The organism is Chitinophaga terrae (ex Kim and Jung 2007), from assembly GCF_900107795.1.
In the GTDB taxonomy this organism is placed as follows: domain Bacteria; phylum Bacteroidota; class Bacteroidia; order Chitinophagales; family Chitinophagaceae; genus Chitinophaga; species Chitinophaga terrae.
Map to the genome: position 1 here is coordinate 1 of NZ_FNRL01000015.1, position 57,671 is coordinate 57,671.

The window sequence follows — 57,671 nt, forward strand, 5'->3', positions numbered from 1 at the left end:
GACTCCCTGTAAAAAAAAAACAGGGCCTCCCAGGGTAAGTGTTATCGCTTTCCATCCATGTAGCCGCTGCATTTACGTTGTTACAATCTGTGTAGTATCGGGTTTTTGTTTCTTATGCAACATCACCCTTGTAACCCCGCCTTGTATACAGTTTCTGTTCGTCGGCCCGGATGTTTGCCGCCAGCTTCCTTCAGATTCCACTTTACAGTGGACACCCTTGCTATTGGCTAATGCTTCCTACTACAAAGCGCATTCGGGACTTGCACCCTAGAGATATAACACATGCCTGGCACACATAAAAAAAGAGCGAAGGTGAAACCTCCGCTCTTACCGATTAAATATCTACAGTGAAAAAACTTTATACCTGTTCAGGCTTCATCTGGGGGAAGAACAGCACATCCTGGATGGATGGCTGGTTCGTCATCAGCATGGTCAGCCTGTCGATACCGATACCGATACCGGAGGTAGGAGGCATGCCGTATTCCAATGCCCGGAGGAAGTCGTAGTCAATATACATCGCTTCATCATCGCCTCTTTCCATGAGCTTCACCTGTTCTTCAAAACGTTCGCGCTGATCGAGCGGGTCGTTTAGCTCGCTATAGGCGTTGGCGATTTCTTTACCATTGACAATCAGCTCAAAACGCTCTACCAATCCTTCTTTGCTACGATGCTTTTTCGTGAGCGGGCTCATTTCCACAGGGTAGTCGATAATGAAAGTGGGTTGTACGTAGTGTGCTTCACATTTTTCTCCAAATATCTCGTCTATCAGTTTGGATTTACCATATTTAGCGTCAACATGGATACCTAATTGTTTGCATACCTCTCTCAACTGCGCTTCGTCCATACCGGTGATATCGAAACCTGTATGTTCTTTGATAGCATCGTACATTGTTACTCTGCGGAACGGCGCTTTGAAATCGATCACTTTTTCGCCAACCGGAACTTCAGTAGTGCCGTGGAGAGCTATTGCTACTTTTTCCAGCAGGGTTTCAGTGGTTTTCATCATCCACTCATAATCCTTGTACGCAGCGTACATTTCCATTACTGTGAACTCAGGATTGTGAGTGCGGTCCATTCCCTCGTTGCGGAAATCTTTGGCAAACTCGTACACGCCTTCGAAACCGCCTACTATCAGGCGTTTGAGATATAATTCGTTGGCGATACGCAGGTATAACGGAATATCGAGCGCGTTATGATGCGTAATGAACGGACGGGCAGTTGCACCGCCTGGAATTGCCTGCAGGATCGGCGTTTCTACTTCCAGGTAACCCAGGTTGTTATAGAAATCGCGGATAGTTTGCATGATCTTCGTGCGTTTGATGAAAACATCTTTCACACCCGGGTTAATAACCAGGTCGGCATACCGCTGGCGGTATTTGAATTCAGGGTCTGTTACTTCATCAAATACTTCTCCTTCCCTTGCTTTAACAACAGGCAACGGACGTAATGATTTGGATAACAGGGTGATTTCCCTGGCGTGGATTGAGGTAGCACCGGTTTTTGTGATAAATGCATATCCTTTTACGCCAATGATATCGCCATGATCCAACAGCTTTTTGAAAACTACATCATACAATGATTTATCTTCACCTGGGCAGATCTCATCTCTTTTAATATAGATCTGGATACGGCCTACACTGTCCTGGAGTACGGCAAAGGCAGCCTTACCCATATCACGAACGCTCATGATACGGCCTGCCAGGCAAACTTCCTGGAACTTGTCTTTGTTTTCTTCCGTATAATTCTCCAGAATATTAACGGTGGTATCGTTAACCGGATACTCGGCTGCAGGATAAGGATCTATACCCAGTTTATGCAGCTCCTGCAATTTTTCCCGGCGGATAATCTCTTGCTCAGATAATTGTGTCATGTTATATATTTCCCTAAATGGAGTGCAAAAATAATAAAAAGGGCTGTAAGACTACAGCCCTCTTATTTTTTGACCATATCCTATGAAAACCGGGTTAAAGGTAAACGCCCCCACTGCTATTTATAACACTTTCTTACTATCTGATCATTAAAGGCGCATAAGTGGAAGAAAATGACCGATGGTTGGCGATTTGCACCGTATTTATGTAATTTATTGGGTTATTATAGAGTTATGCCTATTTTCGGGCCCGCCGACATTAACAGCAAAACAGACCTCTGACACATTACATTATTATGAGAAGCGAACAATGGTTTAAACCAGCCACTATCAACACGGTAGCCTTAATGCTGCTATTTGCGCCAGGATTGAAGGCCCAGCAAAAAAAGGATTTTAGTTATGAAGAAGCCTTTAAGGGGAAGCCTACCAATGTAACCAGGCCCTTGCCAATTATAGCGGAATGGACAGATGGGGAACATTACATCGAGATCCGCTCTGAAGGCGGGAAAAACCAGGCTTACCAGGTAGATGCCAGAACAGGAGCCGCTACCATCTACACAGCGCCGGTAGGAGGCCCTACTGTTGCCGTTCAGGACAATGATATCGTATATAAAGGGGCCGATGGTGCAAGCATCCGCCTCACCAATGACGCCGCAGAGGAAAAAAATCCAACTCTTTCTCCCGATGGCAAATACGTAGCCTATACGAAAAATAATGACCTGTATAGCGTAGAAATAGCTACAAAGAAAGAAACCAGGTATACGACAGATGGTTCAGACGTAATATATAATGGCTGGGCGTCGTGGGTCTATTATGAAGAAATTTTAGGCCGCCCTACCAAATACCGTGCGTTCTGGTGGAGTCCTGACAGCCGCAAAATTGCTTACATGCACTTCAACGATAGTAAAGTGCCTGTATTCCCTATTTACAGCGAAAAAGGCCAGCATGGCTACCTGGAAAACACACGGTATCCCAAAGCCGGCGACCCTAACCCTGCTGTAAAGCTGGGTGTGGTTCCTGTAACCGGCGGACCGACCACCTGGGCCGATTTCAACGAAAATGACGATCAGTACTTTGGAATGCCTTTCTGGACAGATGACAGCCAGCAACTGCGTATCCAGTGGATGAACAGGGGGCAGGATAACCTGAAGATCTACAGCATAAATCCCGAAACCGGCGGGAAAAGGGAGATCTACGATGAAAAGCAGAAAACCTGGATCGACTGGTTCGACGCCATTCCTTACCTGAAAAACAAAAAAGGGTTCCTCCTGCTCAGCGATAAAAGCGGATGGGCGCATATATACTGGCATAATGAAGATGGAAGCCTGAAAAAACAGCTTACCTCCGGCAACTGGACGGTTAAAGAGATCCTGGAAGTGGACGAGAAAAATGAGGTAGTGTATTTTACCGCCCGCAAAGAAGCTTCCACCCGTTTCGACCTATATAAAGTAAGCATGAAATCGGGCGCAATTACCCGCCTGACTCCGGGCGCCTATAATAATATTATCAAGCTGGCGCCGGGAGGTAAATACTTTATTACCACTTATTCCAACCTGCAAACGCCCTCTAAAATGGCGTTGATGGATAACAACGGGAAAGTGATCAGGGAGCTGGGAGACAGCAAAGGGGAGAACTTTAATAATTACAACCTGGCAGCTACTACCTTAAAAACCTATAAGACACGCGACGGACTGGTGCTTCCTTTGACCATCACCATGCCTGTGCATATGGAAGAAGGCAAGAAGTACCCGGTACTGATCAGCATTTACGGAGGCCCTAATTCAGGAACCGTTTATGATACATGGAAGTTTTCGGGCGTTCAGCAGTGGTGGGCCCAGGAAGGAGTGATACAGGTAGCTATCGATAACCGCAGCAGCGGCCAGCTGGGCAAGATGGGAATGAACTATATACACCGCAGGCTGGGTATACATGAAATTGAGGATTATATGGATGCCGCCACCTGGTTGCGCAGCCAGCCCTGGGTGGATACAGCCAGGGTATGTATTACCGGCGGAAGCTTTGGCGGTTATATGACCTGTATGGCCTTAACTTACGGGGCAGATGTATTTAATTATGGAATGGCAAATTTTGCCGTTACCGACTGGCAGTTATATGACAGCCACTATACCGAAAGGTACATGGATACGCCGGCAGAGAACCCTGAAGGGTATAAAGAAACTGCGGTAATGACCTATGCCGATAAGTATAAAGGACTTATGCGCATTACGCATGGAACCATGGACGATAATGTGCATATGCAAAACGTTATCCAGCTGGTCGACAAACTGGAAAACCTGAACAAGCATTTCGAGTTCATGCTTTATCCTGGCGAACGTCATGGTTGGGGACCGCCTAAAAACATTCATTCAAATAGCGAAAGCTACCGTTTCATTTATAATAACCTGTTAAACAAACCTTTTCCGGCTAGTTTCACAAAATAAACAAAGATTAATTGGCAGAATTGGATCTGTGGATTGGGTAAAACCTGATCTGCGGGTCCAATTTTCTTTTTGCGAGAAGGAAAGGGGAGGAAATCGAGTTTCTTTTTTATAATGTAAGAAAACCTCAAAAGTGGGAGGTCCTAAAAAAGAAACAGGGCTGCAAGACTACAGCCCCGAAAAATTTTAACCATATCTTTATTGAAAAACCTGAGTCAAAGTTGCTCCATTTTTATGAATATAGCTGCCTCATTCTAGTGAATGATATAAATTATCCTGTGAACGTATGAAAAAGGTAGGTGAACGTATATGGCTAAAAAACGCTTCATGATAACTTAATATATAACGCAAATGCGCTAAGGGGTTGATTTTTAAGCCAATAAGTGTTTAAACATCTACTAAGCCCCGCTCAGGGGGTAAAAGAGGAAAAGGGAATAAAAAAAGGGTGGTAAGAATACCGCCCTTGTAATAATTTTAACCATATCCTATGAAAAACCTAGAACAAAGATATATCGCCGATTTCTGTCTTGCCTTTCCATTTCCGTGAACGATGTATTATTGTTCGTAAACAGAGGATAATGGATAATATGCTGTCATATTAATTTATTAATAATATTATTAAATATTAGAATTAAAAAAAGTACCAATTTATAATTAACTATTTTTAAAACAAATCAAGCAATTCGTTCTCCGTTCATCACTTTTTTATTCGGTTGAAGGAGCGTTACGACCTTTCCTGTACCTACTGCACCCAGCACCAGGCACTCCGACATAAAGTTGGCGATCTGTTTAGGAGGGAAGTTAACAACGGCTACTATTTGCTGCCCTACGAGCTCTTCTTTTTGGTATAGAGCAGTGATCTGGGCGGAGGATTTACGGATCCCGATCTCGGGTCCGAAATCTATCAGCAGTTGATAGGAGGGATTACGGGCTTTGGGAAAATCATTGACTTCCAGAATTGTTCCTACGCGCATTTCGACCTTTTCAAAGTCGGACCAGCTTATTGTTTCCATTTTAAATACTGTTTTAACGAATATAATAAACGTCAATGATTTAAGCAGTATGGGAATTATCGTATATACATTACAGATAGTTCAAATGTTATGAACGGTCTAAATAACTACCCCACAGCTCGTAAACTGGCATAATTATTGAAAAATTGTAAGCAAATTTTAGGTTAAAAAATAGGTTAAAGCGAAAGAACCCCACCTGCAATAGGTGGGGTTCTTTCGTTTATATAAGTACGTTATAGGATCATTGTAAGGATGCACTGTCTTCAACGGTAATAGGGCCGCTCACTTTCAGGATCTTTTTCACGCTGAAATCTTCGTTCGCCTCCAATCCCCAGCCATGTAATGAGTCGGTAGGCGTTTTAATAAATACTTCCTCACGGGAATAGAAGATCTTCCGTTTAGGATCATAATTCAGTTCTTTGGTGTCCAGGCGTTCGCCTTTCTTGTTAATAACCACCACGCTATCCGACAGGAAAACATCTCCTTCATCTTCCATGTATTTGCCTTTTTTGGCTGAAAGGGTGCTCTCAAGTCCCAGCGTGTCGTTGTACATAAACACTTTTAACCCGTTGTTAAACAACACATAGGGCGGTCGTTCCAGGCTTCTTTCCATGGTGGGGGCCAGTAGTTTTGCTGTAACCTTGCCACCCTGGCTGAAAATTGTGACAATATCCTCGCCATTTTCCACAGCCGCTTTCTTGGCATCCAGCTCCATTACTGCCTGGATATCATTTTCGCAACTGCTGGCCGCGAGGGCTACTATAAAGAATAAGATTATTTTCCGGATCATCTGATGTATAATGGGCAAAGGTACAAAAAGGGCGGTTATAAGCCTGCCGGGCTGTTTCCCTAAACTTACAAAGCAGCAAAGAGATAAGCTATTTCCTCCTTGCTGCTTTGTAAATATTATGATAAAATTAACCTGTTAATCGTATTTACGCTTGATAAACCACCTGTCGCTCAACGTGAAGCCGAGGCTTATACGGTAGACATTCTCTTTCAGGATGGTTTCATTGTTTCCGCGGTGCATTACTTCCAATCCTACGTTGAGCATACTGTACTGGTTAGAGTACATCATGCGCCTGATCGGTAACCCTGCGCCAATAGTGAAGCCCATTACCGGCATGTCTTTACCGTTAAAGCGGAAGTAATCCATTCCATAATATCCGCCAAGGCGGTAAGCTACCCTGTTCCAATAACCGGATAAGGCATTGATATTAGGAGTGAAGGAACCACCTACTGACAATTTCCAGGAGTTTTGTACAGAATCTGTTTGGCCGAAGCTCCTGAACTGATCCCATTGGCTGGTAGTAAAGTCGGCGCCCACCATCCATTTATCGTATTTGCGCAGCATGAAACCTCCGCCGAATTCGCCCGGGTATACAACCGTTCCTTTAGCGCCTTTCTGGTATCTTACTGTATCCTGGGTAACGAAGTTATCTGAAGAAGCATCGTATTGCAAGGTTTCATTCAGTACTTCCTGGCGGGCGGTCATATTCTGTTTCATATTACCGGTAGCGCCAAATGTAAGGTCCATTTCTTTGTTCAGCTTGGCCCTGTATTGCAGCCCCAGCTTGTAAAAGAAGCTGCTGTAAGTGGTACGCAGCATCTGGTGGGAGGCATAAGTATCGCCCGTCGGGAACACCAGCCTGGTATGCGCTTCCACGCTTCCGAACAGGTAACCGATGTTGGCGCCTATACTAAAGTTGCCTACCCGAACACCTGTACCTACAAACAACTGGTAAGTACCGCCGCTACCTTCATACCTGTTGGATAAGGGCAGTTTGGTAGTATCGAAGAAATTTCCTGTAGAACCTTGCTGGATATTGTAAGAAACGCGGGTAACCGGTCTTAATCCAAAGTTCAGTCCCCACCTGTTACGCGCTAACGGAACCCCTAATTGCAAATAAGAGAGGGTACCAAAGCCTGAAGTGAATTTTGCTCCACCTTCATTTATTGATCTTGCGCCACCTTCTACACCAATGTCTAAAGTGGTAAGCGCTATGTTGTAATAACTTGCCGGGTTGACGAAGTTGATCGCCTGAGGATCAGTAAATCCTTGAGACACACCACCCATACCGCGGTTTACTGCATTCTGGTTGTTGCTGAGATCCCCTAACCCATAGCGGGAATATGGTGAATTTTCTTGCGCCTTTGCCGATTTTGCCAGCAGGAAAACGCTCCCGAACAAGCAAAGAATACTGACTTTTGTCCAATGCATTGAGTATCAGAATTGAGTTTAAGCCCTATTCCATTTAAAATATGGGTCTGCAAATATCTACTTTTTAAAGCGGGAAGCAAAAAAAACCAAAAAACAGCCTGTTAAATACACGTTAAAGTTGAGCTAAAATTGTCTTAAAACCCTTAACAGTACTACACTTCGCCGGTTCCGAGGTCGCCGGCCGAAAGATTCTTGAAATGCCCATTTAGCCGTACCCGCTCCTTTAACCGCTCCATCTCTGCCATCATAGGTATCACCTTATGCAAATGGCGTTTCAGGTATTCAAGTCGCTGGGCCTCATACAGTAACTGCAGCAACTCGTACTCTTCATCCAGGGATAGCCCTGCATGATGGGCAAGATCGTACGACAACAGGAGGTTATCGTCTTTTTTGAAGGATTTATGGATCTGAAGAATGGTATGTAATTCACGTATCCCCTGGAGCACCTCCCGCTGCAACCGTGCATGCACATTTCCTTCATTTTCAGGGTAGTTAACTATTGCGCCTCCGTAAAGCTTGCCAGGAACCTGCTTCACATGCTCCAGGATCCTGAAAACTTTTTCTCCTTCTGTCACTATATCCATCTCTCCATTCCTGTATAACTTCTCTACTTTCTTTATCTGCACAGTTGTGCCGTATTCCATTATTTTATTATTTATAACAGTAGGAATACCAAATGGCTTATTTTCTGCTAAACAGGAAGTAACTAATTGCTTGTATCGAGGTTCAAAAATATGCAAGTTCAATTGCTCTCCCGGGTACACCACAATGCCCAACGGAAATATGGAAATAAAGTTCGTCATTGACATAATATTACGCAATTACGCTGACAACCAAAACGTAGTCCGCGCAGTTTTATATATCTTTCTTCTATACAAAGCAATATTTTTGCCTTTCACTTTCAGCATATTCAACGATGTATCAGGAACTTTTAACCGGTTTATTGAATGGAGATATCAGGTCGCTGGCCCGCTGCATTTCGCTGGTCGAAAATGAAGCCGCCGGTTACGAATCCATACTGGAGCAACTTCCTGGCAACAACCATACAAAGGTAGTAGGCGTTACCGGCCCTCCCGGCGCCGGTAAAAGCACCCTGGTCAATGCCCTGATCACCTCCCTGCTGGAAGCGGACAAAAGTGTAGCCATTATTGCCGTAGACCCTTCCTCCCCCTTTAACTTCGGCGCCTTATTAGGCGACCGGATCAGGATGGGACAGCATTTCAACCACCCGAAAGTATTTATCAGGTCTATGGCCAGCCGGGGCGCCCTGGGAGGTCTCAGCCCAAAGATCATTGAAGTAAGCGACCTGGTTAAGGCCGCCGGGTTCGATTATCTCTTCATCGAAACAGTAGGAGTAGGACAAAGCGAAGTAGAAGTGGCCGGCGTGGCCGACACTACAGTGGTTGTGGTAGTTCCTGAAGCCGGTGATGAGATACAGACCATGAAAGCGGGCCTGATGGAAATCGCAGACATCTTCGTTGTAAATAAAGCCGACAGGGAACAGGCAGATATTTTTGCCAAGAACCTTCGCCTGCTGGCACATACCAAACATCAACCGGGCGGCTGGGAAATTCCTGTGATCAAATCTGTAGCCATCCAAAATACAGGCATTACAGATATTATCCATGCTGTTGATGCCCATCATAAAGCAGTTACCGGTCAGCATCAACGCCAGCTTATCCTGCTGGCCGACCGCGCCTACCAGCTTATCCAGCACAAAAGAATGAAAGACATCAATAAGCAACTGTTAATGTCAGAGATCCAACAACTGCTTGAGCAAAATTCGTTTAACCTTTACCGTTACATAAATGAAAGTAGTTGTTTCACGCAGAGGGGCAAAGAGGGCAAAGAGGCATAAGGATTCATACCCTGCTTCTTTGCTTTCTTATTTCCCTTATTTTCCTTAAAAAAATCCTTATGCCTCTTTGCCTTCTTTACCCCTCTGCGTGAAAATTAATTTGTAAAAAAGCATTACCTTCGCGGCATGCGTTTCACTTCATTTGGCATATCAATTATTTACGCAGTTTTCAACTACGGTCTCTGATCTTCCAGAGAGCGCCATTTCACGCATATCTCCAACTGATTCAATTTATTTTTTCACTTATAAATCTGGTATTATGCCTTGGTTATTCCTTGTCATTGGTGGATTGTTCGAGATCGGTTTTACGATTTCACTAAAGTATTCTGAGAACTTTACAAAGTTATGGCCGTCACTGAGCTTCATTGTTTGTATCTCCCTGAGCTTTTTCTTCCTGAATAAAGCTATTAACGGAGGTTTACCTATAGGTACTTCATATGCAGTATGGACAGGCATCGGAGCAGCCGGCACTGCAATTGCAGGCATGCTTTTCTTTAAAGAACCTGTTATGATCTGGCGGATATTTTTCCTTGTATTACTGATAGGATCGATCGTTGGATTGAAGTTCGTATCAGGTCACGAATAGCTTGTTACAGCGCAGGAGCATTCAGGCTGCTGCGCTGTTTCCCTGCTAAAAGATAAGAAAGGCTGTATGCTGTTATACACGTAATTGCACCCGGCAGAATAAATTCGAAACTCCGGCTAAGTTCCAGGCCCAATACCAACGCAGTGACCAAGGCCCTGGAGCCGGCGGCAAACATAGCTGTCATCCCCAGCAGCACCATAAACACCGCGTCTAATTTCAGCGACGGAACACTCAGCTGTATCAGCAAGCCCGCAAATAACGCCCACGCGCCTCCGTTCAATAACAATGGCAATATACCTGCGCCCGTTCCGAAACCTGCATTGTATAAGCACCAGGTTAACCAATTGAGTATGCCCAGCGCAAACAAAAGGAACAATGTTACCCTTGCCTGCAAAAGGTCGCCCATATAGCCGTTCAGGTTAGTAATATGATTAGGGGAATAAAAGCAGATAAGAGATGCGATAACAGCCGGGATCAATAACCACCAATGACTTTTGTTTGCAAGCGCCCCAATCCACTTTTTAAATACTTTTGTCAAACTTATTGTTGCGGCTGACCAAAGCCCGATTAACAACCCGATTGCAAGCCCCACACTCCAGGTCACCGGTTCCTTAACCGTTATGGTGAACAAAGGAATGCCACTCTGAAATAGCCAGGTACAAAGCGTGCCAATGGCAGCTGCCAGCAATACGGGAATTACAGTTCTTATCGTCCATTCGCTGAGCAGGAGCTCCAATGCCAGGCATATAGCGACCAGAGGAGTTCCGAAGCAGGCTGCAATAGCAGCAACTGTTCCGCAGTGGTACAACAGAACGTTTGAACCGAACAACGGGTTAATAGCCTTATTGAACCCAAAAACAGCCGACTCAAATCCTAAAGGTATGCCCGCGCTCACGCCAACGGATATACCAAAAAACCGGAACAGGGCAGGAGCAAACCTGGAGATCAGTATCCAGGCAATGGTTGCCGGAAGAGGGGCGTAAAACGGCAATTCCGTTGCGTCGCTGATCCAACGGAGCAGGAACAGGAAGCCCTGGGAAAACAATGATACCGCTATACCTGTTATCACAACATGAAGAAGCAACCGGGCAAAACCCTGCTCGGCAGGGGAGGGAGAAGACTGGTGTTCCGGCGTCAGGGAAAGACCTGTCTGATTAAAGTTGTAAAGAAAATTGCGCATGTGGTCTGAAATCTACCGGGCATTCAAAACTATATTGTTAAAACGATAATCGCAAATCATATTTGTATAATATAACCAAATAATAACGTATAACCATTATATTCATTTTATAATTTTTTGTTAGGAAGCCTTATGATATATTTGTATTATTAACCCTGTTTGGGTAACCTAAACCATAACTATAACGCAGCTATGGAACGCGAAAAGAATCAACCCTCCTCGTCACCAGATATTCAGACCCTGGTCCGTCTTAAAAGGATGTTGTTATATACCCAGGAAGATGAACATTATTTGACCATGGCAGGCGCCATCCTGCAGCCTCATTCTTCCTCTATCTTAAACAGTTGGTACGGGTATCTGTCGGCCAACCATTACCTTTCGCTTTATTTGCGTGATAATATTGAAGAGAAAAGCGGGTACCTGGAAACACTCCGGCCGCAGTTTAACCAATGGATGAATGCTGTATGCCAGGGAAGGGAAGGCAATAGCTGGAGATGGCTGGAAGATAAGATCGGCAAGCAACTGGAGCAGGATACCACAACGGAAAAGGGGTCGTTACCGTTAGTATACCTCCGCTATTTAAGCACTTTTGTTTATCCTATCGTTACTTATTCTCACCCCTACCTGGCCGGTTCCGGAAAAAACGAAGAGGAAACTGCCCGTATGCAGCAGGCTTGGTTTAAAGCAGTCAGCTTTAGCGTATTGTTCTGGATCTACCCATAGCAGCAGATAAGCGTTTACCTAAAATGATCGGTCATGGAAGTAGCAGTATTTGATACCTATTTTAAAAAGAAAGATGGAAGATACCTGCATTTTAATATCATTGTACATAAGGATACAGCATTTGAAGAAGTGTTGAAGTATGGAAACAGTTACCTGGAAACAAAGGGTTTCAGCAGTCCTGTCATCTTGCATAAAGATTGCCGATTTTGCCATATTACACCCCTGATTCCACTATGGGAAGCCCAAATCAGTTCAAAAGGGTATTTTATACATGAACTGGAAGGTTGCAGATCTTAGTTTGTAATTCCACTAATATGCTATTTTACACCATACATTAATATTGTACCTTGCCCCATTAACTATTAAGGACAGCAAGAAAATATGGGGAAAGTTTCAACATTCAACCCCGCACAGCAGGCAGAAAACACCTCTAGCAAGGTAGTGGCCTCCCTGGAGCGATTATCGGAAGCCTTCCGCGTACTATTATGGCAGGAAGCTACACAGTATGGATTAAGTCCAATACAGATTCAGGTGCTTACATTTTTACTTCATTATCCTGAAGAAAAACGCACGGTTACAACTTTGGCGAACTATTTCAACATGACCAAAGCAACCATCAGTGATGCAGTGAAATCTTTAGAGCAGAAAAATTACCTGATCCGTAAGCCTAGTCCAACCGACACCAGGAGCCATACTTTACACCTTGTAAAAGAAGGTCGTGCTATTGCCAGGAAAGTAGAGCGGTTTGCAGATCCATTACAGGAAACGGTTGAACAATTATCATCCAAAGAACAGGTTGGATTATTAGAGCAATTAATGCAACTGATTCACCGATTGAATCAGAAAGAAGTTATTTCCACGCAACCAATGTGTCTTAATTGCGAGCATTACACGCTAAAGCGCGGGCATTACTGCAATGTGTTAAAAAGCTCTTTAAAGGGCGGATTGCTGATCGACTGCCATGCGTTTGAGCTGAAGGAAGACTAAAGAAATTATTGTATCCTGGGCAATTGACAGGTCATTTCGTTATCGCCGGCGATAAAACCGAATTGCTCGTATAACAACCTGCCCTGTTCACTGGTATGAAGACTTACTTTACCGGTGTTGCGGTCTTTTGCTTCCTGCATAATTTTTTGCAGCAACGTTTTTGCGATGCCTTGCCTGCGGTATTCAGGCAACGTATAGACGTTGAGGATATAGGCAACTTTTCCTTCCAGGTTGTGGTAAAGTGGCGGTTGGTTATAGAAAACTATACCGGCGCTTGCCACAGCCTTGCCATTATATTCGGCAAACCAGTTTACGAAATTATCTTTTGCGATGTGTTCTTTCAGGTAAACAGAAAGATGATCAGCCAATTTCTGATCATGCGTCGTATTGGCGTTAGGGTAAATTTCTTTGAGAAACCGGAGGCGTAAATCTATTAGTTGGGGGATGTCTGTCACATCCGCCTTTCTGAAGGTTATCATAGTTTAAATTTGGGTTACACCCAGGGGCCATCAGGCTTCCTTATTACTTTTCCACCACCTGAACGCAAGGAAACCAATTATAACCAGCGGGGTTAGCGCTAACATTAAAATACCGTTGTTCAGGCCCTTTGCAGGACCTTCTCCCAATTGCTGGGCAGTTTTAGTACATAAGGAACACTGGGCCATTACAGCTACGTTCATCAACAAAAAAGCACCGGTCAATAAAAAAGCACCTATCCTTTTCATACAAAACTATTTTACTACAAAATTAGCAGTTCTGCTGCAATTAAATTGCGTATTTCCATCAATGGTAATATGGAGAGATCATTATATACACAATCACACCGGTAACAGCCACATAAAACCAGATCGGCCAGGTGATACGGGCAATTTTACGGTGACGTGGAATATCGTTCTGAAAACCACGGAGTGTAGTGAATAATACCAGCGGCACAATCACGCCAGCCAATACTATATGAGTAAGCAATAAGAAATAATAGATATAACGGATGCTGCCTAACGCTGCCTTTTCTGCTGCATCCAGTACACCGTTATGGTCGATATCCCCATACCGGGTTTCAGGCGCCAGCGCATGGTAGGTAACATAAGAAAGCAGGAAAACAACAGATAATCCTATAGCTATCAGGTTGGTGTTCCTGTGAGCTTTTACCAGGCCATTCTTGATAAAATAAAGGCTTGCCAGCAACAATACCGCCGTAGCTGTATTCAGGATCGCGTGAAATAATGGAAGGATCTTCACATCAAAGCCCGGGTGAAAATCAGGCTTTGGTAACACAAAAAGTAAAGCCACCAGCACAGGAATCACAATCGAAACGATGGTTATCGGCGTATTGAGATTTTTATTCTTCAACTCCATTATAGTGATATTTTTATTTATGAATTACGGATTTGCGAACAAGATACATAAGGTATCTTCCCACAAATCCGTAATACTTATTGCGATCTATAAAAATCAGTTCTCCCCTGCGAACAGTTTCTTGAGGAAAGCCATGAAACCAGGGCGATGCCTGTCTTTTGCCAGGTGCAGCGTAGCGATATCGCCGGCTACTTTCTTTATCGCGTTGGAATCGAGGCCGTTGTAATATCCCCTGATATTCCTGTTCTTGTCGATCAATACCAGCTTCTCAGTATGAATGAAATCATCTGGTCCGCCATCTCCTTCTGTTACAGAAACAAAAAACTGGTTCCTGGCGAGATCGTAGATCTCTTTTTTGCTGCCTGTAAGCAACCACCAGTTATCTGGATTGATCTGGTGCTGGTAAGCGTATTGACGAAGTTTATCGACTGTATCTCTTTCCGGATCTACTGAAAATGAGAGGATCTGCAGTAATGTGTCATTTTTCACATATGCGTCCTGGATCAGTTTCAGGTTTTTTGTCAGTGTCGGACAGATAGAAGGGCAGGAGGTGAAGAAGAAATCTACCAGCAATACCTTTCCTTCCATGTCTTTCAGGCTAACTTCCTCGCCTAACTGGTTGGTAAGACGGAAGTCTCTCAGCTGATGGAAAACACTGTCGTAGGATACTTTACCATTGTTCTTTACAGTATCTATCCTTTCGAAGATATAATACCCCGGAACCGGAACCACATTTTTGCCGTAATGATCTACTATGAGATACCCTAAAAGCGGCACTAAAATGGCCAATGAAACTCCTAATAAAGCCCTGCGAGAAATGATCCTAAAGTTTTAATTTTTATTAATGGTGAGATTCTGCCGGTGCTACCAGGGTCTTTTCTACTGGTGTACCAGGTTTCAGATCGTCACGTAAGCGTTTCCAGGAATCGCCATCGTAAAGGAATGCGATGATGAACCAAACAAACAGCAGCAAAGGCAGCAAGATGGTCATGATCAGGTTTTTGATCTCATGACCCAAGTGCATAAACTCAGCTACGATAAAGAATGCTTTTGCAATGGTCAGAATAATGAATATTCCGTTCAGTGCAACTCTTGGCATAAAGTTGTATTCCAGGTGCAAGAATGCCAGTCCTACTTCGAAAATTGTAATACCTAACAGGATCCAGAATGTTTTCCAGATTGTTTTGGTAGAAGAATCTACGTGAGCTGGTTCATGTCCTTCTGCAGAATGCGTATGCGCCATTTCTATTTAGATTAAAATAAATTCAAAAATCAGTTTCAGTCAAGTTCCGCTTTGTGACGATTAGAGCAGGTAGAAGCAGGTGAATACAAATACCCAAACCAGGTCCACAAAGTGCCAGTATAAACCTACTTTTTCAACCATTTCGTAGTGTCCTCTCTGCTCGTAAGTACCTTTCAGTACGTTGGCAAGAATTACGATATTCAGCACCACACCGGAAGTTACGTGCAAACCGTGGAAACCGGTGATGGTAAAGAAGAAGTTAGTGAAGTTGGTAGAAGCGGCAGTTCCGTCAACATTGGCGAAAGGATTACGGCCCCACCATGCGCCTTCGTGGTACAGGTGTGTCCACTCCCAAGCCTGACAGCTAAGGAACATCAGACCGCCGATGATAGTCCATGTGAGCCATTTAGCAACCGCTTTCTTGTCTCTCATATGACCAGCATGTACAGCCAGTACCATGGTTACAGAGCTCATGATCAGGATAAAGGTCATCAAGCTCACGAACATCAATGGCAAATCGGCATGTCCCATGCCCGGGAATGACTTGAACACTTGGTTAGGATCAGGCCAGGATGGGCTGGAAAACCGGATAGTACCATATGATATCAATAACGCACCGAAAGTGAACGCATCTGATAGCAGGAAGTACCACATCATCAACTTGCCATAGCTCACATTAAAGGGAGAATAACCTCCGGCCCACCATTTTTTCTTCGCTGTAACTGCTGTATCCATTGTTAGTTTTATAAAATTTTACAAAGTTTATCTGGCGATACTCAAAAATATTAACAAATAAATCCAAAGTACATCTACGAAATGCCAGTATGTGGCTGCCACTTCGATAGGTACCGGGCTGTAAGTGCGGATGCGGGTCCTGTAAGCTCTGGCAAACATCACCAACAGCGCTACCACGCCTCCTAAAACGTGCAGCATGTGCACTCCTACGATCACATATATAAAAGAAGCAGAAACGGGCCCATCAAGCGGCAATCCTACGTTCTTCAATTGTGTAAATCCGATCCACTGACACACCGCAAAAGCAACACCTAAAATTGCCGTAACGGTGATCAGTTGTTTGTATCTTCTCATATTCCTTTCCTTAAATTGCTTCAAGGCCAGGTGAATTGTTAAACTACTGAGCAAAATTACAGCAGTCGACAACCAGAATATATGAGGTAATTCAAAAGCTAACCAATTTGCCTGTGCTCTTTTAACAATGTAAGCGCTGGTAAATCCGATAAACATCATTGTAATACTACCCATGGCTATCCATAGGGAGTATTTATGCGGATGTATTTTCTTACGTTGTTCTAATGTCATAGTATTCATCACTCCTCCAATTTCAATTAAGCTTTATCCAGCAATTGTACCAGTTGCACTACAGTCAGGTAAATATATGATCCGAACATCAGTTTACGTGCTGCAGGAACATCATTCTTCCTGTAAAGGTTAACAGACCTGTAGAAGAAGAATAAGCCGGCTACAATCGCTACTATTGCCGAAATGCTACCTGTAATGCCCAGTTTGTAGGGAACAATACCGGCAGGGATCAGCAACAGGGTATAGGTAGCTGCCTGAAGAGCAGTGTATTTGTTAGGTTCGCCGCTACCAGGTAACATTTTGAACCCGGCTTTTGCGTAATCTTTATAAGCAATCCAGGCAATAGCCCAAAAGTGAGGGAACTGCCATAAGAATTGAATGGCGAATAAAGACCAGCCGCCACTGCTCAGTTCGTTAGCGCCTGCTACCCAACCGATCAATGGAGGCATGGCTCCCGGGATGGCTCCTACCAGTACAGATAGTGAATTCCATTTTTTCCAGGGAGTATATACAAAGCCGTACAATACTAATGAGAGCAAGCTGAGAGCAGCACATAACCAGTTAAAGCAGAATCCCATTAACAGGACGCCGCCTATGCCGGTGATGGCAGCCAGTATAGTTGCCTCCAGGTCGCCCATTCTGCCGGCAGGCAGCGGACGAACGGCGGTACGGGCCATCAATTTATCCGTGTTCTTCTCCCAGAGCTGATTGATCGTGTTTGCTGACCCTGTGACCAGCAAACCTCCAGCAAATAATAAAAGAACTTTCACCCAATTGAACTCGATCATTGGCACCAGCAGATAACCTACTACTGATGAAAATACCACCATGAAAGTGAGATTAAACTTCATCAACTGAGAGTAATCTTTCACTTTGCTGGCAATAGCGTACGACGAGGACAATTTTATGGTGTTTTCTTGCAACATTTTTTTTCTAGCCACATTCCGGAGTTATATATCCGGAACAAATTTACAAACATCACGGAGAACAAAGCCCCGGAAGGAAGAATTTTAAGAAAAGCTCTTTCCTTCCGGACCAGAAATATTAGTGTGCGGACTCATTAGGACCAATTGGTTCCGTCTGAGGAATGAAATCACGTCCGTCTTTACTGTAATCGTAAGCCCAACGGTGAACTTCAGGAATTTCGCCAGGCCAGTTACCGTGACCGGGATTGATTGGAGTGGTCCATTCCAGGGAAGTTGCTTTCCATGGGTTTTGCGTAGTCATCTTCCTACCTTTGAAAATGCTGTAGAAGAAGTTGAAGATGAACAGCAGCTGGGTAGCAAATACTACGATCACCACAACACTGATAAAGTGGTTCAGTGGCTCGAACTGGTTGAAAGAAGCCCAGTTGGAGTAATCGTAATACCTTCTTGGCATACCGGCCATACCTTCGTAGTGCATTGGCCAGAAGATCAGGTAAGCACCAATCAGCGTGATCCAGAAGTGGATGTAACCCAATGTATTGTTCATAAAGCGACCATACATTTTAGGGAACCAGTGGTAAATACCGGCAAACATACCGAAGAACGCAGATACACCCATTACTATGTGGAAGTGCGCGATTACGAAGTAAGTATCGTGCAGGTGAATATCGATAGATGAGTTACCCAACCAGATACCTGTTAAACCGCCGGAGATGAAAGTGCTTACAAAACCGATAGAGAACAGGGAAGCAGGCGTGAAGTGGATTTTACCTCTCCAGATCGTCGTAATCCAGTTGAACACCTTGATGGCAGATGGTACCGCGATCAACAATGTGAGGAGTACGAAGAAGGCGCCGAGGAACGGATTCAGACCTGTTACGAACATGTGGTGCGCCCAAACCAGGAAGGCCAGGATACAGATAGCGAACAGGGAACCGATCATTGCCAGGTAACCGAAGATAGGTTTACGGGAATTAACCGCGAGGACTTCAGACACCATACCCATTGCAGGGAGGACGATGATATATACCTCAGGGTGACCCAGGAACCAGAATAAGTGTTGATAAAGGATTGCGCTACCGCCTTCGTTAGCCAGCGCTTTACCGGCGATGAAGATATCAGACAGGTAGAAGCTTGTGCCGGCGTGACGGTCCATCAGCAACAGGATGAAGCCTGACAGCAACACAGGGAATGACAATACACCCAGTACAGCAGTGAAGAAGAATGCCCAGATAGTCAGCGGCATCTTGGTCATAGCCATACCTTTGGTACGCATATTCAGGATTGTAGAAATATAGTTCAGACCGCCCAGGAGCTGAGACACAACGAAAAGTGCCATACTGGTCAACCAGAGGTCAACACCGATCTTGGAACCGATAGAAGCATCACCCAATGCACTCAGCGGAGGATACATTGTCCAACCACCGGAAGCAGGGCCTGTTTGAACAAACAGGGAAGCCATCATTACCAGGCTGGCCAGGAAGAAGAACCAATAGCTCAGGCAGTTCATAAATGGAGACGCCATATCGCGGGCACCTACCTGCAAAGGAATGAGCAGGTTAGAGAAGGTACCGCTCAAACCGGCGGTCAATACAAAGAATACGAGGATTGTACCGTGCATTGTTACCAATGCATAGTAAGCTTCCGCTGAAATTCGGCCACCTTTAGCCCAGTGACCCAGGATGCTTTCCAGCCATGGAAAGGTTGCATCCGGAAAACCAAGTTGCAAACGGAACAGAACAGAGAAGAAAGCACCAATAACGGCCCATATAATACCTGTGATCAGGAATTGTTTGGCGATCATTTTGTGATCCATGCTGAAAACATATTTCGAAATGAAACTGTCTTCATGATGGTGCTCGTGATCATGATGATCATGCGCTCCGTGCATTACCTCCTGTTGACTGTGCAATGTTGCTTCGTTACTCATAATCGGTTCGGTTTATTATAAACTAACGCCCGGGAAGTATTGTCGTTTGTCAGTTTGTCTTTATAGTTTTTAATTGTACTCCGTCAAAAAATCTTCTACACAAAAATGGCTTACTTAATATTTGCAGCCACTGCTTTTTGTGTGCTATCTGCTTTAGGCGCTCCGGCCGGCGCTGCTTCTGCAGGGTGAGCCAGTTCGTAAGCAGGTTTTTGGCTGGCAACCCATTTGTCATATTCCTCCTGGGTTTCAACCACGATAACACCTCTCATGGAGTAGTGACCGCTACCGCACATCTGATCGCAGGAAATTTCGTAAGTAAAGTCCGGGTTCCCGGTTTTTTCTTTCATTTCCTTGGTAGTGAACCTAGGCGTTACCCACAGGGTAGTAGGGATACCAGGTACAGCATCCATTTTCAGACGGAAGTGAGGCAAGCCCACATCATGGATAACGTCACGGGAGCCGATAACGAATTTTACTGGTTTACCAACTACCAGGTGCAGTTCGGTAGGAATAAAATCGTCTTTGCTCAAAGGATCGTTCCAATCAACACCCAATTCATTGCCTTTTGCAGGATCGATGTTTTTGAAATCGCGACGGCCTAACTGACCATCCTTTCCTGGATAACGGTATATCCAGTTAAACTGTTTACCGGTGATTTCAACTACTGCAGCGTCTTTAGGTGCTTCAGAAGTTAACTGGAACCAGTGTTTCAGACCGAAAGCCACCAGGATCGTCAATGCAATAGCTGGAATAACGGTCCAGATAACTTCCAGTTTGTTATTGTGTGGAAAATAAAAAGCTGTTTTTCCTTCTTTCTCCTGGTATTTGAATGCGAACCAGAACAGTAAAACCTGGGTGATCACAAATACGAAACCGGTGATAGCCAGTGTTACATAGATCAGCGTATCAACGCCTTTACCTTGTTCTGAAGCAGATTCGCCAAGGATTTTGCCTTTCAACAAATCGTTACACCAGTACACTCCTATGAGCCCCAGCACCAGGAAAGCAATCAATAAGAAACCATTGATACGGTTACTCTGTTCACGTGCTTTCTTTTCTCCCTTCAATATGGACACATATTCGCTCGCCTTCGCAATCTGGAAGATGACTATGAATATGAGAACAACAACTAAGACTGCTAAAAATCCTGACATTGCTATATGAAATAATTAAGTTATCTAATGATTTTCTATTGCCTATGCTCCTTGAAACACAATTAAGTGTGGTGAACAATACTCTCTTTCAGGTAAGGGTGATTCTTCGGAACTAAAGCAGCTTTAGTCAGCTGGTTAGCAGTTAAGAAGATGATCAGTCCCACAAATCCAAGTCCAAGTCCGAGCTCATACCAAGGGAATACCAGGTGTTTAACAGTACCAGGGTAAACCATCTGCCAGAAATCCAGCCAGTGACCGAAGATGATCACTACAGCGATGAACACTATTGCAGTATAGTTACGTTTAGTATCCCTCTTCATCAGGAACAATAACGGTGTAATAAAGTTAATCAGCAGATTCAGGAAGAAGATCGGCCTCCATTCGCCCCAAACGCGAGGTTGGAAGTATTCAGTTTCTTCAGGCATGTTAGCATACCAGATCAGCATGTACTGGGAGAACCAGAGGTAAGTCCAGAAGATGCTGAATGCGAACATGAATTTACCGAGGTCATGTAAATGTTCTTCAGTTACATAAGTCAGGTAACCATGTCTTTTCAGGTAAACTACGAATAAAGAGATCAGCGCAAGTCCGGATACCCAGGTGCTGGCGAAAGTGTACCAGCTATACATGGTAGAGAACCAGTGTGAGTCAATGCTCATCAGCCAGATCCAAGGAGTGGTAGAACCAACGCTGAGTGTAAAGATCACCATGAATCCACCACAAACAACGGTGTTTCTCCAGAGGATCTTACGGCCGGTTTCGCGGCTCAGATCCCATCCATCTTCCTGGATAGACATTTTACGGATTCTCATTGTAAAGAATATCCACAGTGCTAAAGTGATGATAGTAGCAGTGGTAAAGAATCCTTTATTCAGGAAAGCTTTTTTCCAGTTTAACACTTTATCGTGGGCAACGTGTTCAGGGTTTACCCAGTGGTAAATATCTTCTTTGCCCCCCATAACGAGGATCATTACCACGATAAATAAGATAGCGGCCAGGATAGGCACTGCCATTGAAATAGCTTCAGGTACACGGCGGAAGGCAATCTGCCAGCCCCCTTGTGCCAGGGTAGTAGCAGCTATAAAAAATGTGCTTGCCAATGTAATCAGCAAAAAGAAGCTGCTGTTTTGCAACAGACCGGCCCAGAACCGTGTCTCGCCCTTAAACGCAATTAATCCGATCAGAAATGTCAGCAAGCCTACTCCCATCAACACGAAGCTGGTCATTCTTAATCTTGCCGGTACTACAAATTGGTCTTTCATTACTGTATATTAAAATACTTTTGAAATGCTGTTTATCTAATTACTTCGCTGCGGTACTATCACCTGCAGGTGCTGCTTCTGCTACGGGAGCTGAAGCGCCTGCCTTTTTACTTTGAATATATGCCACTACTTTCCAGCGTTGCTCTCTGTCGAGCTGGCTGGCGTAGCTTCCCATCATATTATATCCATAAGTGATCACGTGGAAGATACGACCTTCGGTTAATCCTGCTTTTGCACCAGCAACCAGGTTAGCCGGAGCGGCAGGGTAAGGGCCATCACCACCTTTGTATAATGGACCGTTACCGTCTAATGCTGTACCATGGCAGATACCGCAATAGATATTAAATAAACGCTCTCCCTCTTTCAGATCGGTAGCGGTTATAGTTAATGGATTCTTAACCAGATTCGCTTGTGCAGTATCTGACTCTTTCAGGTGGTATGGCAGAAGCTCTCCTCTTTTAACTGTTCCTTCCACTGGTTTCAGACCTGACAAACGAGCACTGTAAAACTCATACGCACGGGATTCATACATGTCTGGCATATAAATCCTGCCGGGCTTTCTGTTATGCTCTCCTCTGTTACAGGCTGCCAGGAAAGCTCCAGTTGCCAATGCGGCTACAATCAATATGTTGGAAGTCCTTTTCATCAGAAATTATTTATCTAGCTTTCATTAGTCTTGCTTACCAAATCCTAATGTTGCAACTGTATTTTTTAGCTGTTAAAATATTAAGCGTTAGCGGTTTGGATTTTACGCAGATAAGGCTCATCATCCTTATCGAATCTTCCGAACCACCATCCTGCTTCAGCTTTCTGTTCATTTATATCGTGCGCACCAGCAGCAGTAAGGAAGCTCTTTACCTCTTCTGCGTTTGTTTTTTCTGTCAGCTCAATGACCATTACAAACTTATCGTCTGTCTGTCTTGGATGGAAGATATGTTTCTTCACCCCTGGCATAATCTGGCAAAGCCAGCAGAATGTCATCACCATACCTACCGCAGCAAACAATACTGTCAGCTCAAAGGTAATCGGAATGAAAGCAGGCAGCGGGAAATGCGGTTTACCACCAATATTCAGCGGCCAATCGGCATTAAACACCCAGCTCATGAAAGACAATGCTGTAGTAGTTCCGGTAATTCCGTATATGAAACCGGCTGTGTGCAGACTGGATTCTCTTAAACCCATTGCATGATCCAGGCCGTGAACAGGAAAAGGAGTATATACATCGTGCAACTTGTAACCTGCAGTACGTACTTTCTTTACTGCCGGGAACAATACTGCCTCATCGTCAAACAAGCCTACAACAAAATTTTTAACAGCCATATATTTAAAAATTCAAATTCCAGTAATTAGTTCTCTTAATTCGTCTATTAGTGTGCATGAGCAACATCATGAGCAAATTTCTCATCGCTCTGGTCTTCGTAGACTTCCATTTTCTCTTTAAAGTTCTCGCCTGAAGTTTTCAGGATAGACTTGATCTCAGCAACCGCAATTACCGGGAAGTATTTAGCGAACAGGAAGTAGCAGGTAAAGAACAGACCAAAAGTACCCATGTAGAAACCAACTTCCGGCCAGGATGGACGATAGTAAGACCAGCTGGATGGCAGGTAATCGCGGTACAGTGAAGTACAGATGATCACGAAACGCTCGAACCACATACCAATGTTAACGATGATAGACATTACAAAGGTTACGGCAATACTTCTTCTCATCTTGCGGAACCAGAACACCTGCGGAGAAATTACGTTACAGGTCATCATGATCCAGTAAGACCAACCCAGCGGACCGGCAGCGCGATATTTGAAGAAGGTATCGAATTCGTAAGGGTTAGCACCATACCATGCCATGAATAACTCAGTCAGGTAAGCGCAACCAACCACAGAACCGGTCAATACAATTACTTTGTTCATGGCTTCCATGTGGCCAATGGTAATATATTGTTCCAGGTTCAGGATCTTACGGGTAATGATCAGGAGTGTTTGTACCATCGCGAAACCGGAGAAGATCGCACCCGCCACGAAGTAAGGAGGGAAGATGGTAGTATGCCAACCAGGAATTACTGATGTAGCAAAGTCGAAAGATACGATAGTGTGTACAGAAAGTACCAGTGGAGTAGCCAGACCAGCGAGTACGAGCGATAAAGCTTCGTGACGTTGCCAGTGTTTGGTAGAACCTGTCCAGCCAAAGGAAGCCACACCATATAACAACTTACGCAATTTTGTTTTAGCCCTGTCGCGAACTGTTGCAAAATCCGGGATCAGACCAGAGTACCAGAACAACAGCGATACGGTAAAGTATGTAGAGATCGCGAATACGTCCCAGAGAAGCGGAGAGTTAAAGTTAACCCATACAGGACCGCGGGTGTTAGGGTAAGGCAGGATAAAGAACGCCATCCATACACGACCCATGTGGATGATCGGGAACTGGCCCGCGCACATTACCGCGAAGATGGTCATCGCTTCAGCAGCACGGTTCACACCTGTACGCCAGCCCTGACGGAATAACAAGAGGATCGCGGAGATCAGCGTACCGGCGTGACCGATACCTACCCACCATACGAAGTTGGTGATATCCCAACCCCAACCGATAGTCTTGTTCAGATTCCAAACACCAACACCGAAATAGATCTGCCAGAACACTGAAAATGCTCCGAAGCCCAACAGTGATAGTGATATAAAAAAGCCTACATACCACAATTTACCAGGCTTTCCCTCAATGGGACTAATGATATCTTCCGTTACCTGGTGATAATCCTTTTCCCCGTCTACCAAAGGTTCTCTCAGTGTGGATTCGTATTTTAAATGCATATTCTATAAGCTTTTAGCCGCTAGCTCCAGCTGCTAGCCCTTGTCTTTTGTTATGATCTCAGATTCTGTAACTTCTTTCTTTTTCCTTAACGAAACTCGTTAAAATCATTACGCATGATGTGCTTCCTCGTGGTGAGCAGATTCTGCTTTCGGAGCTGCATCTTTGTTTCTGATCTTAGCCAGGTAGTTGATGTTAGGTAATGTATGCGTTTCTTCCAACACATAGTATAACCTGTCTGTCTGTTGTTCGTTACGGATTTTGAAGATTTCGCTGTTCTTATCGTTCACGTTACCAAATACGATCGCACCTGCGCTACATGCCTGCTGACATGCGGTTTTAGCTGCTCCGTCTTTCAGCGGGTGACCTTCTTTCTTAGCCTGCAGTTTAGCATCCTGTAAACGTTGTACGCAGAAAGAACATTTTTCCATTACACCACGGCTACGAACCACTACATCAGGGTTCAGCACCATACGTGTCAGGTTATCGTTCATATCAGCTACATCGTACAGGTTGTTTTCAAAGCTATCAGCACCGTTCCAGTCTCTCCAGTTCAGGCGACGTACTTTATAAGGACAGTTGTTAGCGCAGTAACGAGTACCAATGCAACGGTTGTAAGCCATCTGGTTAATACCTTCGTTGCTATGGTTAGTAGCACCTACCGGGCAAACGTTTTCGCAAGGCGCGTTGTCGCAATGCTGGCATAGCATCGGTTGGAATACTACTTCAGGGTTGTCTGTATCTCCGCTGAAATAACGGTCGATACGGAGCCAGTGCATTTCGTGTCCTTTCGCTACTTCATCTTTACCAACTACAGAAACATTGTTCTCTGCCTGGCAAGCTATGGTACAAGCACCACAACCGAAGCAGGAGTTGAGGTCGATAGACATACCCCATTTAATACCCTGGTATTCGTAGTTAGGGTAGAGGGTAGCGTCTTTACGGAAGTCAGGACCGAATTTTTTCAGTTCATTCCTATCTTCATTTACCTCTTTAGGGTTCCTGATGAACTCTGCCAGGGTAGTTTCTTTAACGATAGGACGACCTTCGTAGCTATTGTGAGTTTGGGTTGAAGCAACCGGGTATTTGCTACCTGTAGCTTCAACGCTGGCGTCTGTACTGAAATAATCGAAAGTCTGGCCATTAAAGCTTACAAAAGGATAAGCGTTTTTACCGATACCACCGGCTGCTTTACCTGTATTAGCGCTGCGACCATAACCCACCGCGATAGCAATTACATCCGGGTGGATACCTGGTACGATCAGCAACGGCAATTCAACTTCTTTGCCATTAGCTTTAATTTTCAATACTTTCCTTTCAACATGGATCTCGTAGTCATCACCCAGTTCAGTAGAGAATTTCTGTGCCAGTGTATTGGAAATACAAGCATAGTTATCCCAGGTTGCACGGGTGATCGGATCTGGCATTTCCTGTAACCAAGGGTTGTTTGCCAGCCTACCGTTTCCGATAGCTACTTTTTCGTATAATACCAATTCGTAGGTACCGCCTTTCTTAGCGCTGTTGATCTTTGCAGCAGCGCCGGCAACATCGCCGGCAAAGCTAGCGCCGCTCAAAGCAGGGGCTGTAGCTGGTTCGATCACACCGTCCTGCAGTACTTTATCCCATGCAGACTGGTCGCCGCCCAGTTTCGCAACCCATTCGTTTTTCAGGTAATCTGCCCAGGTAGTGGTATTGCCACTCCAGGTTAACAGGGAATCCTGTACAGCGCGTGTTTTGAAGAGAGGGAGAATAGTAGGTTGAGTGAAGCTGTAGTAACCGGTTTTTGCTTCTGCATCGTTCCAGCTTTCGAGGAAGTGATGATCAGGAGCCTGGTATTTGCACAGTTCAGTTGTTTCGTCGTTTCTTTCGTTGAAGGAAACAGCCAGTTTCACTTTCTTCAGACCTTCAACGAATTTAGGAGCGTCGTAGTAGTCATAAGCCGGGTTAGCACCGTAAACCAGTACTGCTCCGATGCTGCCAGCGTTCATGTCTGCAACCAGTTTCGCCATCTCTGCGTCGTTACCCTGACGGTAGTTAGAAGGAGAAGCGAAATCGATAGTTGTACCGTTAGCGCCGATGATGTTGTTGATAGCGTTAACGATGATCTGAACGTTTACATCGTTGGAACCGCTTACTACCAGTGATTTACCCTGGTTAGCTTTCAGTTCTTTAGCTGCTTTCTGGATACCGTCGGCCACTCGTTTATCGGCGATGGCAGGAGCGGTAACATTACCGCCAACTGCAGCCAGGAGGGCTAAAGCAACTGCACCAGCCTGAGAAGGGCGGTGAGTATATCTTTCGTCGGCATTTGCACCGGTAAGGCTCATTGTGCTTTCGAACACGAAATGTTTGGACATTTCAGGTTTCTTGGCATCGATCTTACGGGTTTTAGCGAATTGATCGCAGAATTCAGCAGGGTTCAGCCAGGTACCGAGGAAATCGGCGCCGAGGCTTACAATAACTTTTGCATTATCGAAACGGTAAGAAGGAATTACTCTTTTACCGTAAGAAGCTTCATTAGCAGCCAGCATACCGCTGTAAGACACGGCATCGTATACTACGTGGCGTGAGTTAGGGTATTTGGCGAGGAACTCACCTATCACTTTTTTAGTGGTAGGGCTGAGTAAAGTAGAACTTAATAAAACAACAGGAGCACCGCCTAATCCGGACAGTGCTGCAGTTACTTGTTTATCCAATTCGGCCCATGTCGTTTCGGTACCGCCGATAGAAGGGTAACGAAGGCGGGCAGTATCATAAAGGCTCAGTACAGCGCCTTGAACTCTGGCTGTAGTTGAACCGTTAGTGATAGTAGATAAAGTATTTCCTTCCATTTTGATGGGGCGACCTTCGCGGGTTTTCACCACAACAGGCACGAATTCACCATCAATAGTATAAGAAGAAGCATAATAGTTGGCCACACCCGGGGTGATTTCCTCCGGTTTGTTAACGTAAGGAATAGCTTTTCTTACCGGTGTTTCACAGCTGGCAGCAATTGCAGCGGCAGCGGTAGTGAACCCCAGATATTTCAGAAAATCCCTGCGGGGGGTAGTAGCATTTAACAGGCTTTCACTCTCGAACGGCAGCTCTTCACTGAATTCGTTCTTCACAATTTCCTGATGCGCATCGGTATTGTGCAACTCCTCCAAGCCTTTCCAATACTTTTTTTGCTCCATGTTATATTAACGAGTTACGTTTATAAATTTTGATATCTTCTTTTGATTCTGAACACCGTATAACCGGTGTTTCTAAATCTTAAATCCTTCCTAGTAGTGACATTTTTGACAGTCAGTACCACCAACCATTTCTACAGTCACGCTGTCGATCTTTCCTTCTTTAACTTGTTGATGAAGCTTTTCGAAGATGCTGTAATAGTTGTTATCTGCAAACTGTACTTGTGTAGTACGGTGGCAGTTAATACACCAGCCCATTGACAGGTCGGCAAACTGATGAACTTCGTCCATTTCAGTGATGGCGCCGTGGCAAGTCTGACATTGTTGTTTACCAGCCACTACGTGTTGAGAGTGGTTAAAGTAAACGTGGTCTGGCAGGTTGTGGATCTTAGTCCATTCGATAGGTCTGCCTGGTTTGGTGTAAGCACCTTTCTCAGGATCCCAGCCTACGTAATCGTATAATTTTGCAATTTCAGCAGTACCATTCACTTTTTTACCTTCTGCTGTTACCAGTTCAGGGCCAGAGTATTCTTTAATGGCCTTGTGACAGTTCATACAGATGTTTTCAGAAGGGATCATAGCATGCTTGCTCTTCTCAGCGCCGGCGTGGCAGTACAAACAGCTGATCTGGTTGATACCTGCGTGTACTTTGTGGCTGTAGAAGATAGGTTGTTCAGGCATGTAATCTTTCTGCCTACCTAAGTTAATTGCACCGTTAATGAGGAAATAACCGCCCACCATGAAGAGCACTAAGCTGATCAGTGCCAGGTAAGCTTTGTTCCTGTAGAAAGGAACTGGTTCAGGAGTAGCCTGGCCTTCTTTATCATTAGCCAACTTGTTAAGGTTGCTGTTGATCTGCATCAGGATAAGCGCTACAACTGCGAGAACCAGGGTGATGATACCGAACAGCAAGCTGTTGTCACCGCCTTCTTCCTTAGCAGCAGGAGCTCCGTCAGTAGGAGCAGTCTTATTGCCTCCTGGTGCTTTCGCTCCTTCAACTTTAATATACTCAAGGATATCATCGATATCCGCGTCCGAAAGACCGGCAAACGAAGGCATCTGCTGCTTGTTATACTCAGCAAATAGCTGGTTAGCATACTTGTCGCCTGATGCCAATACAGAAGCGGAGTTATGAATCCACTGATGTAATAACTTTCTATCAGACCAACGTTCTTCTACCCCCGCTAAAGCAGGACCTGTCAGCTTTTTATGGACATTATGGCAGGATGCGCAGTTGGTTTGGAATAATGCTTTACCCTTCGCTGAGTCCGCAGCCTTAACAGAAGAAAACGGAATTACTATACTAGCGCATAGAATAAGCACACTCACAAAATGCTTGCGCAAAAGAATGGAAACACGACGATACACAGCCTATATAGTTTAGATTTGACCTAAAGTTTCTTAAAAGTGCCAGCAAAAATAAGACAGAATGTTGACAATTTTCAAACAATTCAAAAAATTTATTATCTACTTATTCGTCTGTTTTTCTATTTACAATCAGTGGAAAATTCGGCGAAAGTCTTACTGCTGGCTATTTTAACACCTCTGACATATCCTACCTTTCAAAACTTATTATTTTAATTGAAAGTTCATCCCCCATGTGGATAATAGTCTACATCATAATATGGCTCAAGGTTTCGGGGGATATAATTATAATATATGCTGATGAAAATAAGATAGTGGTCTCCTATATCCTGGGCATCATATATTATATATATACAGCGCAAACACACTTTTTAGTCCCGGAGACTCGTTAAATTTACCATAATAACCTATCAGCCATCCAGAATGTTCAAACCTCTAAAAAAAACCTCGTATGAAGAAAATCCTGTTACTGATAGGGCTATTCTCCCTCCCGGCATGCAATAGCCAAACGGCAAACAACGGCGCCGACAGTAGTAATACGACGAGTCTGCACCCTGCCGGACAGCCTCCCAAGTTAACCGGTACCTTCCAGGGCACCCTGCCCTGCGCCGACTGCCCCGGCATCAATTACCAGGTAACCCTGTTTGACGACCATACCTACAGCGAGCTAACCGCCTACCAGGGCAGGGGAATGAACCTGGCAACTGTGGAAAAGGGAACATGGAAACAATTGTCGGATTCTACGGTCCTGATCCAACGAAAGAAAGACAGCTCTTCCTTCCTCCTGTCTGACGGCCACCTGCTGCTCCTGGACCCGAAAGGGCGCCGGATAGAAGGCGTACTGGCCAGCAATTATGTACTAAATGCGATAGAAGGGGGCGATAAACGCAAACTTTACGAACAAAAACGCCAGGAAGGCATCGAATTTACCGCTAATGGCAATGAACCCGGCTGGACGCTCGACATCGATCGCAAACAGATCACTTTCCGCGACATGAACGGGGAAGAGATACAGACGGCTTTACCAGCTCCAAAACCTAACCTGGATACCTTAAAGGTGTATACCACTCCCAAGATCACCGTCAGTATCCGCAATACATTATGTACCGACGATATGAGCGGGATAATGCGACCCAACACCGTACAAATAAACATAAAAGATAAAGTGTTCCAGGGCTGTGGCGAATACCTGGATAAATAGGAGTGGCAACAAATTTTCATACTCCTTTCAAATAATTACCTTTGCACCTTTGCGAGCCATTAAAACAATTTCTTTTGAAAAATATCGCCATTTTCGCATCTGGTACAGGAAGTAACGCTCAAAAAATCATAGACCACTTCAGACATTCGGATATTGCCAGGGTAACTTTGATCGTGTGCAACAAACCCGGCGCCGGGGTATTGCAAATTGCTGAACGTGAGAATATTCCATCTGTCTTAATAGATAAAACCGCCTTTTTTAATTCAGATACTTATATAAAAGTATTACAGGATGCAAAAATCGACCTGGTCGTGTTAGCTGGTTTCCTTTGGAAAGTGCCTGCCAACCTCGTACAGGCGTTCCCTAACCGCATTATCAATATACATCCTGCGCTTCTGCCTAAATTTGGCGGGAAAGGAATGTATGGTCATTTTGTGCATGAAGCTGTGATCGCAGCCGGAGAAAAGGAAAGCGGTATTACCATCCACTTCGTGAATGAAAAATATGATGACGGAGAAACCATCTTGCAGGAGCGTTGTGAAATAACCGCCGACGACACGCCGGAAACCGTAGCCAAGAAGGTGCAGGCGCTGGAGCATCGCTGGTTCCCGGTAATTGTGGAACGATTATTGTCAAAAATTTAAGCATCAGACGCCGCTCTAACCCTAACAACTGTATGAAAAAAACACTGACACTCTTTTGTTTTTTTTGCTTTATTATACTATCTGCCATAGCCCAGGATAGTACTAAAAAAGTTGGTCGAAGGGGTTACCTGAAGGTGAATCCTACGACCCTGATCAATGAATTAGATATTTATCTTGAACAGGAAATTTCAGATAAGGTAAGCCTCGAATTCGGCATAAGCGGTATTTATACTGATTACCCTGATTATGTACTGGCAAAAAAGATCGATATAGGGCAGAAAAAGCCGGACGTTAGTACCAGCCAGTTTGTTGATGGCCGGGGGTTAGGATTCAGGTTCGGAACCAGGCTATATCTCTTTTCAAGAAAAACAAATATATCCAGGGCTGCCGGTACTTATTTTGAACCGGTGCTTTTCTTCAAAAAGATCTTCTACCCGAACGAAGACGTTACCTATAACAATACCAATTATACCAATTCGGCCGACAAAAGCGTAGCTGGGCTGCAACTTTTAATCGGCCGGCAGTTCACCAAAGACAAATTCATACTTGATCCTTTCATCGGTATAGGGGTCAGGAGCAAGATCTATCAGTATAATACCTATCATTTCGACAACAACAATGTATCGCTTAACGATGGTAAAATGGTTAGCATCTTACCCAGCTTCCATTTCGGCGTGAAACTGGGATTAAGAACCTGGTAAATCATCTCAGAACGGTACAATAATCTTTGCGCTCATATTTCTTCCCATATTATATATCCCGCTTCTTCCGTTAGGCGACTGGGAATAATATTCAAAATACTTAAGCCTGTTCATGTTCGACTGGTAGGCGACATCGCCAATATTCTCCACCTGCAGGAAAAGATCGAATAATACCTTCCCTTTTTTATTAACGACCGAACTCCCTGCGCCGGCGCTCAGTAATGTATATCCCGGGGTAAAGGTTTCAGAATCATCTACCCCATAAAACTTTGACTGGTTGGCATATACATCAACTCCTGCACGTATATAGGCATTGCGCAAACAGCCAAGATCTTCCGGGGCAGAAACTTTTACCTCCGAACGCCATTGGGTAGGGGGTATAAGCGGCAGGTAACGGGCTACATCCCCATATTGGGCGATCAATGTCTTATTCCTGTTCCGGCCCTGGGCGATGGCAAGGTTGCTGCTGACAGTTAACCAGGGAAGCCGCTGCGGATGGATATTTACTCCTATCTCCGCGCCATACAGCCGCGCCGAAGATTGCTGGTAGCTGTAGGTAGTATTGCCCGGCACGATCACAACCGGGTTGCCGTTTCCATCGTATAGCCTTGCCTGGTAGATATACCCGCTGATACTGTTATGAAACAGGGCGACATTAAGATCCAGGTCTTTCAGGGTTAACAGCATTCCAACATCTTCCTGTAAAGAAAATTCAGGATCAAAATTCCTGTTTCCCAGGTAAACGATATGAGCGCCAGGGTCGAGGCCATTAGACCCGATCTCGGTAATATTAGGCGCCCTGTACCCCCTGGCAATGTTAGCTTTCAGCAGGAGCCGCTCACTGATGTTCCAGGTAGCGCCCAAACTACCCGACAGCCCATTGTACCGGTGCCTGAAATACGGGAACTGCAATCTTGCACCCGCAGTATCGGGAGGGGATACACGCTTTTCCAGGCCATTGCTCTTATCTGGTCCGACGTAAAAGTCGTTCCATTCTATGAAGCGGTTATCGTACCTGATGCCGCCGGAAATATCTACCCGGCCGAAGGTCCGCTTCGCAAACAAAAATCCTCCTATATCAAATAACTGGTAATCGGGGATAGGGAAATCTGTTGCCTGCCTGGAGCGGTTAGTCTGGTACATGCCATTTATGCCTACCGTAGTTTCGATTCCTTTGATGGCAGGAAGATTATACCTGATATCATAGTTCAGGGTGTTGAGAACTACGTATAGCCCTGGCTGTTGGGGAAATTCGGGATGATTATATTCCCTTCGCCGGCTTTGTTGCAATGCCAGCATGGTTTGCAGGTTGCCTTCACCCAGCCTGAACGAGGTGTTGTTATAGATCCTGGCATGCTGGATGCGTTGATGAAGAGGATTGAGGTCATATGTTTTCAGGCGGTTATCCGGTACCAGCGGGCGGTTCCTGATATCGTCATCTTCCAATACCTGGTAAGTAAATTTTCGGGTCAGGGAATCCCGGCTTCCATCAGGTATTTCCTGGGTGTTATCGTAATAGGTGACGCCGGATTGAGAATTACCCCATCGTTTATCTACCCGCGCAAGCAGCGACAGGTTGTACTCGCGGAACGCGGTACCATATACAAAGCCATCCACTTTATTCTGGTAGTTGTGTGCAGCTTTCGCAGAGCCTCTCAAGAGATATTTCCAATCTTTCACCTGTTTGCCAAGGCTTACGGAAGTACCTATCATCCCGTTGTTTGAATGGTAATCTACCAGGGCAGTACCGGAAATTTTCCCGGGATCGAGTGCCGGGAATTCGGGGATCATGTTAATTACTCCTGCCAGGGCATCGGAGCCGTAAGTCAGGCTGGCAGGGCCTTTAACCACTTCGACCCTTGTTACGCCATATTGGTCAATTTCAATACCGTGTTCATCTCCCCATTGCTGGCCTTCCTGCCTTACGCCATCATAAAGCGTGAGCACCCTGTTGTAACCTAAGCCGCGGATAAAGGGCTTGGAAATATTGGGCCCTGTGGTAACCGCGCTGATACCCGGCACTTCTTTGATAATAGCGTCGATGATATTGTTATTCACATTCCTGTTCATCTCTTTCCTTCCAATTACGGCAAGCGGAATAGGGTTCTTTTTAATAACCGTAGCCTTGGAAACGCCAGTTACAATTACTTCGTTGAGTTTTGAGAGATCGGCTGTCAGCACAACTTTGCAATCCGCGGTTCTGCTGGCGGCAACCACAATTTTCTGTTTTTTCGGCTGAAAGCCGATAACAGAAAAATGAACATCATAAGTACCTGCAGGGATATCTTTCAATTCAAAAAATCCGTTGGCATCTGCCATTCCTCCTTTGTTGATAGCAGGAATATTAATTGTGGCAAGCGGGATGGCGCCTCCTTCTGAACTTCGCACAGTACCCCTGATGTGGCCGTTTTGTGCAAATACCAGATTAACAGTTAGTAGGTAAATAATAAGTGTAGAAAATAGTTTCACCGTGCAATATTTTTCAACAAAACTATCATTCAAAACAATATTTGTCTAAATTATTTTTTAGACTAATCTAAATCAAACTTTACTCCATTTCAGGTTCAGTAAATGAGCAACGATGATTCCGCAGGCAGCAAAGAAGATAACGATCAACCCCGCGGCGTTGGCCATGAAGAGATGAGCAAATACCAGGACGCTGAAGCTGACAATAAAGATGAGCAAGGAGTTTGGCCGTTTGTGTTTCAGCAGGTAACCCCGGCCCAGCGACCAGATTCCAACCAGGAAAGAGAAGCTGAGAAGTGCATATTCCAGGTATTCATGATCATGCAGGCTGCTTCCGGCAATAGGTAGTAAGATTAATAACAGCGGCCAGATAGCGCAATGAATGGCACAGATCAAAGATGCGCCAACACCTAAAATATCTGCATTTAACTTTTTGATGATCTTTTCTCCCATAATCCAAATGCTTAAATCCAGATGCGAAGATAAAAATAATTGCAACAATGTTGCAATTATTTAAAATTTATTAAATTGCAATGTATAAGCATTTATAGTTCTGTTAAAAAAATCAACCGCCTGGTAATACGATGCGCATCTCTCAACTATATACTACCTTTGCATATTGGATAAAACGGTGATATACCTATGTCGAAGAAAACTATTTTACTTATTTCGTTTTTTGTGTTGCTGAGTGCGGCTTTCCTGGGATATGCAGGGTATGTTATCAAGGATCAGACAGGATCATTTTTCGGAAAGGAGAAGTTACCGATCTTAGGACCTATGGGACACACCATTCCTGGTTTTTCATTTACCGACCAGGAAGGCAAGACAAGATCGAAGGCAGATGTAGAGGGAAAGATCTATGTGACTGAATTTTTCTTTACCACCTGCACAGGTATTTGTCCTAAGATGAATGCCAATATGGAAAAGGTTTACGCCAAATTTAAAGACAAACCCGATTTCCTTATTTTATCGCACACCGTAGATCCGGATAACGATAGCGTACCGGTTTTAAAGGCTTATGCTCAAAAGCATGGAGCTGATTCCAAAAACTGGTGGTTCTTAACAGGCACCAAAAAAGACCTGTACAGGATGGCCCGCCAGGGCTACCTGGTCGACGACGGGGTATACACCGGGGAAGAGGACTTTGTACATACTCAATGGTTTGCATTGATCGATAAAGCAGGCCAGATCAGGGGATTGTACGAAGGCACCAAAGCCCAGGATGTTGATAAGTTGATAACGGATATCGACAGATTAATGGAAGAATAAATTTTTCATCATGAGCGCCAAACAACAATTAACTGAGAGGATTGGCCAGCTACTGAGAGATAGTAAGTTGAGTGTAACTGAAACCAGGACCAAAATCCTGGAGCTTTTTATGAAAAGCAATGGTGCGCTGGAACACGCGGATTTCGACAAATTAACCGGAAAGAGTTTCGACCGTGTTACCGTATATCGCACACTACAGACTTTCCTCGATAAAGGTATTATACATAAGATCCCTACTACAGATACTTCCATCAGGTATGCATTATGCAAATCTGAATGCTCGGAACATCATCACCACGACCACCACGTACATTTTAAGTGCGAAGAGTGCGGCAATACTGTTTGTTTGGAAGAAACAGACGTACCGGCTATCCATCTGCCAAAGGGCTATGCTGCACACAACATCGAAGTAGTGGTGAGCGGCGTCTGCAAATCCTGCAAGTAGTTCACGCAGAGATTTCACGCAGAGGGGCATAAGAAGCAAAGAAGCATAAGATATATTTTTAAGGAAAATAAGAAAGCAAAGAGGAAGATTGTATTAGAATCTTACTCTTTGCTTTCTTAATATTCGTTCTGGTCAAAAATTCTTATGCTTCTTTGCTTCTTATGCCCCTCTGCGTGAAATCTCTGCGTGAAATCACAATTTGGATATTTCGGATTTTACGAAGTCGGCCAGTTCTTTCACATAAGCAGGAGAGAAGTCGAATTTAATTCCTGCTGCTTTGTAGAGTTCAGGCAAAGTTTTGGTGCTGCCCAGGCTCAGTGCTTTCACATAGTTTTCAAGCGCCTGTTTTTTATTCTCTTTGTATTGCTTCCACATTGCGATGGCGCCCAGTTGAGCGATCCCGTATTCGATGTAGTAGAATGGCACTTCAAAGAGGTGCAGTTGCCGTTGCCAGGTAATAGCCCTGTAATCTTCGTGGCCGGTCCAGTCGACGATCGATGGTGAAAATTCGTTTAATATTTCCAGCCATTTTGCGGTGCGTTCTTCTGTTGTATGTTGCGGGTGTTCGTATACCCAGTGTTGGAATTTATCGATGGTTGCGATCCACGGGAAGATGGTGATGGATCTTTCCAGTTGTTGCAGCTTTGCCCTTCGTAATTGCTCCGCATCTTTGAAGAAGATATCCCAGTGGTCCATAGTCAGCAGTTCCATGCTCATGCTGGCAACTTCCGCTATTTCCATCGGGTATTCTTTAAATGCGCTGAGGGCGAGGGGATGGCTGAGGAAAGAGTGAACAGCATGCCCGCCTTCATGAACCATGGTGGTAAGATCTTTCATCTGGCCGGCGGCATTCATGAATATAAACGGTACGCCTGTTTCTGCAAGCGGGCAGTTGTATCCGCCCGGTGCTTTGCCTTTGCGGCTTTCGAGATCAAGGCGTCCCATTTTTTTCATTACACGAAGGCAATCGCCAAAGAAAGGATCTAACTGGTCGAATGTTTCTATGGCTTTGTTCACCAGTTCATCGCCGGTCTGGAAAGGTTCCAGCGGCTGCGTGCCAACCGGTTCTGCATCTGTATCCCATGGTTTTAAAACATCCAGTTTCAGTTTCGCTTTTTGTTTTTCCAGGGTTTCAGCTACCAGGGGAACGATGTGAGATTTAATCGCTTCATGGAATTGGAAAACGTCTTCCTTCGTGTAGTCGAACCTTCCCAATTCTTCGAATTTGTAATCGCGGTAATTGGCGAAGCCTGCATTTTTTGCCACCTGGTCGCGTTTCAATACCAGCGAGGTATACAGCTCGTCGAGGGCCTGTTTGTCGGCCAGCCGGCGGGCTGCGGTTTTGGTAAATACTTCTTCCCTTAAAGCCCTGTCGCTGTTCTCCAGGAATTTAGCGGCCTGCTGCAGCGTATATTCCTGCCCGTTAACCGTAATGGTCATTTTACCGGCGATAGCGCCGTATTGTTGGGCCATTACGCTAAGTTCTGCCTGGATAGGAATATTTTCTTCCCTGAACAATTTGATCTGCTTGTTCACACTTCTCAGGTAAGTTTTATACAGGTCCTGGTCCAGTTCCTTAACGAATGGGCTTTCTACCAGTTTCTTGTTGAGCGCATCGGCGTATGGCTGCAATTTTGGCTGAATTTCCATACAGAAGTAAGCAAATGCTTCTTCCAATGATTTATCAGTGGTATCGCAGGTCATTTTAATCTGGCGCCAGCAGGCATCTTCACTGATAACAGCTTCCAGTTCACTTATATCTTTCAGCCATGCTTCCAGCTCCTGTACGCTATTAATATTTCTTTGCTGTAATGCTTCGAAGTAGGGTTGGAGTGTTTCCCAGGTGGTTACTTTAAAATCTTCCGGTAAAAAATGTCGGGGTAATTTTTTGATATCTGCACTTAAATTATTCATCCTGTCTGTGATTTTAAATTTTTACGGATTGAGAAATTTAGCATTTTTTAATGGTCTGCCAACCTAAAGAATAGTTAATGTTTGGGTATCAACTAAACCATTATTTGTCAAGCTACTACGATTAAACGTCAAATGCAAGATCAGCGGGGGAAAGATTGCCTTAAAATATTGCAGGCTTCTATTTACCAGGAAAGACCTATGTAAATAGAAGCCTGTGGGTCGGAACATTATGATCGTCAGATCATAACTGCACCGGTATAACTTATTCTTCTGTTTTCTTCTTGCGTGGCTTAGCTGCTTTTTTAGGTGCTTCTTCACCTTCTGCTGCCGGCGCTTCTTCTTTCTTAGCTTTAGTCTTCTTAGGCGCTTTTTCTGCGGCGCCTTCTTCACCTTCTTCTTTGTCGGCTTTTTTAGCGCGAGTTGTCTTTTTAGGCTTCTCTTCCGCTACTTCTTCAGTGGCGGCCGGAGCAGCTTTTTTCTTTTTTTCTGGTGCAGCTGTTTCTTCTACTGCCACTTCTTCCACTTCCTCTTCGCCAGATGCGAGGATTTCATCGAATTTCAACAGATCGTTTGCTTTGAGGATACCAAACCATTTTACCATCTTCTTCATATCACTCACATACACTCTGTCTTCATCGAATTCAGGGAATACGTTTTTGAAATACGCTTTAATAGCATTGTTATCTGCTTTACCATCTATTGGAGCGAACGTTGATGATTTTTCATCCATAGCTTTGAAAACCTCGGCTAAGTTTACGTTTTCACCAGTAGTGAATACTTCAATACTTTCCAGTGGAGTAAAATTATGCACGCGGGAAGATACAAACTTTGTGCTTTTATCTTCCAGTGACCTTACGATGGCGCCATCTTGTTTGCTGGCTATTAACTGAAACAAACCGCCCAATCCGGTTACTGCAACAATTTCTCTGTACTGCATGTCTAAATTTTTAGGAAGCGCAAATATAAATAATTATAATAGATTGCCAGTGGCTATTTTTACGTATCAGCGTTGGCCATTATGTCAACTTCCGTGCCACCACTATGGTTTTCTTCCATCGCGTCGCCTCTCCCTGCAAATTAAATATTTCTATTAAGAATATGTAAATACCTGAGGGTAACATCTCTCCATATTCATTGGTCGCATTCCAGTTCACACTTCCTTCTATACCCATCAGCAAATTATCTGACAAACGCTTCACCAGCTTACCGCCTGCATCAAAGATCCGGATATTTCCTGTATACCCTGCCGACGGAAGTTTCCAGCTTAGTATTGCCTGGTTGTCGACAACCCCGTTATCGGGGAAGATCACATCCGGGGAGAGCACAATATTAATAGAATTAACTGCTGCCTCTTGTCGCTGCGTATTTCGAAAGCCCGGGGATGCGCCCCCGTATGTTCCTGCGGCAGAGTGCCAGTTTCCCATATCGTCGGAAGGGAAAAAGGGCGATTTTCTTTCCAATGAGACGTCCCTGTTGGTATTCATCAGGGCAAAATGCATGGAATCGGAATAATGTACTTCATCTATAATACTGCTGTCTGCTGTTACAAGTACTATGCTTCCTGCCTCCATCGGCATAGATGGCAGGCTGCCAACCTTTAGCACCTGGTTGGGGGCCAGGCAGGCAAACTGCCCGCACAGCGCCTGGGGATTGGTTGTAAAAGCCAGGTGCTCTCCCGGTTCTATTATCCTGGCCTGCTGTGTTAATGCTTTGAAAGAGCTGAAAGAACCATCTTTTTTTCGTGAGCTGAAAAAAAGTTTGTCTGCTGTAGTCCGTTTAGCGCTGGCATTCAGTATTTCAATGAACTCCGGGACGCCGGGGCTGGTATAGAACAGGAGTTCATTAATAACGACGTCTTTAGGCCCTGGTGGCGCGCTTTTACCGATAACGGCACTTAGAAATAAACCGCTTTCTTTCCCTTCACAATCTTTGATGCCGTTAACGGTGATGGTATACAGGCTAGCGGGATTCAAAGGTTTATGTAATTGCAGCGCCACTTCATTAAAGATCGGCGGCAACACCTTTACTGTCAATATGTTAAAGCCGGGTAGCAGGTAACGCCCAGGGTTGGCGGCAATGCTGCTGTCAACCGGTTTGCTGAAATGAAGGAAGACCTGCTGACTGTCGGCCACTGAGGCAAACAGCAAATCGGGACGGGAATCGTCTTCCAGCTGTTTGGCTGCGGCATTGGGCTTTGCCGGGGTGCCGCCTTTGGGGTCGGGAGATGGCAGCCAGTTATTAGTTTCTGTACAGGGATGGGAAGGATCTGCCATTTCCAGGCTTCGCCCGCCTTTAACGGGCCCTCCATACCAGTCCCGGGTATAATAAATACTATGAATAACCTGGGCCTCCGGGCCATAGAGGGTGATCAGGGCCGTATCGTCGGCCAGGGGCGGAAATTTGGGATGGCCGATGATACCTGGTTGGTTATAAGCTGCTGCTGCTGCAGTGCTGCAGAATACTACCAGGCTGTCTGGCTCCAGTTGATAAGCAGGCAGCTGGATTTCCCGTTTATTCACGCCCAGCTTCCAACCGGCAAGGTTCCAGGCCTTACTGCCGCGGTTTTTCAGCTCAATGTACTCAAAAGCCGGCAAGCCTGCTGTGGGCGTAGGTTTGGGAAGTATTTCATGAATAATTACATCGTACCTGGCGGGCGCCTGGGAAAAAGCGGGTAGCTGGTTTAGTAAACCAAGTAAACAAACAACGGGTAAACGCATAAGTAAAAATTAGAGGTATGAAGGTAAAAACAATCAATTTATCACCTGTTAATGCCATCTTAACATCAAAAAATACTTAGTACTATGAAAAGCGCCAGCGATATATTAATTTTGAGCTCCTAAAAAAATTTTAAAACAACACAAAAATGAAAGTTGCCGTAGTAGGAGCGACCGGACTGGTAGGCTCCAAAATGTTACAAGTGTTAGCGGAGAGAAATTTTCCCGTTACTGAATTGATTCCAGTAGCTTCAGAGAAGTCTGTAGGTAAGGAAGTAACATTTAAGGGTAAGGGCTATAAGGTGGTGAGTGCTGATACGGCTATTTCAATGAAGCCTAACGTGGCTATCTTTTCTGCAGGTGGAGGCACTTCATTAGAGTGGGCGCCTAAATTTGCGGCAGCAGGTATTACAGTGATCGACAATAGCAGCGCCTGGAGAATGGATCCTACCAAAAAACTGGTTGTTCCTGAAGTGAATGGAGACGCGCTTACGAAGGAAGACAAGATCATTGCAAATCCTAACTGCTCTACCATACAAATGGTGCTGGTTTTAAAACCGCTTCATGAGAAATATAAAATTAAAAGAGTAGTTGTTTCCACATACCAGTCAGTAACCGGTACCGGTGTCAAAGCGGTTACCCAGTTAATGAATGAAAGACAAGGCATCCAGGGCGAAATGGCGTATGCATACCCTATCGACCTGAACGTAATTCCGCAGATCGATGTATTTCTCGAGAACGGATATACGAAAGAAGAAATGAAGATGGTGAATGAAACCAAGAAAATAATGGGAGACGATACCATTTTGGTTACAGCTACTACGGTTCGTATACCGGTAATGGGAGGACACAGCGAATCTGTGAACATCGAGTTTGAAAATGAGTATGACCTGGCAGAGGTTCGTTCATTGCTTGAGAAAACTCCGGGCGTGATAGTAGTAGATGATCCGTCAAAGGCTCAGTATCCAATGCCTAAAGATGCCCATGACAAAGACGAGGTGTTTGTAGGTCGTATCCGTAGAGACGAAACACAGCCAAAAACTGTTAACATGTGGATCGTTGCAGATAACCTGCGTAAAGGGGCAGCAACCAACGCGGTACAGATCGCTGAGTACCTTAGCGGCAAAAACTGGTTATAGTCCTACTGTTGTGTTATGTAATTCTGAAGAGGGTGGTCTGAACGTCGCAGCAGCGGGGTAGGCTATACGAAAATATATCTATAAGTAATTAAGAGCAAGCAATTTAACGCTTGCTCTTTTTTATTTTCTTAACAAAAAAATAGCGTCTGTAGTAAAAAAATTACACGGAAGTAGTATTGATTTGTGGAGGATAAAATCCAATTTTGGAAGTAATAATCCTATGCCAACTTACCTCTTTAAAGAAGAGGAGTCCAATTTTAGAGATGCCGGTATTTGTCGTTATTTTCTAATCAGAAAACACCCTTAAGTCCTATGAAAACCAACACCAATCGAGAACTTTTGTTAATGCACAAGTTTACCGAAGAGTGGAGTACGAATTTCTCATCCCAGGTATCCCGGATCATGAACATTGTAGATCAGCAGGACACGCTGGATGGGATAATACCAATTATTGAGGTGGCCAATGTTTACAATCAACGCTTTGCTCATGCGCGAACTGACAAAGAAAATTTGTTAAAGAACCGCAAGGCTCGTCCGTTTGAGTTCCTGATTCACAAAAATTAGGGAGAAAATTGCTGTTATTAGTTTATCAAACGATCATTAGAACAATGAGGAGCACTTACTATCAGGAGTTATAATTATTGTTTGATAAACTAATAATTGCATCAATCAAATGCACGGTTAATAAATTGCACAAGCGGTTGCATGATTGCAAAGGTTTTGAGTATATCCCTGACGATCGCCGGTTGGGTGCAGGCTTCGTCTGAGTACGGCCGTTCAACCAAAACACTTTTAAGTTTCAGGTAAGCAATAGCAGGGTTATCCGGAGCATATCCCTGTGGAGCTGTTTTTAATGATTCGCCCTCTATTTTCCCGAAGTGGCGGATAAATTCTTTATTGGAAATAATCTTCTCGAATTCCTCGAAATTATAATCGATCTCCTGGCGGATCTTTTTCAGCTCGGGCGCAGCAGGCATCCATATGCCGCCGCCGGCGAAGCTTTTGTTACCTGGTTCGAGGTGAAAGTAATAACCAGCAGTGGCCGCTTTTTTACCTCCCATTTGGAAAGAAGCTCCCATATGTGTTTTATAGGGAGTTTTATCTTTCGAAAACCTAACATCTTTATATATACGAAATACGGAATCTTTAACCTGTAGCCCCTGGATCGACGGGTCCTGTTTCGACAATCCATCTATCAACTGCTGCACCATGCTCTCAAAATCAGCCTTGGCCTGCTGATATTCGGCTTTATGGTTATCGAACCATTCTTTATTATTATTTAAACGGAGCGACTTGAGGAATTTTAACGTGGATGGCTGCAACATGCTATCTTTTTGGCAGCAAGATAATACAAAATAGGTGTAAGATAAAGAGGTGCCCGCCGGCTTTTTACAGCTGGCGAACACCTTATCAATTCGGAAAAAACAGGATTAACTAGAAATGATATGTAGCTGCGATCAGGACATTTCCGGACTGGTCAACTGCTTTGCCATCCTTCTTCTGGAATATATTGGCAGAAGCCTTGTCCAATCTTATTTCCGGCATAATAGTTAGGTTTCCTACCTTGTAATTTAAAGTAAGCGTACCGGCAACTACATTTCCACCGTCCGGAACCCCGCCGAAAACTTTCAGACCGTCTTTGTCGCTGAAATATTCTCCGCGTAATGTGAGGCCAACTTTATCAGTGAAGTCGAGGTTTACATATAAGGCATTTCCCCACCAGTTTGCGTTATCACGGGCGGCTTTAGGCACAGCGGTATTGGAATAGGTGCTGTAGGTAGCATTATAACCAAGACCGAACACTGAGGTGATCTGGTAAGTTCCTACAAAGTCGATCTGGTGATTTTGAATACCTGAAGTATCTTTTCCTTCGAGGTAGTTTAAATACAGTTTCAGAGGTATTTTGGAAGAAGTATAGCCTAATTGTGCGCCTATGTATTTATGGCCGGTAAAGGAAGCAGATTTCAGGTCGGTCGGATTGAATACGCCGATCATTGCGCTGAACTGGGAGCTGATGGCGATATCAGCTTTCACGCCTGTATGGAAGAATGGGCCGTAGCTGAACATATAGCTCATGCTATAGTTCCTGTTTGCGTATGCGTCTACTAATTCGTAACCCACATGTGTTGCATAGCTACCCAAACTTATTTTAATTTTGTCTGTCAGTTCATAGCCAACATATAATTGTTTGATGGCCATTGAAAGACCTTTTGATGCATCCGGTACATCGTTGTAAGAGAATTCTCCCGCCCTTTTACCAAAGCCCAGGTCAGCTACAATATTACCTTTTTTAAACCCGTGCTCTACTTTCAGCGATACCATTCCCAGTTCAAAGGAATTATGAGAGTTGGTGAAGCTGGTTTTATTATTGTTATCTGCAGTTCCATTAAAATTATATTTATAATAGACATCTGCAGAACCGGACAATTTAAAGGCCGGAGCAGTAGTGGTATCCGTAGTTGACTGAGACATGGCAAGCATAGTGCTGCCCATAGCAAATAAGGTCGTTAACATTCTTTTCATACTTATAAGTTTGGTTGATAAAATGGTAAGTACTAACTATCGATTCGGCCTTTTCTTGCAGATTGTTTCGGGGGATGTGCGTGCAGTATGATTGCTACAATTACATAGAAGGAATGGATAACCGGTAACCGGAGAGTGGTGCGAGTTTCAATTATTTACAGCAACGCTGTTACCAATTATCCATTCCAGGTTCTTACAACATAAAGTATATGTTAATAAAGTTGATAAAGATCAGATTCAATGAACTGTTGATGAAGGAAACTTACGTCTGGCAACGCTCAGGAGTGAACCAGTTCGTCTTCTTCTTTCAGCGCACCGTTGCCGGATACTGCGATCACAGAAGAGTGGTAACCTTCGTTGTGTTGAGTAGCATCCAGACCCAGTTCTTCTTCTTCGTCGGAAACGCGCAGCGGATGGATGAAGTTGATCAGTTTAAAGATACCGTAGGATACTATGAAGCTGTAGGCTACAACCAGCAGCAGACCTAATACCTGGTTTTTAAACAGTTCGAAGTTGCCATATAACCAACCGTCGTTACCTGCACTGTTGATAGTTTTGGTTGCAAAGATGCCTGTGAGCAACATACCAACCATACCGCCCAAACCGTGGCAAGGGAATACATCCAGTGTATCGTCGATGCTGGTTTTTGATTTCCAGTGAACTGCGAGGTTAGAGATGATGGCAGCAATGAAACCGATGAAGATGCTCTGAGGGATAGCTACAAAACCAGCAGCAGGAGTGATGGCAACCAGACCAACCACAGCGCCTATGCAGAAACCAAGTGCTGAAGGTTTGCGGCCACGAACCACATCAAAGAACACCCAGGACAAACCTGCAGCGGCAGTTGCGGTGTTGGTAGTAGCGAAAGCTGAAGCAGCCAGGCCACTTGCGCTCAGTGCAGATCCGGCGTTGAATCCGAACCAGCCAAACCACAGCAAACCGGTACCTAACAGAACAAAAGGAATGTTCGCAGGCTGTAATTCTTTCTTCTCGATATGATCCTTTCTTCTTTTTAATACGATCGCACCAGCTAAAGCCGCACAACCGGCAGAAATATGTACTACAGTACCACCAGCAAAGTCGAGTACGCCGAGCTTGAACAGGATACCATCAGGATGCCAGGTCCAGTGAGCAATAGGAGCGTAAACCAACAGGCTGAATAAAACCATGAACAACACGTAAGAGGTAAAGCGGATCCTTTCTGCTACCGCACCCACTACCAGGGCTGGCGTGATGATCGCAAACTTCATCTGGAAGAGAGCAAACAGCAGCAGCGGAATAGTGGGGGCCAGGCTCCAAGGGGCTCCTGACCCTACATTGTTGAACATAAAAAAGGTGCTGGGGGAACCAATAAGACCATGATAAGATTGACCAAACGCCAGGCTAAAACCAACTACCACCCAAACGATGCTGATAATTCCAGTTGCAATGAAGCTCTGCATCATGGTTGAGATAACATTTCTCTTATTCACCATTCCACCATAAAAGAATGAAAGGCCAGGTGTCATTAAAAATACAAGAGAAGAAGCTACCAGGATCCAGGCAATGTCTGCAAAGTTATATTTACTGGCATCTTCAAAAACCGGAAGAGAAGGAATAAAAATTCCAATAATTGAAACTACCGCAAGGAAAATGAAGGGTAGATAGTCCTGAAACGTTGTTTTCTTCATAGCGATTGACATTTTAAAATCTTAAATAAAAGTAGATTTTGAATTTAAAACGTCAAATAGATGGGCCAAAAAATAGAAATATTTAAATCTCGACTTCGAAATTTGGGATTAAATCAATGATATTAAAATTAATAATAATATTAATTATTATTTTCCAGATATGAATAGCGGTTAAAGCAGTTTATTTTATTCATAAATAATTGATAATCAATATAATAAAAGAAGGTTTAATAAAAGGTTAACAATTTTCAAAATTCAACAAAAGAGGCATCACTACAGGAAGACGTAATGATGCCTAAGTATTTGATGAATAACATATTACAAATAATAAAATAAATGATTTATCCTTAACAAGGTGCTATTGATATTATAAATAATTACATATAATGTTTTATTTAGCCTGGAGAAATTATTGTTTCATTTCGAGCAATTCTCTCTCTAAAGCAAACATCTGGTCCCTTAACCGGGCAGCCTCCATAAAATCCAGATCCCGCGCCGCCTTTTCCATTTCCTTTTTAACCTTGGCAATAGACTTCTCCATCTGCGGGATGGTTTTGGCAGCAGAAGAATTCTTTGCATAACTCATTGCATCCTCCGCTACAAGCTGTACCTCATCCCGGATCGCCATTGGCGAATTCTCGTCGAAGTTCTTGATTTCCAATACCGATGTCTGCCCAAGTATCTGCTCTTTCGTTTTCCTGACAGTTCTCGGGGTAATATTATTGGCTATATTAAATGCCAGTTGCTTTTCCCTGCGCCTGTTGGTTTCATCTATGGTCTTCTGCATACTCTCCGTAATCTTGTCTGCATAGAATATAACCAGGCCGTCCACATTCCGGGCCGCCCTGCCTGCCGTCTGGGTCAATGAACGCTCATCCCTCAGGAAACCTTCCTTATCTGCATCCAGGATAGCTACCAGCGAAACCTCCGGCAAGTCCAGTCCTTCCCTCAACAGGTTTACTCCCACCAATACATCTATATTACCTAAACGCAGGTCCCTGAGTATCTCGATCCTCTCCAGGGTATCTACTTCCGAGTGGATATATCTCGACTTAATATTGATCCTGCTCAGGTATTTATCCATTTCTTCCGCCATTCTCTTAGTCAGCGTGGTTACCAACACCCTGTCGCCCTTCTGAACGCGTTTATCAATTTCGTCCAGCAGGTCATCTACCTGGTTCACACTCGGCCTTATTTCGATCGGCGGCTCCAGCAGGCCTGTTGGCCTTACCACCTGTTCTACAACCACGCCCTCGGTTTTCTTCAGTTCATACTCACCCGGTGTAGCGCTTACAAAAATGGTCTGGTTTAACAGGCTTTCAAATTCATAGAAGTTGAGCGGCCTGTTATCCAGCGCCGAGGGTAAACGGAAGCCGTATTCCACCAGGTTCAGTTTACGGGACCTATCGCCTCCGTACATCGCGCCGATCTGCGGAACAGTCACATGGCTCTCATCTATCACCAGTAAGAAATCTTTCGGGAAATAGTCGAGCAAACAGAATGGTCTTGCGCCGGGCTTACGGCGGTCAAGGAACCTGGAATAGTTCTCAATTCCGCTGCAATACCCCAATTCACGGATCATCTCCAGGTCATAGTTCACCCTTTCAGATAACCTTTGCGCTTCGATCAGTTTCCCATTCGCTTTAAAATAATCTACCTGCGCTTTCAATTCGTCCTGGATCTCATAAATGATCTGTTGCATCATATCTTTTGGCGCCAGGTACATATTGGCAGGGAAAATAGCTGCATTCTCCACTACGGTAATGCGTTTGCTGTTCTGTACATCTATTGTTTCTATCTCTTCAATTTCATCACCAAAGAACGTGATACGGTAACCATAGTCAACATATGGGAGGTTAATATCAACCGTATCTCCCTTCACCCTGAAATTTCCCCTATTAAAATCGCCGGTCGTACGGCTGTAAAGAGAATTAACAAGGCTATGCAACAGAGAGTTCCTGCCAATAGTCTGCCCGCGCTGGATCCTTATAATCCCGTTTTCATATTCCGCGGGGTTACCAATACCATAAATACAGGACACGCTGGCTACCACTATAATATCCCGGCGCCCGGAAAGGAGATTGGAAGTAGCTTTCAAACGGAGCTTATCCAATTCTTCATTAATGGCCAGGTCTTTTTCTATATAGGTATCGCTTACCGGCATATACGCCTCAGGCTGGTAGTAATCATAGTAGGAAACATAGTATTCCACTGCGTTATCCGGGAAAAATTGCCTGAGCTCGCCATATAATTGTGCTACAAGGGTTTTGTTATGGGTCAACACTAAAGTTGGTTTCTGGACCTGCTGTATTACGTTGGCTACAGTAAAGGTTTTTCCAGATCCTGTAACCCCCAGCAATGTTTGAAACGGTTCACCATTCAACACCCCCTCAGTTAATTGTTTGATCGCTCCCGGCTGATCACCAGCCGGAGCATAAGGAGCATGTATATTAAATGACATAAATGAAATCTTTGTTGTGCAGAACACCAAATTTACTAAAGATTCCTTAAGATAAAGTGTTAAAAAAGAACCTTTACTTTTGCCAGATATTTTGAAAACTTATGAGAAAGAAAATCTTTGCCGGGTTGTTGATCGCATTCTTATTCCCGGTTGCCACCTTCGCCTGGGGGCCTAATGGCCACAGAATAGTAGCCGAAATCGCATGGCTTCATTTAACACATAAAGCAAAAAAAGCGGTCGTTAATATTCTCGGGCCTCAAAGCATGGCCATGGTAGCCAACTGGCCTGATTTCATCAAATCAGACACCACTCACAAATACGATCATACCAATCAATGGCATTACCTTGATTTTCCTGCAAACATCGACAGGGCAACCTTCGACCAGCTGTTAAATGCAGCAACAGGGGAGAACCTTTACTCCCAGACACAAGCCATGATCAATAACCTGAAGAACAGGTCACTGCCTAAAGAGCAGCAGGTGTTTTCCCTTACTTTCCTGATCCATATGCTGGGAGATATGCACCAGCCATTGCATGTGGGCCGCGACGAAGATATGGGCGGCAATAAGATCAATGTAACATGGTTTAATACTCCGTCTAACCTCCACAGGGTATGGGACGAACAACTAATTGATTTTCAGCAATTAAGTTATACAGAGTATGTGAAAGCACTGGATATTGCTGATAAAACCGCTATTAAAGATATCCAGAAAGGCAGTATTGCCGACTGGATGTTTGAATCGCATCTGCTTTCAGATAAAGTGTATGCAGGCACAAAACCTGATTCCAAACTGAGTTACCGCTACAACTATGTTTTCGTTAACGACCTGAATCAGCAGCTGCTGAAAGGCGGGTTAAGATTGGCGGCGATTCTGAACAGCATTTATAAATAATAACAGATCCCATCATCAAAAAAGGCTGTGTCGATCCTTAGACACAGCCTTTTCTATGAAGTATATCGAATATAACCTATACCAGGTCGATATCGAAGTTGACCAGTTGAACAAATTGCTCGATACGTGCAGCAATTTCGCCTTTGCTAACTTCGCGGATCCGTTCAGTGCCAAACTTCTCCACACAGAAAGAAGCCATTGCAGAACCAACGATGATGGCGGTTTTCATGTTCTCAAAAGAAATGTCCTTCGTTTTGGCCAGGTGACCGATAAAGCCGCCTGCGAAGGTATCGCCAGCCCCGGTCGGATCATATACTTCGTCCAGCGGCATAGCAGGAGCAAAGAATACGTGGTTTTCGAAGAATAACAAGGCTCCGTGTTCTCCTTTCTTAATGATCAGGTATTTCGGACCCATTTCCAGGATCTTGCGGGCAGCTTTTACCAGTGAATATTCACCGCTCAGTTGCCTGGCTTCCCCGTCGTTGACCATCAGCACATCCACCCGTTTCAGGACTTTCAGCAGATCGTCCAGCGCTACTTCCATCCAGAAGTTCATGGTATCCATAACGATCAAACGAGGTCTTTCCTTCATTTGATCCAGTACGCTCATTTGTACCTGGGGCGTCAGGTTGCCCAGGATCAGGAATTCGCTGCCCTGGTAGGACTCAGGGATGACTGGCTTGAAATCAGCCAGTACGTTAAGTTCTGTGGCCAGGGAATCCCGGGTGTTCATATCCATATGGTACTTGCCGGACCAATAGAATGATTTTTCACCTTTTTTTACCTGCACTCCGTCTAATGCTACTCCTTTTGCAGTTAAGGCATCCAGTTCGGCTTTAGGAAAATCTTCGCCTATCACAGAAACCTGGTTAATTGGCTGAACGAAATTAGAAGCCGCCCAGGCAATATAGGTAGCTGATCCTCCAATGATTTTTCCTGATTTACCAAAAGGCGTTTCGATCTCGTCGAATGCCATAGTGCCAACGACAGTGAGTGACATACTATTTAATATGATTTAATTAAGTTAAAGTTTAATGCAAAACCTCGCAAAGGTAATATAAAATAGTAAGCGGCAGGTTAAATCTTCACCTGCTTCCAGGTTCCCCTCCGGAAAAGGAGAATAGCCACCAAAGCAGATGTGGACTCGGATATGGCTATTCCTATAAAAACGCCTTGGGGTCCTAATTTACAGACTTCGGCCAGGAACCAGGACAAAGGCATCTGCCAAAGCCAGGAAACAACCAGGTTGATTAACAGGGGCGTTTTCGTATCGCCAGCCCCGTTAAAAGACTGGATCATCACCATTCCATAGGCATAGAACAGGTAACCGGTACTTACATAGCGCAGGCACTGCACTCCGTATGCGATCACCACCTCCTGATCAGTAAACCAACTGAGTATGAGCGGAGCGCCTATCCAAAACAGGATAGCCATGATCCCCAGGAATATCATATTATAAAAAGCAGTCTTCCAGCCCGATGCCTCCGCCCGCTCAGGCCGGCCTGCGCCCAGGTTCTGGCCTACCAGTGCAGACGCTGCATTTGCCATTCCCCAAGCCGGCAACAACGTGAATATAAGCACCCTGATAGCGATGGTATAGCCGGCAACGGCGTCGGGACCGAAATTCGCTATAATGCGCACCATGAATATCCAGCTGGCGGTAGCTATCAACATCTGCCCTGTAGCTCCCGCAGCCATCTGCAGAATGGAAACTATCACCTTGCCTGCCAGGGCCAGGTCTTCTTTGGTGATCCTGATCAGGTCGTGGCCTTTGGTAAGATGATATAACTGGAAAACCACCCCGGCGCCACGGCCAATGAAAGTGGCAATAGCAGCCCCTTTTAAACCATAAGCCGGAATAACTCCCCATCCATTTATTAATATGGGGCATAAAACTATATTCAATCCATTAGCCAACCAAAGTGACTTCATGGCCAGCGCCGCATCTCCGGCTCCCCTGAATATGCCATTAATCGAGAACAGGAGGATGATAACAACACTGCTGTTCAGCAATGTTTTCGTATATACGTCGCCGTATTCGACTATCTGCTCCGACGCTCCCATTAATAATAAAAGGTCTTTTGAAAAGAACAACCCGGTCAATGTCACAACACCGGCCAAAGCCAGGCCTATATATAATGATTGCACGGCTGCCCTGGCTGCTTCTCTCTGATTTTTTTCACCAATCCTTCTTGCGATAATAGCGGTAGCGGCCACTCCAAGGCCCATTGCCACTGTGTATACAACATTCAGGATCGATTCGGTGAGGCCAACAGCGGTAACCGCTTCTACGCCAAGGTGGCTCACAAAATAAATATCTACTACTGCAAACAACGATTCCATGAGCATCTCAAGGATCATCGGCACTGCTAATAAAAATATGGCTCTGTTAATGCTTCCTGTGGTAAATTCTTTCTCGCTACCTGTAACCGCGGTTTTGAATAAACGAAATAACGCTACAAGGCCTGTCTGGCCTGCTTTTGTACGTGGCATGTCATCAATTTAATGAAGTAATAAAAAAATAGAACGGGAGGGGTACAAACCGGAAGTACCGGTTCTATTTTACATTTTCATATAGCGAGCGTTTTTGAAGTATGGAACAAAGGTAAATATTCACGCAAAGGGGCACCCCTTTGCGTGAAAAAAGTGAGGCTGGTCAGGACGACCAGCCTCTTTTTGGAGAACGCAGGATATGGATTGCAGTCTGTTCATTTATTACTGACTGCTATTAGTATCATATTCGTTTTTCACTTCCACTTGTCTTTTCAACACCTTAAACTCTGTGCGACGGTTTAGCTGACGGCCTTCAGGATTGTCTTTTCCGTTAGGCAGAGAGTTTGGTGCGATAGGCCTTGATTTGCCATAACCTTTTGCAATCAGTCGGGTTGGTGAAATACCTCTGCTAATGAGGTAATCAACACATGACTGAGCACGGGCCTGTGAAAGTTTCTCATTGTATTTAACAGATCCGACACTGTCTGTATGCGCACTCATTTCGATAGTGAGCTTAGGGTTGTCGTTCAGGATATCTACTACTGTATCCAATACAACCTTAGATTCTTCCCTAAGTGTTGCCTTGTTGAAATCGTAGTAGATATTGTTCAGAACAATCGGTTTTTCCACTTCATAGTGTTTCAGACAAAGTGTTGGATTATCCAGAGAATCTATTCTCAGGAGGGTATCTGTTCTGACATACAATGCTTTGGTGAAATAGTTATCTTTTTCTGCAACGATCTTGTAATAGCGTTGGGGATCTGCTTCAAAAGTATACCTGCCGTTAGGGCCCAGCGTTACTTTGCTGATGGTTTTCCTTCTTACAGTGTCCAGTAGGGTTACAGTTGCGCCCTGCAGCGGTTGTTGCGTATCGCAATCAATGATCAGACCGCTGATCACTTTTTTAATACGTTTTATACCGAAAACTTCCAGGCAGCAGATCGACTCCCTGTCGGAGCTGATAAACCCTGCCGCAAACGGATGTGCTTTATCCAGCGCTGTATAGTAGATATCGTCTTTAGGCGAGTTAAGCGGTTTACCCATATTCACCGGTTGGCTCCAGGTGCCGAAATCGCCTTCACTGGAGAAGAAGTCGAGTCCTCCGTAGCCTACGCGGCCATCGGTGCTGAATACCAGTACATTCTTTTCTGAGTCGTAGAATGGGGCCTGTTCATCATCTTTTGTATTGATGGCGGTACCCATGTTACGTGCGCTGCCAGGTACGCCATTGGTCATAATACAATACCACAGGTCATATTTTCCCATACCTCCCGGCCTGTTGGAGGCAAAGAGCAGGTATTTTCCATCAGTTGTAATAAAAGGCTGCATCGAATTATAACCGGCTACGTTTACATTTTCGCCCAGCGGCTTGGGTTCAGACCATGCGCCGTTTTGAAGTAAGCTTATACAGATGGAGGTTTGTTTGACGCCATCTTTGATAAACCAGCGGGTTAAATACATGGTATTGCCGTCTGGCGACAGGGTAGAAACACCCTGGTCAAATCCTTTTGCGGTTGGTATGCTTATTTTTTTACTATTGTCGAAAGTATTTTCGCTTCCTGTTGCTGTGAAAAGATTATTCACATAAGGGGTACCTTTTTTATTAGGCTTGGCGTTTGGCTTTTGCTTGGTTGCAGGATTCGGAAGTGGCGGATTATCCGGCCGGGAAGAAGTGAACATGAGGGTTCCGGGATCTATGACCACTGGCGCGTAATTGGCGCCTCCTTCGTTTACATTACCGGCAGTTTTTTCCAGCGTATAACGTGGCAGCTTTGTTTCTTCAGACAATGCAAATTCGCAGGTTGCTATTTCCAGGGAGGTTCTTGCTACCAGGTCGTCGGTGCCGGTATAACTTTGTTTGAATTTTTTGAATTCATCAAGCGCCTGTTGGTATTTCCCATTATATCTCAGGCAGGTTGCATACCAGAAGCGGGCCTGCGGATATGCGGGGTTGTTAAATCCCACCAGTTGAGCATACCATGTTTCAGCATTTCCGTAGTCGTAAAACCGACGGTAGGATTCTGCCAACCGGGCAACTACATCCTGGTAATCCTTTAGTTTGCCAGTAGGGGCCGGGGCGCCGGCAAGCGTATAGGGGAGTATCTGCTCTGGTTTGATTTTGAATGTTCCAAGCGCCTTATTATAATATTGGGCGGCAGAATAGTAATCGTGGGAATTGTAGTATACGTCGGCAGTATGTTTATAATCATAAACATACTGTGCCTGAGCAGCACTAAACATTCCCATAAGAACCACCAGTAAACAGTGTTTTATTTTTTTCATGAGGGTTCCATTTCTTTTTCTGTAGATATTTTTCATGCAGACTATAATCTTGGACAAATAAAGTATTCTTCATTCAACAGTCTCTTCCTCCTGCTGATGAAGGAGAGGGATACTTCAAAAGCCTGGCTTCCATTTACGAGGCTTTTCATACCGGAGGTATTAGCATCGTAGCTCAGGCCGAGAACAAAATTTTTGAAATGGAAACCGGCGAATGGGATCACTGCGTCATTGAACCTGAAATTAGCTCCGAGCAGGAAATCGAATTCCGGGTTTACAATTAATGAGGCGTAGATACCTGCCACTGTTTCTTCTGCATTTCCCTGGCGCATGTATAGGGCGGTAGGCGTCAGACTCACTCTGCCTTCACCGATTTTGATCTTGGTACCTCCATGAACCAACCAGCGAACAGGCAAACGTCTGTCGCTGCCTTCTGCTGCAAACGGATCTCTTGGAGAAGTAAGGTGTTGTGCGGCAAACCCAACGAAAGGATTCAGGGTATGATTGGGGTTACCGTCGAAGAACACAGTTCCTGCGCCGGCGTCAAACTGTGTTGAATTGGTTTTACTCAGGTTTTCGCCATTGTATAAAGAAGGGTCGAAACCTCCTACGGGAGTCCACATATTACCTGTCTGGAACTTTGCAGGATCCAGGCGGCGGTTGATCAGACCGGCGTTGATACCAAATACCAGCTGGCTGGTTTTGGCACGGCCGAACTTCACACCCGTATAGGATACGCTGGCCAGGGCAGTAAAAAAGTTATAGCCTGCATCACCTGCAGACATGTTCATAACATTTAAACCGACCCCGATATTTTTATCTGTTGCTCCATCAATGGATACCCCGGCAGTTGAGAAGGGTTTGCCATAATTGGCCCATTGATTACGATAATCCCCGGTTATACGGTAATCGCCGTCGATTATGCCTGTCAACGCTGGGTTGAGCCACAGTGGATAGGCATAATACTGAGAGAAGTGGGGGTCCACCTGGGCGAAAGCCATCCGGGGCAACAAACTGCTCCACAAAATGAGTGCAACTATAAAAATCCTTTTCATAGGAACATTTTTAACTTGTTCTTTATAAACCGGGATGCGGTGGCATCCCGGTTATTTGATATTTGTTTTTGTTGATCGTGCTTATTATCTCATCAGGGTTACGTTACCTTTCTTCGTAACAACTGTTCCATCCTGCATGGTAGCCTTAACGATATACACATATACACCGACTGGCTGACGTTGGCCGCTCATTGTACCATCCCATCCCTGACGTTGATCTTTGGATGTGAAGACTAACTGACCCCACTGGTTGTAGATCCTGAACTCGAGCTGTGCGATGGATGTACCGTATACATACATGATGTCGTTCATACCATCGCCGTTTGGACTGAACAGGTTCGGAACGAAGATGTTGTTGCCGTTAGGATTGGTAGATTTACCATTTGCAGATGCCAGGGCGCTGTTTTCACAAGCTACCGTGCCTATTGCCCTTACCTGGATGCTCACGCTCTGGTTTGGTTGCAGGTTGCTGATAGTATGAGTAGTGCCGTTAGCTCCGGAGCTTGGAGGTATGAACGTTACGCCGTTGTCTACAGACACTTCATAACGTTGTGCACCTGTTACTGCATTCCAACGGAAGGTTACTGCTGTTGCCGTAGCATTGTCAACTGTAACGGTTGGAGCAGGCAGCGGTTCTGCCATTGTTACGTCTACCGCTTTCCTTGTGGCACTTACACATCCGCCGGCTGTAAAGGCTTCTACGTAGTAAGTAGTTGCTGTATTCAGCGGTTGGGTAGTGTATGAAGTACCGGTGAATAATGGTGTACCTCCATTTGCTACTGAGTACCAGCGGAAGTTAACACCGGCGGTTGTTGACGCCGCAGTTAACGTTGCAGAAGAACCTGGACAGATACTTGTGTTGCCGGTGACAGTCGGGATAGCCGGAGCCGGGATGGCCAGAACGCTAACCGCTGTACGGGTTGGGCTTGGACAAGCATTGTTATTGGTTGCTTCCACATAGAACATCTGGTTCGTATTGATAGCATTTGTCGGATACATTGCACCTGTTGCTACCGGTGTTCCGCCGGTTGGAGTTGTATACCATTTATAAGTCAACGTAGCATCCGGATTCAGTACATTCAGCACTACAGACTGACCAGCGCAGACTTCAGGACTTGCATCCGCTACAGCCGGAGCTGCAGGTGAAGGATTCACTGTTACTTTAACAGGTGTTCTGCTTGCACTGATACATCCGCCGCTTGTTGCTGCTTCTGCATAGTATGTTACTGTTGATGTTGGTGATACTGTAAAGTCTGCACCTGTGAATACAGCTGTACCTCCTGTTGGAACTGTGTACCATCTGTAGATCACGTTATTGCTTCTGTTCTTGATCTGCAGGACGCCAGACTGACCAGCGCATACTGTTATCGGATCAACCAATGGCGCATTGATGTCGTTCACCACTGTTGCGGTCAATCCTTTGCGTACGCTGCTGCAACCGAAGCTGTTAAGCGCTTCCAGGTAGATGGTTGTTGTTGCAGCCAATGGAGCTGTTGTATATGCAGTACCTGTTGCCAGCAATGTGCCGCCGCTTGGAGCATCATACCAACGATAGGTAGTTGAAGCACCCGGATTGGTTACGGTGAAGGTTACTGTTCCACCGATGCAGGTTGTTTCGTTGTCTGACGCCACAGTTGGAACCGGAGGCGCAGGATCTACTGAAACATTCACTGCAGTTCTTGTTGAGCTTGCGCAGCCGCTGCCCAGGTTAGCCTGTACATAGTAGGTTGTATTAGCTGTTACTACCTGTACGCTGTATACAGCACCGGTGAACAACAATGAACCACCTTGCGGAGCATCATACCATTGATAGGTAATGCCTGGCTTAACTGTTTTAACTGCTACGGTTACTCCTGTGCCTGCGCATGTTTTCAGGCTTGTAGCCACAACATCTGGCGCATCTGGGGCAGGTACCACTGTTACGGAAGCTTTAACCCTCGCTGACGGACTACCACAGGATCCTGCATCGCCAACCGCTTCTACATAGTAGTCGGTGCTTGTTGTCAGCTTATCGGTGGTGTAAACCGGACCTGTAAATACAGGGGTTCCGCCGCTGGCCTGAGTATACCATTTATAAGTTACGCCGTTGGTTGCTGAAGTAACTCTTAATGTTGCTGTACTGCCTGTACATACTGTCAGAGCGTTGGATTCCAATACCGGAGTAGGCGCCTGACCTACACCAACGGTAATCTTAGCTCTCTGATTGCTGCTGCAGGCTCCGTTGCTGGCTTCTGCATAGAAATCAGTTGTTTTATCCAGTGCACCGGTAGTGAAGCTGCTTCCTGTGAACAGGAGTTTGCCACCTGTCAGCGCATCGTACCAGCGATAAGTAACTCCGGCTACCGGATTCTTAATACTCAGCGTTACGCTGCCACCCTGACAAACTGTGAGTGAAGAAGCGG

Annotated in this window: 50 protein-coding genes (1 of these 50 running past the window's edge); 14 read left to right on the forward strand and 36 right to left on the reverse strand. The window is 44.8% G+C overall.

What is annotated here, in order from left to right; translation table 11 throughout:
- Positions 1–358: 358 nt before the first annotated feature.
- On the reverse strand, positions 359–1,870 hold the full coding sequence (gene lysS / locus BLV62_RS16395) for a lysine--tRNA ligase (RefSeq protein ID WP_089763056.1): 1,512 nt from the start codon (positions 1,868–1,870) through the stop codon (positions 359–361).
- Between the two features lie 293 nt (positions 1,871–2,163).
- Here lysS and BLV62_RS16400 point away from each other — a divergent pair, with 293 nt between their 5' ends.
- Entirely contained in the window at positions 2,164–4,308 is a 2,145-nt protein-coding gene (locus tag BLV62_RS16400) for a S9 family peptidase (protein ID WP_225889621.1), read from the forward strand.
- A 671-nt stretch (positions 4,309–4,979) separates the two neighbouring features.
- Here the strand turns inward: BLV62_RS16400 and BLV62_RS16405 are convergent.
- The 4 genes from BLV62_RS16405 to BLV62_RS16420 all read right to left on the reverse strand — a co-directional run bounded on the left by BLV62_RS16405 (position 4,980) and on the right by BLV62_RS16420 (position 8,348).
- Positions 4,980–5,318: a tRNA-binding protein gene (locus BLV62_RS16405; RefSeq protein WP_089763057.1), complete on the reverse strand. Its 339-nt coding sequence runs from the start codon at positions 5,316–5,318 to the stop codon at positions 4,980–4,982.
- Positions 5,319–5,559: 241 nt separating this feature from the next.
- Entirely contained in the window at positions 5,560–6,108 is a 549-nt protein-coding gene (lptC, locus tag BLV62_RS16410) for an LPS export ABC transporter periplasmic protein LptC (protein WP_089763058.1), read from the reverse strand.
- A gap of 135 nt (positions 6,109–6,243) precedes the next feature.
- On the reverse strand, positions 6,244–7,539 hold the full coding sequence (locus BLV62_RS16415; protein ID WP_139170209.1) for a hypothetical protein: 1,296 nt from the start codon (positions 7,537–7,539) through the stop codon (positions 6,244–6,246).
- 152 nt (positions 7,540–7,691) lie between these two features.
- Complete coding sequence (locus BLV62_RS16420; RefSeq protein WP_311202798.1) at positions 7,692–8,348, reverse strand: LON peptidase substrate-binding domain-containing protein; 657 nt, start codon at positions 8,346–8,348, stop codon at positions 7,692–7,694.
- Between the two features lie 107 nt (positions 8,349–8,455).
- On the opposite strand from BLV62_RS16420, the gene meaB reads away from it, so the two are divergent.
- Together meaB and BLV62_RS16430 are read left to right on the forward strand one after the other, a co-directional pair.
- Complete coding sequence (meaB, locus tag BLV62_RS16425; protein WP_089763061.1) at positions 8,456–9,397, forward strand: methylmalonyl Co-A mutase-associated GTPase MeaB; 942 nt, start codon at positions 8,456–8,458, stop codon at positions 9,395–9,397.
- Positions 9,398–9,656: 259 nt separating this feature from the next.
- The gene (locus tag BLV62_RS16430) at positions 9,657–9,983 is read left to right on the forward strand and encodes a DMT family transporter (RefSeq protein WP_089763062.1); all 327 of its coding nucleotides are present in this window, start codon (positions 9,657–9,659) and stop codon (positions 9,981–9,983) included.
- A 4-nt stretch (positions 9,984–9,987) separates the two neighbouring features.
- On the opposite strand, the gene BLV62_RS16435 is transcribed toward BLV62_RS16430, so the two are convergent.
- Positions 9,988–11,163, reverse strand: coding sequence for a chloride channel protein (locus BLV62_RS16435; RefSeq protein ID WP_089763063.1), 1,176 nt, complete (start codon positions 11,161–11,163; stop codon positions 9,988–9,990).
- Positions 11,164–11,355: 192 nt separating this feature from the next.
- Here BLV62_RS16435 and BLV62_RS16440 point away from each other — a divergent pair, with 192 nt between their 5' ends.
- The 3 genes from BLV62_RS16440 (at position 11,356) to BLV62_RS16450 (ending at position 12,873) form a co-directional block, all read left to right on the forward strand.
- A complete protein-coding gene (locus BLV62_RS16440) occupies positions 11,356–11,886 on the forward strand; it encodes a protoglobin domain-containing protein (protein ID WP_139170211.1) in 531 nt (176 codons plus the stop codon).
- Between the two features lie 33 nt (positions 11,887–11,919).
- A complete protein-coding gene (locus BLV62_RS16445; protein WP_089763065.1) occupies positions 11,920–12,183 on the forward strand; it encodes a DUF2024 family protein in 264 nt (87 codons plus the stop codon).
- 84 nt (positions 12,184–12,267) lie between these two features.
- Positions 12,268–12,873 carry a MarR family winged helix-turn-helix transcriptional regulator gene (locus BLV62_RS16450; protein ID WP_089763066.1) on the forward strand — a complete coding sequence of 202 codons (606 nt, stop codon included), beginning with the start codon at positions 12,268–12,270 and terminating at the stop codon, positions 12,871–12,873.
- A gap of 5 nt (positions 12,874–12,878) precedes the next feature.
- Here BLV62_RS16450 and BLV62_RS16455 read toward each other — a convergent pair whose 3' ends face one another.
- The 16 genes from BLV62_RS16455 to BLV62_RS16530 all read right to left on the reverse strand — a co-directional run bounded on the left by BLV62_RS16455 (position 12,879) and on the right by BLV62_RS16530 (position 29,404).
- Positions 12,879–13,352 carry a GNAT family N-acetyltransferase gene (locus BLV62_RS16455; RefSeq protein ID WP_089763067.1) on the reverse strand — a complete coding sequence of 158 codons (474 nt, stop codon included), beginning with the start codon at positions 13,350–13,352 and terminating at the stop codon, positions 12,879–12,881.
- A gap of 30 nt (positions 13,353–13,382) precedes the next feature.
- Positions 13,383–13,598 (reverse strand): hypothetical protein, encoded by a 216-nt coding sequence (locus BLV62_RS16460; protein WP_089763068.1) that lies wholly within the window; start codon positions 13,596–13,598, stop codon positions 13,383–13,385.
- A gap of 58 nt (positions 13,599–13,656) precedes the next feature.
- Positions 13,657–14,229 carry a DUF420 domain-containing protein gene (locus BLV62_RS16465; protein WP_089763069.1) on the reverse strand — a complete coding sequence of 191 codons (573 nt, stop codon included), beginning with the start codon at positions 14,227–14,229 and terminating at the stop codon, positions 13,657–13,659.
- A 96-nt stretch (positions 14,230–14,325) separates the two neighbouring features.
- A complete protein-coding gene (locus BLV62_RS16470; protein ID WP_168927886.1) occupies positions 14,326–15,018 on the reverse strand; it encodes an SCO family protein in 693 nt (230 codons plus the stop codon).
- A gap of 52 nt (positions 15,019–15,070) precedes the next feature.
- The gene (locus tag BLV62_RS16475; RefSeq protein WP_089763071.1) at positions 15,071–15,472 is read right to left on the reverse strand and encodes a cytochrome C oxidase subunit IV family protein; all 402 of its coding nucleotides are present in this window, start codon (positions 15,470–15,472) and stop codon (positions 15,071–15,073) included.
- A gap of 60 nt (positions 15,473–15,532) precedes the next feature.
- Positions 15,533–16,207 (reverse strand): cytochrome c oxidase subunit 3, encoded by a 675-nt coding sequence (locus tag BLV62_RS16480; protein WP_089763072.1) that lies wholly within the window; start codon positions 16,205–16,207, stop codon positions 15,533–15,535.
- Positions 16,208–16,234: 27 nt separating this feature from the next.
- The gene (locus tag BLV62_RS16485) at positions 16,235–16,801 is read right to left on the reverse strand and encodes a cytochrome c oxidase subunit 3 (protein ID WP_089763073.1); all 567 of its coding nucleotides are present in this window, start codon (positions 16,799–16,801) and stop codon (positions 16,235–16,237) included.
- 17 nt (positions 16,802–16,818) lie between these two features.
- Entirely contained in the window at positions 16,819–17,694 is an 876-nt protein-coding gene (cyoE, locus tag BLV62_RS16490) for a heme o synthase (protein ID WP_225889619.1), read from the reverse strand.
- Between the two features lie 142 nt (positions 17,695–17,836).
- Positions 17,837–19,648 (reverse strand): cytochrome c oxidase subunit I, encoded by a 1,812-nt coding sequence (locus BLV62_RS16495; RefSeq protein ID WP_089763074.1) that lies wholly within the window; start codon positions 19,646–19,648, stop codon positions 17,837–17,839.
- A 110-nt stretch (positions 19,649–19,758) separates the two neighbouring features.
- A complete protein-coding gene (locus BLV62_RS16500) occupies positions 19,759–20,802 on the reverse strand; it encodes a cytochrome c oxidase subunit II (RefSeq protein WP_089763075.1) in 1,044 nt (347 codons plus the stop codon).
- Positions 20,803–20,864: 62 nt separating this feature from the next.
- Entirely contained in the window at positions 20,865–22,064 is a 1,200-nt protein-coding gene (locus BLV62_RS16505; RefSeq protein ID WP_089763076.1) for a quinol:cytochrome C oxidoreductase, read from the reverse strand.
- 40 nt (positions 22,065–22,104) lie between these two features.
- Positions 22,105–22,710 (reverse strand): c-type cytochrome, encoded by a 606-nt coding sequence (locus BLV62_RS16510; RefSeq protein WP_089763077.1) that lies wholly within the window; start codon positions 22,708–22,710, stop codon positions 22,105–22,107.
- Positions 22,711–22,790: 80 nt separating this feature from the next.
- Entirely contained in the window at positions 22,791–23,384 is a 594-nt protein-coding gene (locus BLV62_RS16515) for a DUF3341 domain-containing protein (protein WP_089763078.1), read from the reverse strand.
- A gap of 47 nt (positions 23,385–23,431) precedes the next feature.
- On the reverse strand, positions 23,432–24,868 hold the full coding sequence (nrfD, locus tag BLV62_RS16520) for an NrfD/PsrC family molybdoenzyme membrane anchor subunit (RefSeq protein WP_089763079.1): 1,437 nt from the start codon (positions 24,866–24,868) through the stop codon (positions 23,432–23,434).
- A gap of 108 nt (positions 24,869–24,976) precedes the next feature.
- On the reverse strand, positions 24,977–28,039 hold the full coding sequence (locus tag BLV62_RS16525; RefSeq protein WP_089763080.1) for a TAT-variant-translocated molybdopterin oxidoreductase: 3,063 nt from the start codon (positions 28,037–28,039) through the stop codon (positions 24,977–24,979).
- A gap of 90 nt (positions 28,040–28,129) precedes the next feature.
- Entirely contained in the window at positions 28,130–29,404 is a 1,275-nt protein-coding gene (locus tag BLV62_RS16530; protein ID WP_225889618.1) for a c-type cytochrome, read from the reverse strand.
- A gap of 448 nt (positions 29,405–29,852) precedes the next feature.
- On the opposite strand from BLV62_RS16530, the gene BLV62_RS16535 reads away from it, so the two are divergent.
- The 3 genes from BLV62_RS16535 to BLV62_RS16545 all read left to right on the forward strand — a co-directional run bounded on the left by BLV62_RS16535 (position 29,853) and on the right by BLV62_RS16545 (position 31,947).
- Positions 29,853–30,602 (forward strand): copper resistance protein NlpE N-terminal domain-containing protein, encoded by a 750-nt coding sequence (locus BLV62_RS16535; RefSeq protein WP_089763081.1) that lies wholly within the window; start codon positions 29,853–29,855, stop codon positions 30,600–30,602.
- Between the two features lie 74 nt (positions 30,603–30,676).
- A complete protein-coding gene (purN, locus tag BLV62_RS16540; RefSeq protein WP_089763082.1) occupies positions 30,677–31,246 on the forward strand; it encodes a phosphoribosylglycinamide formyltransferase in 570 nt (189 codons plus the stop codon).
- Positions 31,247–31,278: 32 nt separating this feature from the next.
- Positions 31,279–31,947: a hypothetical protein gene (locus tag BLV62_RS16545; RefSeq protein ID WP_089763083.1), complete on the forward strand. Its 669-nt coding sequence runs from the start codon at positions 31,279–31,281 to the stop codon at positions 31,945–31,947.
- A gap of 6 nt (positions 31,948–31,953) precedes the next feature.
- On the opposite strand, the gene BLV62_RS16550 is transcribed toward BLV62_RS16545, so the two are convergent.
- Positions 31,954–34,416, reverse strand: a complete 2,463-nt coding sequence (locus BLV62_RS16550; protein ID WP_089763084.1) for a TonB-dependent receptor — start codon at positions 34,414–34,416, stop codon at positions 31,954–31,956.
- 72 nt (positions 34,417–34,488) lie between these two features.
- Entirely contained in the window at positions 34,489–34,866 is a 378-nt protein-coding gene (locus BLV62_RS16555; protein ID WP_089763085.1) for a MerC domain-containing protein, read from the reverse strand.
- A gap of 189 nt (positions 34,867–35,055) precedes the next feature.
- Here BLV62_RS16555 and BLV62_RS16560 point away from each other — a divergent pair, with 189 nt between their 5' ends.
- Both BLV62_RS16560 and BLV62_RS16565 read left to right on the forward strand, forming a co-directional pair.
- Complete coding sequence (locus tag BLV62_RS16560) at positions 35,056–35,682, forward strand: SCO family protein (RefSeq protein WP_089763086.1); 627 nt, start codon at positions 35,056–35,058, stop codon at positions 35,680–35,682.
- 10 nt (positions 35,683–35,692) lie between these two features.
- Entirely contained in the window at positions 35,693–36,127 is a 435-nt protein-coding gene (locus BLV62_RS16565) for a Fur family transcriptional regulator (protein ID WP_089763087.1), read from the forward strand.
- 192 nt (positions 36,128–36,319) lie between these two features.
- Here the strand turns inward: BLV62_RS16565 and BLV62_RS16570 are convergent, their stop codons facing one another.
- The 3 genes from BLV62_RS16570 to BLV62_RS16580 form a co-directional block, all read right to left on the reverse strand.
- Entirely contained in the window at positions 36,320–38,041 is a 1,722-nt protein-coding gene (locus tag BLV62_RS16570; RefSeq protein ID WP_089763088.1) for a M3 family oligoendopeptidase, read from the reverse strand.
- A 262-nt stretch (positions 38,042–38,303) separates the two neighbouring features.
- Positions 38,304–38,978, reverse strand: a complete 675-nt coding sequence (locus BLV62_RS16575; RefSeq protein ID WP_089763089.1) for a DUF5606 family protein — start codon at positions 38,976–38,978, stop codon at positions 38,304–38,306.
- Positions 38,979–39,057: 79 nt separating this feature from the next.
- On the reverse strand, positions 39,058–40,758 hold the full coding sequence (locus BLV62_RS16580; RefSeq protein WP_089763090.1) for a lamin tail domain-containing protein: 1,701 nt from the start codon (positions 40,756–40,758) through the stop codon (positions 39,058–39,060).
- Between the two features lie 146 nt (positions 40,759–40,904).
- On the opposite strand from BLV62_RS16580, the gene BLV62_RS16585 reads away from it, so the two are divergent.
- On the forward strand, positions 40,905–41,894 hold the full coding sequence (locus BLV62_RS16585; RefSeq protein ID WP_089763091.1) for an aspartate-semialdehyde dehydrogenase: 990 nt from the start codon (positions 40,905–40,907) through the stop codon (positions 41,892–41,894).
- Positions 41,895–42,206: 312 nt separating this feature from the next.
- Positions 42,207–42,458 carry a hypothetical protein gene (locus BLV62_RS16590; RefSeq protein ID WP_079471700.1) on the forward strand — a complete coding sequence of 84 codons (252 nt, stop codon included), beginning with the start codon at positions 42,207–42,209 and terminating at the stop codon, positions 42,456–42,458.
- Positions 42,459–42,559: 101 nt separating this feature from the next.
- Here the strand turns inward: BLV62_RS16590 and BLV62_RS16595 are convergent, their stop codons facing one another.
- From BLV62_RS16595 to uvrB, 4 genes are all read right to left on the reverse strand, one after another.
- Positions 42,560–43,219: a DUF2461 domain-containing protein gene (locus BLV62_RS16595; protein ID WP_089763092.1), complete on the reverse strand. Its 660-nt coding sequence runs from the start codon at positions 43,217–43,219 to the stop codon at positions 42,560–42,562.
- A 109-nt stretch (positions 43,220–43,328) separates the two neighbouring features.
- A complete protein-coding gene (locus BLV62_RS16600) occupies positions 43,329–44,417 on the reverse strand; it encodes a porin (RefSeq protein ID WP_089763093.1) in 1,089 nt (362 codons plus the stop codon).
- Between the two features lie 278 nt (positions 44,418–44,695).
- Positions 44,696–46,087, reverse strand: coding sequence for an ammonium transporter (locus tag BLV62_RS16605; RefSeq protein ID WP_089763094.1), 1,392 nt, complete (start codon positions 46,085–46,087; stop codon positions 44,696–44,698).
- 409 nt (positions 46,088–46,496) lie between these two features.
- Complete coding sequence (gene uvrB / locus BLV62_RS16610; protein ID WP_089763095.1) at positions 46,497–48,548, reverse strand: excinuclease ABC subunit UvrB; 2,052 nt, start codon at positions 48,546–48,548, stop codon at positions 46,497–46,499.
- A gap of 101 nt (positions 48,549–48,649) precedes the next feature.
- On the opposite strand from uvrB, the gene BLV62_RS16615 reads away from it, so the two are divergent.
- Entirely contained in the window at positions 48,650–49,441 is a 792-nt protein-coding gene (locus BLV62_RS16615) for a S1/P1 nuclease (RefSeq protein ID WP_089763096.1), read from the forward strand.
- Positions 49,442–49,517: 76 nt separating this feature from the next.
- Here BLV62_RS16615 and BLV62_RS16620 read toward each other — a convergent pair whose 3' ends face one another.
- From BLV62_RS16620 to BLV62_RS16640, 5 genes are all read right to left on the reverse strand, one after another.
- Entirely contained in the window at positions 49,518–50,441 is a 924-nt protein-coding gene (locus BLV62_RS16620) for a PfkB family carbohydrate kinase (protein ID WP_089763097.1), read from the reverse strand.
- Between the two features lie 77 nt (positions 50,442–50,518).
- Positions 50,519–51,934 carry an MATE family efflux transporter gene (locus BLV62_RS16625; RefSeq protein ID WP_089763098.1) on the reverse strand — a complete coding sequence of 472 codons (1,416 nt, stop codon included), beginning with the start codon at positions 51,932–51,934 and terminating at the stop codon, positions 50,519–50,521.
- Positions 51,935–52,156: 222 nt separating this feature from the next.
- Positions 52,157–54,217 (reverse strand): OmpA family protein, encoded by a 2,061-nt coding sequence (locus BLV62_RS28120; protein ID WP_168927885.1) that lies wholly within the window; start codon positions 54,215–54,217, stop codon positions 52,157–52,159.
- A 41-nt stretch (positions 54,218–54,258) separates the two neighbouring features.
- Complete coding sequence (locus BLV62_RS16635; RefSeq protein WP_089763099.1) at positions 54,259–55,269, reverse strand: PorP/SprF family type IX secretion system membrane protein; 1,011 nt, start codon at positions 55,267–55,269, stop codon at positions 54,259–54,261.
- An 84-nt stretch (positions 55,270–55,353) separates the two neighbouring features.
- A protein-coding gene (locus BLV62_RS16640; RefSeq protein ID WP_139170216.1) for an Ig-like domain-containing protein crosses the window boundary here: on the reverse strand, positions 55,354–57,671 show its final stretch. 7,117 nt of this gene lie beyond the right edge of the window; 2,318 of the gene's 9,435 nt are visible here — the last part of the coding sequence; its start codon lies off the right edge, out of view — the gene reads right to left on this strand; the stop codon is at positions 55,354–55,356.

Bases quoted from the DNA above. Each gene is read 5' to 3' on its own strand.
- lysS (WP_089763056.1), bottom strand. From the start codon at position 1,870: ATGACACAATTATCTGAGCAAGAGATTATCCGCCGGGAAAAATTGCAG.
- BLV62_RS16400 (WP_225889621.1), top strand. From the start codon at position 2,164: ATGAGAAGCGAACAATGGTTTAAACCAGCCACTATCAACACGGTAGCC.
- BLV62_RS16405 (WP_089763057.1), bottom strand. From the start codon at position 5,318: ATGGAAACAATAAGCTGGTCCGACTTTGAAAAGGTCGAAATGCGCGTA.
- lptC (WP_089763058.1), bottom strand. From the start codon at position 6,108: ATGATCCGGAAAATAATCTTATTCTTTATAGTAGCCCTCGCGGCCAGC.
- BLV62_RS16415 (WP_139170209.1), bottom strand. From the start codon at position 7,539: ATGCATTGGACAAAAGTCAGTATTCTTTGCTTGTTCGGGAGCGTTTTC.
- BLV62_RS16420 (WP_311202798.1), bottom strand. From the start codon at position 8,348: ATGTCAATGACGAACTTTATTTCCATATTTCCGTTGGGCATTGTGGTG.
- meaB (WP_089763061.1), top strand. From the start codon at position 8,456: ATGTATCAGGAACTTTTAACCGGTTTATTGAATGGAGATATCAGGTCG.
- BLV62_RS16430 (WP_089763062.1), top strand. From the start codon at position 9,657: ATGCCTTGGTTATTCCTTGTCATTGGTGGATTGTTCGAGATCGGTTTT.
- BLV62_RS16435 (WP_089763063.1), bottom strand. From the start codon at position 11,163: ATGCGCAATTTTCTTTACAACTTTAATCAGACAGGTCTTTCCCTGACG.
- BLV62_RS16440 (WP_139170211.1), top strand. From the start codon at position 11,356: ATGGAACGCGAAAAGAATCAACCCTCCTCGTCACCAGATATTCAGACC.
- BLV62_RS16445 (WP_089763065.1), top strand. From the start codon at position 11,920: ATGGAAGTAGCAGTATTTGATACCTATTTTAAAAAGAAAGATGGAAGA.
- BLV62_RS16450 (WP_089763066.1), top strand. From the start codon at position 12,268: ATGGGGAAAGTTTCAACATTCAACCCCGCACAGCAGGCAGAAAACACC.
- BLV62_RS16455 (WP_089763067.1), bottom strand. From the start codon at position 13,352: ATGATAACCTTCAGAAAGGCGGATGTGACAGACATCCCCCAACTAATA.
- BLV62_RS16460 (WP_089763068.1), bottom strand. From the start codon at position 13,598: ATGAAAAGGATAGGTGCTTTTTTATTGACCGGTGCTTTTTTGTTGATG.
- BLV62_RS16465 (WP_089763069.1), bottom strand. From the start codon at position 14,229: ATGGAGTTGAAGAATAAAAATCTCAATACGCCGATAACCATCGTTTCG.
- BLV62_RS16475 (WP_089763071.1), bottom strand. From the start codon at position 15,472: ATGGCGCATACGCATTCTGCAGAAGGACATGAACCAGCTCACGTAGAT.
- BLV62_RS16480 (WP_089763072.1), bottom strand. From the start codon at position 16,207: ATGGATACAGCAGTTACAGCGAAGAAAAAATGGTGGGCCGGAGGTTAT.
- BLV62_RS16485 (WP_089763073.1), bottom strand. From the start codon at position 16,801: ATGAATACTATGACATTAGAACAACGTAAGAAAATACATCCGCATAAA.
- BLV62_RS16495 (WP_089763074.1), bottom strand. From the start codon at position 19,648: ATGAGTAACGAAGCAACATTGCACAGTCAACAGGAGGTAATGCACGGA.
- BLV62_RS16500 (WP_089763075.1), bottom strand. From the start codon at position 20,802: ATGTCAGGATTTTTAGCAGTCTTAGTTGTTGTTCTCATATTCATAGTC.
- BLV62_RS16505 (WP_089763076.1), bottom strand. From the start codon at position 22,064: ATGAAAGACCAATTTGTAGTACCGGCAAGATTAAGAATGACCAGCTTC.
- BLV62_RS16510 (WP_089763077.1), bottom strand. From the start codon at position 22,710: ATGAAAAGGACTTCCAACATATTGATTGTAGCCGCATTGGCAACTGGA.
- BLV62_RS16515 (WP_089763078.1), bottom strand. From the start codon at position 23,384: ATGGCTGTTAAAAATTTTGTTGTAGGCTTGTTTGACGATGAGGCAGTA.
- nrfD (WP_089763079.1), bottom strand. From the start codon at position 24,868: ATGCATTTAAAATACGAATCCACACTGAGAGAACCTTTGGTAGACGGG.
- BLV62_RS16525 (WP_089763080.1), bottom strand. From the start codon at position 28,039: ATGGAGCAAAAAAAGTATTGGAAAGGCTTGGAGGAGTTGCACAATACC.
- BLV62_RS16535 (WP_089763081.1), top strand. From the start codon at position 29,853: ATGAAGAAAATCCTGTTACTGATAGGGCTATTCTCCCTCCCGGCATGC.
- BLV62_RS16545 (WP_089763083.1), top strand. From the start codon at position 31,279: ATGAAAAAAACACTGACACTCTTTTGTTTTTTTTGCTTTATTATACTA.
- BLV62_RS16555 (WP_089763085.1), bottom strand. From the start codon at position 34,866: ATGGGAGAAAAGATCATCAAAAAGTTAAATGCAGATATTTTAGGTGTT.
- BLV62_RS16560 (WP_089763086.1), top strand. From the start codon at position 35,056: ATGTCGAAGAAAACTATTTTACTTATTTCGTTTTTTGTGTTGCTGAGT.
- BLV62_RS16565 (WP_089763087.1), top strand. From the start codon at position 35,693: ATGAGCGCCAAACAACAATTAACTGAGAGGATTGGCCAGCTACTGAGA.
- BLV62_RS16570 (WP_089763088.1), bottom strand. From the start codon at position 38,041: ATGAATAATTTAAGTGCAGATATCAAAAAATTACCCCGACATTTTTTA.
- BLV62_RS16575 (WP_089763089.1), bottom strand. From the start codon at position 38,978: ATGCAGTACAGAGAAATTGTTGCAGTAACCGGATTGGGCGGTTTGTTT.
- BLV62_RS16580 (WP_089763090.1), bottom strand. From the start codon at position 40,758: ATGCGTTTACCCGTTGTTTGTTTACTTGGTTTACTAAACCAGCTACCC.
- BLV62_RS16585 (WP_089763091.1), top strand. From the start codon at position 40,905: ATGAAAGTTGCCGTAGTAGGAGCGACCGGACTGGTAGGCTCCAAAATG.
- BLV62_RS16590 (WP_079471700.1), top strand. From the start codon at position 42,207: ATGAAAACCAACACCAATCGAGAACTTTTGTTAATGCACAAGTTTACC.
- BLV62_RS16595 (WP_089763092.1), bottom strand. From the start codon at position 43,219: ATGTTGCAGCCATCCACGTTAAAATTCCTCAAGTCGCTCCGTTTAAAT.
- BLV62_RS16600 (WP_089763093.1), bottom strand. From the start codon at position 44,417: ATGAAAAGAATGTTAACGACCTTATTTGCTATGGGCAGCACTATGCTT.
- BLV62_RS16605 (WP_089763094.1), bottom strand. From the start codon at position 46,087: ATGAAGAAAACAACGTTTCAGGACTATCTACCCTTCATTTTCCTTGCG.
- uvrB (WP_089763095.1), bottom strand. From the start codon at position 48,548: ATGTCATTTAATATACATGCTCCTTATGCTCCGGCTGGTGATCAGCCG.
- BLV62_RS16615 (WP_089763096.1), top strand. From the start codon at position 48,650: ATGAGAAAGAAAATCTTTGCCGGGTTGTTGATCGCATTCTTATTCCCG.
- BLV62_RS16620 (WP_089763097.1), bottom strand. From the start codon at position 50,441: ATGTCACTCACTGTCGTTGGCACTATGGCATTCGACGAGATCGAAACG.
- BLV62_RS16625 (WP_089763098.1), bottom strand. From the start codon at position 51,934: ATGCCACGTACAAAAGCAGGCCAGACAGGCCTTGTAGCGTTATTTCGT.
- BLV62_RS28120 (WP_168927885.1), bottom strand. From the start codon at position 54,217: ATGAAAAAAATAAAACACTGTTTACTGGTGGTTCTTATGGGAATGTTT.
- BLV62_RS16635 (WP_089763099.1), bottom strand. From the start codon at position 55,269: ATGAAAAGGATTTTTATAGTTGCACTCATTTTGTGGAGCAGTTTGTTG.